Source organism: Pseudomonas sp. NPDC096950 (assembly GCF_044762525.1).
GTDB lineage: Bacteria > Pseudomonadota > Gammaproteobacteria > Pseudomonadales > Pseudomonadaceae > Aquipseudomonas.
Genome location: NZ_JBIWEL010000033.1, coordinates 1 through 56,207 on the forward strand (window position 1 = coordinate 1; position 56,207 = coordinate 56,207).

Sequence of the window (56,207 nt, forward strand, 5' to 3'; positions counted from 1 at the left end):
ATCGTTGGTCGTAGCGCTAGTCGGCTGAATAATGAAGACATCTTTACCGCGGACGTTTTCATTGATCTCGGCTGTAATTTCGCCGTCGGAGAACTTACCGACAGAGATGTCACCGAGAGGGATATGCAGCTGACGTACAACACGCCGAGCCAGATCGGGGTTAGCGTTCCCCGTAAAGACCATCATCTTGGACACGCGCAGTACCTGAAGGCTGAGGGTAACCTGGATGAGTATAGGAAAATGGCAGGGGCGGCTGGATTCGAACCAACGCATGGCAGGATCAAAACCTGCTGCCTTACCGCTTGGCGACGCCCCTGTATCTGTTGCAACGATTACCCAGTAATCGGTTCCTTTAGAGCAGACTTTGCAGCTTGCGATGCAACATCGAAACGTTGCTTCCTTTTGCTACAAACCCTGTAAGGGTCTCTGTAAGAAGGGCCGAGACTTTATCAGCTTCAGCTTTGCTTGGGAAGCCCCCAAACACACAACTTCCAGTACCGGTGAGTTTTGCTTCGGTAAATTTACCTAACAAATTCAAAGCGTTACGTACCTCTGGATAACGCCTTGCTACTACCGGTAAGCAGTCATTACGACTGTTTCCCTTGGGAACGGGGCGCACTTTAATGGGAGAAGAGTTACGTGTCAACAAAGGATCGGAAAAAATTTCTGCTGTACTTACAGATACTTGCGGCACCAGCACGAGATACCACGGTTCTTCGGGGTCTACAGGGGTGAGTTTCTCCCCGACACCCTCGGCAAAAGCGGCGTGGCCACGGACGAAAACCGGGACGTCGGCGCCCAGCGTCAGGCCCAGCACGGCCAGTCGATCCTCGCCCCAACCCAGTTGCCAGAGATGGTTGAGGCCGAGCAAAGTCGTCGCGGCATTTGAGCTGCCGCCGCCGATTCCACCGCCCATGGGCAGGATTTTATCGATCCAGATATCGATGCCGAGGGCGCAACCGGATTGCTCCTGAAGTTTCTTTGCGGCTCGAACAATCAGATTGCTGTCGTGGGGAACGCCTTCGAATTCGGTGTGCAAACGAATCACACCGTCATCGCGAACGGCGAAGGTGATCTCGTCACCGTAATCGAGAAACTGAAAAATCGTCTGCAACTCGTGGTAGCCGTCTTCACGGCGCCCAAGAATGTGCAGCATCAGATTGAGTTTGGCTGGCGAGGGCAGCGTCAAGCGCGGAGCAGTCATGTTCACTGCCCCAGTTTGCGTGGTTGCCATTCCTTGATCACCAGCGTGACATCAAGGTCGGTGCCGTGCAGTTTGATCCGCTCGGGCAGCCAATAGCCGTTTTGCTCGGCGTAGCTCAGGTATTCGACCTGCCAGCCATCCTGTTCGAGGTTGGCGAGGCGGCTGTCGGCGTCCAGGGTCAGGCGACTCTTGCTGTCCGGGGCCGGGAGCCCGCGAACCCACCAGGCCAGGTTGGACACCGGCAATTTCCAGCCCAGCTGTTCTTCGAGCAAGGCTTCCGGGGTCGGTGCTTCGAAGCGACCCTGGTTGGCAACTTCCAGCGACACCTTGCCGGGACGTCCGGTCAGGCGCGCAGCACCGCGACCCAATGGGCCGGAGAGGCGGATGTCGTAGTAATCCTGTCGTTGCAGCCAGAACAACGTGCCGCTGCCCGAATCCTTGGGCGCGCGGATGCCGATCTTGCCGTTGATCTGCCAGCCGTCGAGGCTGGTCATTTGCTCTTTGTACACGCGCCATTGGGCCGGGTTGCCTTGGCCCTGGACTGACTCGCGGGCGCCGAAACCCGCGCAACCGGCGAGCAGGGCGATGAAGCTGAAAACAATAACGTGGCGCAAAAACATAATCTTAAAGAGTCTCTGATCCGGTCAGGCGCTTGATGGTGCCGCGCAGGGTAGGGCTGTCGGGCTGATCCTTGAGGAACTTGCCCCAGATTTGCTTGGCTTCCCGTTGTTTGCCATTGGCCCACAGGACTTCGCCCAGGTGAGCGGCGACTTCCTGATCGGGGAAGCGCTCCAGGGCCTGGCGCAGATAGCGTTCGGCTTCATCGAGATTGCCGAGGCGGAAATTCACCCAGCCGAGGCTGTCGAGGACCGCCGGGTCTTCCGGATTGAGCTGGTGCGCGTGTTCGATCAGGGCCTTGGCTTCTTCGTAACGGGTGGTGCGGTCGGACAGGGTGTAGCCGAGGGCATTCAACGCCATCGCATTGTCCGGGTCGCGCTTGATGATCAGACGCAGGTCTTTTTCCATCTGCGCCAGGTCATTGCGTTTTTCCGCGAGCATGGCCCGGGTGTAGAGCAGGTTCAGATCGTCCGGGTATTGCTGCAAGGCTTTGTGCAACACGCCCCAGGCCTTGTCGCCCTGATTATTGGCGGACAGGGTTTCGGCTTCGATCAGGTACAACTGAATCGCGTAATCCGGTTGCGTGTCGCGCTCGGCCGCCAGTTTGCTTTGGGCCTCGGCGGTCTTGCCGTTGTTCATCAGGATGTCGGCCTGGCGCAATTGCGCCGGCAGGTAATCGTTGCCGGGGCCGACCTGGGCGTACTCGATCAGTGCGCCTTGCGGGTCGTTACGCTCTTCGGCGATTCGTCCGAGGTTCAGGTGCGCCGAATCCACATGGCTTTCCCGGGCGATCAAGTCTTCCAGGTAACCCTTGGCCTCGTCCCAGGCCTTGGCTTCCAGGCACACCAGCGCCAGGGAATAACGCAGTTCGTCATCTTCCGGATACTGCTGGACCAGGCTGGAGAATTCGACTTTGGCATCGTCCATGCGGTCCTGTTCGACCAGCATGCGTGCATAAGTCAGGCGCAGACGTTTGTCGTCCGGGTATTTCTTGATGCTTTTTTGCAGCAGCGGCAGGGCTTCACCGCCACGATTAAGGGTTTGCAGCAGGCGCGCCCGCAGCAGGATCGGGGCGATTTCGCCCTCGTCCGGCGGATTGTCTTCCAGCAGGGTCAGTGCGCCCTTGGCGTCGCCGTCCTGTTGCATCAGCAAGGCCTTGCCGAAAATCAGCTGGCCGTTCTTCGGATGGCGCTGCAACAAACGGTCAAAACTTTTCATCAGACCGTTGCGGGTGTCCTGATCGGTATCAGCCGCCGACAGGGCGAGGAAGTCGAAATGCGTGTCGCCCTTGCCCAGCAGGACTTTCTCCATATAGACCATGGAGTCGTCATAACGCCCAGCGCGCGCCAGTTGCACGGCGGCTGCGCGCTGTGCCTCGAGGTCGTCCGGGGCGTTTTTCGCCCAGATCAGCGCGGTATCCAGGGCGGCCTGATCGGCGCCCAGGTACTCGGCGATGCGGAAGGCCCGCTCGGAGACGCCCGGATCCTGGGTGTTGATCGCCTGGGTCACGTAGTTGTCCAGCGCAATGTCGAAACGATTGCGTTGGCCAGCCAGTTCGGCGCTCAACAGACTGAAGACGGTTTCTTCACTGAATGAGCTGTAGACCTTGGGCTTTTCAGGGGCTGGAGTGCTGTCTTCAACCGGCGACGTACCGTCCGGCGAAACGGGGGCCATGGCCTGGCAGCCGCTGAGGAAGACAAAAGCGAGGAGCAACGCGGAAGATCTATTCATATAGGAGAAGGACGACTAACCTGCGGTCGGATCATCATGACACAAGCCTTCGGCCAAACATAACCGAGTCTCAATTGATGCCTTTATAGAGGCAAGTGATTGGGACAATAGTCAGCGGTAGTTGTTCTGTCTGTGTCGAAGTAGGACAATTGCCGGCTTCACGTCACCATCAGCGACCTTGAATGGCCTTCCTTGCACTCGGTATTAACCACAAGACTGCTTCAGTAGACGTCCGCGAGCGCGTGGCCTTTACCCCTGAGCAGCTGGTGGAGGCGTTGCAGCAGCTCTGCCGACTGACCGACAGCCGCGAAGCTGCGATCCTCTCCACCTGCAATCGCAGTGAGCTTTATATAGAGCAGGATCACCTTTCGGCCGACATCATCCTGCGCTGGCTGGCCGATTATCATCATTTGAGCCTCGATGAGCTGCGTGCGAGCAGTTATGTGCACGAAGATGATGCGGCAGTTCGTCACATGATGCGGGTCGCCTCCGGGCTCGACTCGCTGGTGCTGGGCGAACCGCAGATTCTCGGCCAAATGAAATCCGCCTACGCCGTGGCGCGTGAGGCCGGCACCATCGGTCCGCTGCTCGGCCGGCTGTTCCAGGCGACGTTCAATGCAGCCAAGCAGGTGCGCACCGACACCGCCATCGGCGAAAACCCGGTGTCCGTGGCGTTTGCCGCGGTCAGCCTGGCCAAACAGATTTTCAGTGACTTGCAACGCAGCCAGGCCTTGCTGATCGGCGCCGGCGAGACCATTACCCTGGTTGCCCGTCATCTGCATGAGCTGGGTGTGAAGCGCATCGTCGTGGCCAACCGTACCCTGGAACGCGCGAGCATCCTGGCTGAACAGTTCGGCGCTCACGCGGTGCTGCTGTCGGACATCCCGGCTGAACTGGTGCGAAGCGACATCGTCATCAGTTCCACCGCGAGCCAGTTGCCGATCCTCGGCAAAGGCGCGGTGGAAAGTGCCTTGAAGCTGCGCAAGCACAAGCCGATCTTCATGGTGGACATCGCCGTCCCACGGGATATCGAGCCTGAAGTCGGCGAACTCGACGACGTTTACCTGTACAGCGTCGATGATCTTCACGAAGTGGTCGCCGAAAACCTCAAGAGCCGCCAAGGTGCTGCCCAGGCTGCGGAAGAGATGGTGTCGATCGGCGCCGACGACTTCATGGTGCGCCTGCGCGAACTGGCGGCGGTGGATGTGCTCAAGGCCTACCGCCAGCAAAGCGAGCGCATGCGTGACGAAGAATTGCAAAAGGCCCAGCGCATGCTGGCCAACGGCAGCAGCGCCGAAGACGTGCTGGTGCAACTGGCCCGTGGCTTGACCAACAAACTGTTGCACGCCCCTAGCGTACAGTTGAAAAAGTTGACTGCCGAAGGCCGCCTCGATGCGCTGGCCATGGCCCAGGAACTCTTTGCCCTCCATGAGGGCTCGTCGGATAGCTCGGATAAAAAACCGCAATGAAAGCGTCACTGCTCAATAAGCTGGACATCCTCCAGGACCGTTTCGAGGAATTGACCGCTCTGCTTGGCGATGGCGAGGTCATTTCCGATCAGGCCAAATTCCGCGCCTATTCCAAGGAATACGCGGAAGTCGAGCCGATTGTCGACACCTATAAACAGTTGCTCAAAGTGCAAGGCGACCTCGAAGGCGCCCAGGCGCTGCTCAAGGACAGCGACCCGGACATGCGCGAAATGGCCGTGGAAGAAGTGCGTGAAGCCAAAGACCAACTGATCGAAATCGAAGCCCGGCTGCAACGCATGTTGCTGCCCAAGGATCCGAACGACGGGCGCAACGTGTTCCTCGAAATCCGTGCCGGCACCGGCGGTGACGAGGCGGCGATTTTCTCCGGCGACCTGTTCCGCATGTATTCGCGATACGCCGAGCGACGTGGCTGGCGGGTCGAGATTCTCTCGGAGAACATCGGCGAGCACGGCGGCTATAAAGAAGTCATCGCCCGGGTCGAAGGCGAGAATGTCTACGGCAAGCTGAAATTCGAATCCGGCGCGCACCGTGTACAGCGGGTTCCGGCGACTGAATCCCAGGGCCGCATCCACACCTCGGCGTGTACCGTGGCCGTGTTGCCCGAGCCGGACGAGCAGGAAGCGATCGAGATCAACCCGGCGGATATTCGGGTCGATACCTACAAGTCCTCCGGGGCCGGTGGCCAGCACGTCAACAAGACTGACTCGGCGATTCGTATCACGCATATACCGTCCGGTATCGTCGTTGAATGCCAAGAAGAACGTTCCCAGCACAAGAACCGTGCCCGGGCGATGTCCTGGCTGTCGGCCAAGCTTAACGACCAGCAGACCAGCGCCGCCGCGAATGCCATCGCCAGCGAGCGTAAACTGCTGGTGGGTTCGGGTGATCGCTCCGAGCGGATCCGCACCTACAACTTTGCCCAGGGCCGGGTCACCGACCACCGGGTCAACCTGACGCTGTATTCCCTCGACGAAATCCTCGCCGGGGGCGTCGAAGCCGTGATCGAGCCGTTGTTGGCCGAGTTCCAGGCCGACCAATTGGCGGCGATAGGTGAGTAAATGACGATCATTGCCAGTTTGTTGCGTGCTGCCGATCTACCCGACTCACCGACGGCGCGCCTGGATGCCGAGTTGTTGCTGGCCGCTGCGTTGGGCAAGTCCCGCAGCTTCCTGCACACCTGGCCCGAGCGCATCGTGCCGAGCGAAGCAGCGCTGACGTTTGCCAGTTACTTGCAGCGCCGTCGCGGCGGTGAGCCGGTGGCGTACATCCTCGGCCAGCAAGGTTTCTGGAAGCTCGATCTGGAAGTCGCCCCGCACACGCTGATCCCGCGCCCGGACACTGAATTGCTGGTGGAAACCGCGCTGGAATTGTTACCCGCGACACCGGCCACGGTCCTCGACCTCGGCACCGGCAGCGGCGCGATTGCCCTGGCCCTCGCCAGCGAACGCCCGGCCTGGAAAGTCACCGCCGTGGATCGCGTGATCGAAGCCGTGGCATTGGCCGAACGCAATCGCCAGCGCTTGCACCTGAAAAACGCCACGGTGTTGAGCAGCCATTGGTTCAGCGCCCTGGAAGGTCAACGTTTTCAACTGATCATCAGCAACCCGCCTTACATCGCGTCCGCCGATCCACACCTTGTGGAAGGCGACGTGCGTTTCGAGCCGGCCAGTGCCTTGGTCGCCGGTGTCGACGGGCTCGACGATCTGCGTTTGATCGTCGCCCAGGCCCCGGATTACCTCGAAGCCGGCGGCTGGTTGATGCTGGAACACGGCTATGATCAGGCCGACGCGGTGCGCGATTTGTTGCTGACCCATGGTTTTGAAGAAGTCCACAGCCGCACCGATCTGGGCGGTCACGAACGCATCAGTCTGGGGCGCCTGCCGTGCTGAATGATCAGGAATTGTTGCGCTACAGCCGACAGATTCTGTTGCAACACGTCGACATCGACGGTCAATTGCGGCTGAAAGAAAGCCGTGTGCTGATCATCGGCCTCGGCGGTCTTGGCTCGCCGGTGGCGCTGTATCTGGCGGCGGCCGGGGTCGGTGAGTTGCATCTGGCGGACTTCGATACGGTCGACCTGACCAACCTGCAACGCCAGATCATTCACGACACCGACAGCGTCGGCGTGAGCAAAGTCGATTCTGCGATCCGCCGCTTGAGCGCGATCAACCCCGAAATCCAACTGGTCGCCCATCGCGCGGCGCTGGATGAAGACTCCCTGGCCGCGGCGGTTGCTGCGGTGGATCTGGTGCTGGACTGTTCCGACAATTTCTCCACCCGCGAGGCGGTCAACGCCGCGTGTGTGGCGGCGCGCAAACCCTTGGTCAGCGGTGCGGCGATTCGCCTGGAAGGGCAGTTGTCAGTGTTCGACCCGCGTCTTGCGGAAAGTCCGTGTTACCACTGTTTATACGGGCACGGCAGCGAAGCCGAACTGACCTGCAGCGAAGCCGGGGTGATCGGCCCGTTGGTTGGGCTGGTCGGTAGCCTGCAAGCCCTCGAAGCGCTGAAGTTGCTGGCCGGTTTCGGCGAACCGTTGGTGGGCCGCTTGCTGTTGATCGATGCCTTGGGCACGCGCTTCCGTGAGTTGCGGGTCAAGCGTGATCCGGGTTGCAGCGTCTGTGGTACTGCCCATGCGTGAGGCGCCAATCGGCGTGTTCGACTCCGGCGTCGGTGGGCTGTCGGTGCTGGCCGAGATCCAGCGTTTGTTGCCTGACGAATCCCTGTTGTACGTCGCCGATTGCGGGAATATTCCCTACGGCGAGAAAACCCCTGAATTCATCCAGCAACGTTGCAGCGTCATCGCCGAATTTTTCCGGCAGCAGGGCGCCAAGGCGCTGGTGCTGGCCTGCAACACAGCCACTGTGGCCGGCGTGGCCAATCTGCGTCGCGATTATCCCGAATGGCCCATCGTCGGCATGGAGCCGGCGGTCAAACCGGCTGCTGCCGCCACCCGCAGTGGCGTGGTCGGTGTCCTGGCTACCACCGGCACCTTGCAGAGCGCCAAATTCGCTGCGCTGCTCGACCGCTTCGCCACGGATGTGCGGGTGATTACCCAACCTTGCCCAGGGTTGGTGGAGCTGATTGAAAGCGGCGATCTGCACAGCCAGAATCTACGTCAATTGCTCCACGGCTATGTCGCGCCCCTGCTGGCCGCAGGCTGCGACACGATAATTCTCGGCTGCACGCATTATCCCTTTCTAAAGCCGTTGCTTAAGCAGATGATCCCGGAAGACATCAGTTTGATTGACACGGGTGCCGCCGTGGCGCGGCAACTGCAACGCCTGTTGGCCGAGCGTGAGTTACTCGCCGAGGGGCCGGTTCGTGCCGCGCAGTTCTGGACGAGTGCCGAACCGGAACATTTCAGAAATATCCTGCCGGTACTGTGGAATTCGCCGGGCATTGTGCAAAGCTTCAAGTACTAGAAAAAAAGGCTGGGGCAAACGAGTAATTGGGGTGAACTTCTGATTAACCGTCGACTTCTATAGCTGTGATTGCAAGCTACAAAAAAAAACCACACGAAATCGTTCGGAAAAGGATGTTTCTAATGAAGCGACTATTCTGTTTGGCCGCGATTGCGACCGCATTGATGGGGCAAAGTTTGACCGCACAAGCGGCTGGCGTGGAGTTCGGGGTCGGTCAGACCAGCGATTCAACCATGACCTACCGATTGGGGATGCAATTCGATTGGGACAAGAGCTGGCTTCAAAGTGATGTCGGTCGTGTGACCGGTTACTGGAGCGGCGCCTATACCTATTGGGATGGCGACAAGACTTCCGGCACCAGCAGCCTGTCGTTCTCTCCGGTGTTTGTTTACGAGTTTGCCGGGCAAAACGTCAAACCGTATCTCGAGGCGGGAATTGGTGTTGCGCTGTTCTCCAACACCAAACTGGAAGACAACAACATCGGGCAGGCTTTTCAGTTCGAAGACCGCTTCGGTTTCGGGCTGCGTTTTGCCGGTGGGCATGAAGTCGGGATTCGTGCGACGCACTATTCCAATGCCGGCCTGAACAGCAACAACGACGGTGTGGAAAGTTATTCGCTGCACTACACGATGCCGTTGTAAGCACCAAACCCTGTGGGAGCGGGCTTGCTCGCGAAAGCGGACTGACAGTCAACTTAAGTGTTGAATGTTGAACCGCCTTCGCGAGCAAGCCCGCTCCCACAGGTGTATTGAGGTGTCTTCGGTGTCAGCGATACACCGACACAATTCCCTGCCGCTCTTCGATGCATTCCGGCGAACCCGTCTCGAATTCCCGGCAGATCAGCGGGCGTTTTTCGTAGATGGTGCACATCATCGTGTTGCGATCCAGCGCCGCACACCAGCCGTCATCCAGCCGCAACATCACTTCCCCGCCCCAGTCATCGGTATCGATAAAACGCTCGGGCACGCCGGTTTCGGTGATCAGCATGACTTCGAGTTGGCAGCAGCAGGCTGAGCACGTCGAGCACGTGACCGCCGGCTCGGCGATTTGCGTGTGGGGGATGGTTTTCATGGGGCGCAGTGTAAGGCAGTGGGCCGTTGCTGTGTGAAAGGCCTGACGGACGCTCAGTCGCGGTGATCCGTCGCCAGCCGCTGGGCCATGAAGTGCAACGTAGGAAACAGCATCGCCCAGAGCAGTCCAATGCCCATCAGCGTGGGCACCCGGCCGTAGGGAAATTGCACTCCCGCCAGTTGGCTACCGGCGTAATACGACAACGGCCCACCGATGGCGCCCAACAGGCTGGCCAGCCACCAGGGATCGGCGCTCCACATCAGGCAATGACGCAACGTAGTCGCCAGCAGTGCCCACAACAGCATCAGCCACAGCGGAATCAACGGCGCGACGTCGGCGAAGTCGAACACCCCCAGCCAGCGTAATGAACTGTCGACGGTGGTGCCCAGCAACACGACGCTGAGGATAAGTCGGCCTTCATCGACCCAACGACTTATCCACAGCAGATGAATCACCAGCACCGCCAGCGGCACCAACAGCCAAAGGCTGCTGCCGCCCACCACGCAGGCGAACCAGCCGAGCTGGAACAGTGCGGCGTTGGCGATACGTTCAAGCATCGAAACGGCCGAGCAATGGTGCCGGCATCGCCGCCGGTTTGGCCAACAGTAATTGCGCGGTGCCGATGGTGCGCTCCAGGAAACCCCCTTCGCAGTAGCACAGGTAAAACTCCCACAACCGCAGGAAATACTCGTCGTAGCCCAATTCGCTCAAGCGCCCGTGGGCGCGGCGAAAATTCTCATGCCACAGGCGCAGGGTCCTGGCGTAGTGCAGGCCGAAATCCTCCATGTGCAGCAGGTTCATGTCGGTGTCGCGGCTGACGATCTCCAGCATTTTCTGCACACAGGGCAGGGCGCCGCCGGGGAAGATGTAGCGCTGGATGAAATCGACACTGGTCTTGGCCTGTTCATAGCGCTGCTCGCGGATGGTGATCGCCTGCAACAGCATCAAGCCGTTGCTCTTGAGCAGGTGCGCGCATTGCTTGAAGTAGGTCGGCAGGAAGCGATGGCCGACCGCTTCGATCATCTCGATCGACACCAGTTTGTCGTACTGGCCGGTGAGGTCGCGGTAATCCGACAGTAACAAGGTGATCTGGTCTTGCAAACCCAGGGCCTCGATTCGCTGGGCGGTGAAGGCGAACTGCTCTTTGGACAGCGTGGTGGTGGTGACTTTGCAGCCGTAGTGCTGGGCGGCGTAGATCGCCATGCTGCCCCAACCGGTGCCGATTTCCAGCAGATGATCGCCGGGCTGGAGGTCGAGCTTCTGGCAGATCCGCTCCAGTTTGTTCAGTTGCGCCTGTTCCAGGGTGTCTTCGGGGCTGAGGAACTGCGCCGCCGAATACATCATCGTCGGGTCGAGAAATTGTTCGAACAGGTCGTTGCCCAGATCGTAATGGGCGGCGATGTTTTTCTGCGAGCCCTTGCGCGTGTTGCGATTGAGCCAGTGCAGTCCTTGCACGAACGGCCGGCCGAGTTTGGCCAGACCACCTTCCAGCGCATCCAGCACTTCAAGGTTGCTGACGAATACCCGGACCACTGCCGTCAGGTCCGGCGAAGTCCAATAACCGTGGATAAACGCTTCGCCCGCGCCGATTGAACCGTTACTCGCCACCAGTCCCCAGAGCGCCGCATCCAGGACATGGATCTCCCCCAGCAGATGGCCGCCGGGCGTGCCGAAGACATGCCGTTCGCCGTCTTCGACCACCACCAGTTGCCCGTGCTTGAGGTGCGCCAATTGCCGTAAAACACCCCGCCGCAGTAGCGAGCCGGACAAGCCGTTGGTGCTGAGCAGATTGGCTTTGGCCGAAACGCTAGGGGATTTCATGGCGGCGATCCTGTGGGGCAACGATGGCGGTTTGAAAGCTGCCATCGGCAGCCCGGTGAGCAAAAATCGGCGCGCGTTTGAGCAGCAGGCGCACGGCCTGCCAATAGATCGCCAGGCAGGTTTTCGCGGTCATCCACGGAAAGCGCCGCAAGTAACGGTGCAGGCTGTGGCGATCCAGCGGTTCGCGTTGCAGGTTGAGCGTGGCGTCGAACAGTTTCAGTTCGCCCTGCCAGTCGGCCATGTGCACGCCGAGCTTTTGCGCGGCGGGGCTGAAGCTCATGCGGTATTCGAGATCCGGCGGCAGAAACGGCGACACGTGAAACGCCTTGGCCACGGCGAAATGCTGATGGAAATCACCCAGGTGTTCTGGCGCCTTGGCCGGCAACACGTAGTGATAACGTTCGCGCCACGGGGTGTTAGTGACTTCGCAGAGAATCGCCGCCAGTTGGCCGTCGGCTTCATGGCAATAGAAAAAACTCACCGGGTTGAACGACAGGCCCCAACTGCGGGCCTGGGTCAGCAGGCAGATCGAGCCTTGGGGCTCATGGCCGATGGCTTGGCCGACCTGCTGCCGTACGGCATTGATCAAACGCATGCCGGTGCCGGTAAACGCTTTCAGATAGTCGCGCTCGCGAAACGAGAACGCGGCAAAACGGCTGCGCCCTGACAGCGCTGACAAACCCAGCACCGCATCCTGTTCGTCGAGATCGAGGTACAGCAGGCCGATCCGATAACGGAATTCATGACGCCGGGGCGCAAACCGCCGGTGGGCGATCCAGCCGCTGTAGAGGGCACTGTTCACAGCACTTCACCGAACGAGCGGGCCACGCGCAAGGCACTGACCACGCCGTCCTCATGAAAGCCGCTGGCCCAATAGGCGCCGCAATAATAGGTGTGCTGCGCACCGTTCAATTCTTCCCAGCGTTGCTGCGCCGCCACCGCTTTCAAGCTGTATTGCGGATGGGCGTAGGTGTATTTCGCGAGCACCTTGAACGGGCTGATGCCGGCGCTCTGGTTAAGGCTGACGCAGAACGTGGTGTCGCTCTGGATGCCTTGCAGGATGTTCATGTTGTAGGTGACGGCGGTCCGCGTGTGCCCGGCGCCACCAAGGCGAAAATTCCAGCTCGCCCAGGCGAGTTTTCGCTCAGGCAGCAGGCGGGTATCGGTGTGTAAAACCACCTCGTTGTCGGCGTAGGGCAGGGCACCAAGGATCGACTGCTCGGCAGCGCTCGGCTCGGCCAGCAGTTTCAGCGCCTGATCGCTATGGCAGGCGAACACCACTTTGTCGAAGCGCTCGCTGCCGGCGGGGCTGTGGATAACCACGCCATCCGCATCACGCTCGACGCGGGTAACGGGGCAGTTGAGGCGAATCCGCTCTTTAAACGAGGCAGTCAGTGGCGCGACATAAGCGCTCGACCCACCCTCGATCACACACCATTGCGGACGATTACTGATAGACAGCAAACCGTGATTCCTGAAAAAGCGCAGGAAGAACTGCATCGGGAAACCGAGCATGTCGGCCATGGACATCGACCAGATCGCCGCGCCCATCGGCACGATGTAATGCAGGATGAAACGCTCGCCGTAGCCGCCGGCCTTCAGGTAGTGATCGAGGGTGGTGTCGGCGCCGATCCGTTGTTCCTCAAGATCGCGCAGGGCTTCTTTATTGAAACGCTGGATGTCGCGCAACATGCCCCAGAACCCCGGCGACAGCAGGTTACGACGCTGGGCGAACAGGCTGTTGAGGTTGTTGCCGTTGTACTCAAGGCCCGAGTCCGGGTCGGTGACCGAGAAGCTCATCTCGGTGGGTTTGAAGCCCACGCCGAGTTGCCCCAGCAAGCGCATGAAATTCGGGTAGGTCCAGTCGTTGAACACAATGAAACCGGAGTCCACCGCATAGCGTTGGCCATCGACCGTCACATCCAGCGTGTGGGTGTGGCCGCCGACCCAGTCGCCGGCCTCGAACAGGGTGATCTCGTGGCTGCGACTGAGCAGATAAGCGCTGGTCAGCCCCGAGATACCGCTGCCGATAATGGCGATGTTCACGGTTGATCCTTGATCGGCGGATGGCTGCGCACCATGCGTTTGCCGATCGCCAGTTTCACTCGATTGGGCAATTTCGACAGCGGCCAGAGCGCCGCCATGAACAGCGCCGGGAAAGCGATTTCCAACGGCCGGTTCTTGAGTTTGGCGAAGATGTGTCGCGCGGCTTTATCCACAGGCCAACTGAGCGGCATCGGGAAATCGTTTTTCGCCGTCAGCGGCGTGTCGACAAACCCGGGGCTGACCACGGTGACTTCAATGCCTTCCGGCGCCAGGTCGATGCGCAACGATTCGAACAAGTAACGCAGCCCGGCCTTCGAGGCGCCGTAGGCTTCGGCCCTGGGCAGCGGCAGGTAAGTCACCGAACTGGCGACGCCCACCAGATGCGGCGCGGTGCCTTTGCGCAGCAACGGCAAGGCCGCTTCGATGCAATAACTGCTGGCCAGCAGGTTGGTGCGCACCACGTGCTCGACGATCGATGCATCGAACTGCTTGGCATCGACGTATTCGCAGGTGCCGGCGTTGAGGATCACCGTGTCCAGGTAACCCCAGTCCTCGGTGATCCGCTCGCCGATTTCGCGCACGGTCTGGCTGTTGGTCAGGTCTCCGGCGACCACCATCACTTGCCCCGGATACCGCTGGGACAGGATCTTGAGTGGTACGACCGAGCGTGAACTGACCGCCAGATGCGCACCGGTTTTCAAGATTTCTTCGGCCAGCGCGGCGCCAATGCCGCTGCTCGCGCCCGTCAACCAGTACCGTCTTGGAGGTACAAGGCTCATCCCATTCTCCTTTTCAGCCAGGCGATCGCCCGGCCCAATACAGGTAGATGTTCATAAAGCAGTGCCCCGGCATCGAAGTAATCCCGGTGACGATAAACCTTGTCGCGCCAAAGCAGGTGCGAGCAGCCGTCGACGCTGATCAACCGACCACCGGCCAGACGCGGATGGCGGTAGCTCATGACCCAGCGTAGATAACCTTCGCCTTCGCTGATCTGGTCGAAGCCATGAAAATCGAAATGCAGCTCGCTGACGTTGGCGTAGAGTTCGGTGAAGTAGCTGCGCATCTGCACCAGACCCTTTACCTCGTGGAGCGGGTCGGTGAAGTGCACGTCGTGGGTGTAGAGCTGATTGAGGCGTTGCAGGTTGTCCTTGTTCAGGTCCGCAAACTGCCGGGCAAAGCACCGCAGAAACTCACTCATAGCCGCCTCCGGCCGCTTGTCGCGACGGCAGGTTCTTGAACGCGGCCAGGGCTCGCTCGCGAGACTTGCTTAAATTGACGATCGGCGACGGATAATCTGTAACGCCGAACAAGCCACTGAGGTTGGCGGGGTTGTGCACTTCTTTTTTATTCAGCCCGGCCAGTTCCGGCAGCCAGTGCTTGATGAACACGCCTTCGGCGTCGAATTTTTCCGACTGGCTCAGCGGGTTGAAGATGCGGAAGTAGGGCGCCGAATCGGTGCCGGTGGACGAACTCCACTGCCAGCCGCCGTTGTTCGCCGCCAGATCGCCATCGATCAGGTGACGCATGAAAAAGCGCTCGCCCTCACGCCAGTCGATCAGCAGGTTCTTGGTCAGGAACATCGCCACCACCATGCGCAGGCGATTGTGCATCCAGCCGGTTTCCAGCAGTTGGCGCATTGCCGCGTCAATGATCGGCAGACCGGTGCGGGCTTCTTGCCACGCGGCGAGTTCATCCGGCGCGTCGCGCCAGGCCAGGGCTTCGGTTTCCGGGCGGAAAGCGCGATGCCGCGACACCCGTGGGTAGCCCACCAGAATGTGTTTGTAGAACTCGCGCCACAGCAGTTCATTGATCCAGGTGACGGCGCCGACCTTGCCGCTTTCGAACTCGCCCTGATTGCTTTGCAGCGCGGTGTGCAAACACTGGCGCGGGGAAATCACCCCGGCCGCCAGATAGGCCGAAAGCTGACTGGTGCCGGGTTTAGCCGGGAAGTCGCGTTCGCTCTGGTAGTAATCGATTTGCGCGTCGGCGAAGGTGTCGAGACGACGCCGGGCTTCGGCTTCACCGGCGGGCCAGAGCGTAATCAAACTGTCTTTCGGCGTCTCGAAACCATCGACACGGGAAGGGATTTCATCGCTGTCGATGTTCAACGGCGCCTGGATGCCGGGTGCACTCACCAACTTGGGCAGCGAGCGGCGCAAACGGTCGTAGCAGACTTTGCGGAACTGACTGAACACCTGGAAGTAGGTGCCGGTTTTGGTCAGCACGGTGCCCGGCGAGAACAACAGTTGATCGAGGTAGCTGTGAAAGTCGATGCCCTCGGCCTTCAAGGCCTGGGCGACTGCTTCATCACGGCGGCTTTCATGGATGCCGTATTCCTCGTTGACGTGCACCGCGTCGATCTTCAATTGCCGGCACAGTTCGAGGAGCACCTTAGGCGCTCCGTCCCAGCGCGATGCTGTGCGGATCAGCAGGGGAATGTTGAGCTTGCCCAGCGCCAGGCTCAATTCGCCCAGGTTGCGCAGCCAAAAATCCACTTTGCACGGCGCGTCGTCATGTTCCTGCCATTGTTCCGGGCTCAACAGGTACACCGCCACGCTCGGGCCACGGGCTGCGGCGGCCGAGAGGGCGGTGTTGTCGTGCAGGCGCAAGTCGCTGCGCAGCCAGATCAATTGCATGGTGGTTCCCGTACTCGACATTAAATAAGCCCACGCTGGACGAGGTCCTGATGGGCCGACAAGGGATCTTCGGCCAGGGACAAATTAGCTATTTCAGTGGTTCTTACGGACAACTCAGCGTGGTGGATGCATACCGTTGGTCCGACAATCATTTTTGGGCAACTGACGCCGCTTAAAAGTTTCGGCAGCTGCGCCAGGTTCATGGCCTTGCTGGAATACAGCAGTACGCCACGGGCTTGCAGGTGTTCGACCGCCAGTGCGAGTTCCCCGGCGGGCAGTGGCCAGTCGAACACTTCCACCGGGCAATCGGTGCTGCTGATCAGCCACGCGGTGAGCCACAGGTGAGGTTCCAGGGGCAAATCCGAGTGGTTGATCAACAACAGCGGCGCGGCGCGCAATTGCCGGTTGTTATGGTAGATGCGTGCGCCAAATTTGCTGCGCAGCCAGGAGTAAAAGAACACCCGCTCCATCTGCGCGCCGAACTGGCCTTGCCAACGTTGTTCCAGCTCGTTCAATAACGGCATCAACAGTTGTTCGCACAAGGTCCGGGGCGGGTACAGCGCCATGGCCTGGTTGACGGTGTCATCGAGGGTGCGTTCGTTCAGTTGAGTGATCGCTTCCAGAAGTGTGTTGCGCAGCAGGTGCCAGTCGTTTTCGACGGACTCGGTAAAGGCCTGCGGTGTGTCGAGCAGTTGCTTGACCTGGCTGACGGCAACGCCGCGATTGAGCCAGGTGAGAATCGTCAGAATCCGTTGCACGTGTTCGGCCGAGAACAGCCGATGTCCCTTGGGCGTGCGTTGCGGCACGATCAGGCCGTAGCGCCGTTCCCAGGCACGCAGGGTGATGGCGTTGACCCCGGTCTGGCGCGCCACTTCACGAATCGGCAGCCAGCCTTCGTCCAGGGCCTTTTTGAAGTCGGCGCCGAGGTCTTCTCGGGCGCTGGTGTCGGGTGTGTTGTTCATTTAGATCGCATTTCGCAGGCTGAGGTTTTCCGGGTGCGGTTGCAGGTAAACCTGTTGCGCAATGTACGGATCCGGGTGTTGGCGGAAGTAATGCTTGAGCAGCGTCAACGGCACCACCAACGGCACGATGCCATGGCGGTACTGGCCGATGACGCGTTGCATTTCCTGTTTGTCTTCCGCGCTGATGGCCTGTTTGAGGTAACCGCTGATGTGTTGCAAGACGTTGGTGTGGGTGCGGCGGGTGGCGCATTTTTTCAGCGCCTCCATCAGTTCGCTGAAATAACGCGGGCCGAGTTCTTTTGGGTCGGTCTTGCCCATGTTGCCCAGCAGGTTGCCCAGGGTTTTGTATTGCACCGGATTGTGGGCCATCAGCAGGTATTTGTAGCGCGAGTGAAAATCCATGAGGCCGCGACGGCTCAGGCCTTCCTGTAGCAATTCTTGCCAGGCGCTGTAGGCAAACACGCGGGTCAGGAAGTTTTCCCGCAGCACCGGGTCATTGAGGCGGCCGTCTTCTTCCACCGGCAGGTTCGGGTGTTGTTCGCAAAAGGCCTGGGCGTAGATGCCGCGTCCACCACCGTCCACCGGTGCGCCGTTGGGGTGGTAGACCTTGACCCGCAGCAGCCCGCAGGAAGGAGATTTCTGCATGAAGATGTAGCCGCAGATATCGCCCAGTTCAGCGGCCATTTTCTGACCGTACTCGGCGAGCGGTTGGGTGACGTTGATGTCGCGGTTGACCGTGCCGACGGCTTCGGGATGCTCGGCATCGCCCACCAGGCGAATCGGTTCGCGGGGGATGCCGAGACCGATCGCGACTTCCGGGCACACCGGCACGAAATCGAAATAGTCCGTGAGGGTGCGACTGCACAGTCGCGATTCCTTGTGCCCGCCATTGAAGCGCACCTCGGCACCCATCAGGCAGGCACTGATCGCGATTTTCGGTTTGGCGGGGACGATGGGCATTGCAGCACCTCGAATCTAATACCTGTACAGAATTTTTGATCTGTACAACATAATCCTCATCATAGATTCGAAGCTGTACAAGTCAAATTATTTGTATAGGTTTTTGAAGTGCTCGCGATGTAGGTCGCTGACCCACCGCATTCGCGAGCAAGCCCACTTCCACAGGGGATCTACTTCCAGCCCAATAGCCAGGCGTCGCTGTTTTTCAGGGTTTGCCAATCCAGCCGTTCACTGCGCTGCGTCAACACCGCCTGCAACTCAACCGCCAGCACCGTGCCGTCCTCAGCCCGGAACAGCTCGGTCACCAGAAAATGTTTTTCGCGGTTTTGCGGTTGGGCTGCTGTCCATTTCGACAGCAGCAATTTCCCCGGATTGATGCGATTCACTGCAGGTGCGCGTGCAAGCGGCGGGCGGCTTCCTGGCCGCTGAGCCACGCGCCTTCGACGCGACCGGACAGGCACCAGTCGCCACACACATAAAGACCCAGATCGGCATCCGCCAACACGCCCCATTCATGACTGCTGGCAGGGCGGGCATAGAGCCAGCGGTGGGCGAGGCTGAAGGTCGGTGCGGGCATCGCGCTGTGCAGCAGCTCGGCGAAGGCCCCGTGCAGTTGCTCGATCACGGCTTCCTTGGACAGGTCGATATGTTGCCGGCTCCAGGCGCTGGTGGCGTGCAATACCCATGTGTCCAGCGTGTTGTCGCGCCCGGGTTTGCTGCGGTTGCGGGCCAGCCAGTCGAGCGGACTGTCCTGCACGAAGCAGCCTTCCATGGGCGTATCCAGCGGGGTGTCGAAGGCCAGGGCGATCGCCCAGGTCGGGTCCATTTTGACCCCGGCAGCGGCTCCTGCGAGTTTCGGCGCGGAGGCCAGCAATGCGGTCGCCTGAGGCGCCGGTGTCGCGATGACTACGTGGCTGAAGGGACCGTGGGTGAAGCCTTCGGCGTCTTGTAGATGCCAGTGTTCTTCGCCGCGATAGACCTCGGTGATCCGGCAGGCGAAATGCACTTCAAGATCCCCGAGCAGCGCGCGGGTAATGGCGCTCATGCGGGGCGTGCCGACCCAACGGGTTTGCTCATCCGGCGACAGGTTGAGCTGGCCGCCCTGGAACGTATAGAGCTGCGGCGTCCATTCGGCGACCCATCCATTGGCTTGCCAGCGCTGCACTTCGGTGACGAAGCGCCGGTCACGTGCCGTGAAATACTGCGCACCCATGTCCAGAGCACCGGCGTCACTGCGCTTGCTCGACATGCGTCCGCCGCTGCCACGGCTTTTATCGAAGAGTTGAACGACATGCCCGGCCTCCGTCAGGGCCTGGGCGGCTGAGAGTCCGGCGATGCCGGTGCCGATGATTGCGATAGGTACAGTCATAGGGGCCTCGTTTACCTTTCTGTACAGACTACGCCGTGGATTAAACCTGTACAATATTGTTTTTTGGTATAACTTTTAGCGTTCTTGTTCTGACAGCTTGGCCTATTGTTAAACACAGACCCTGCCCGATACCAAAGATCCCTGCTTATAAAAATAGACTAGTGATCACGGTAAAACGCCACGCGAGGAAGAAGTCATGCACATATTGCTGACCGGCGGTACTGGTTTGATAGGACGTCAACTCTGTCATCACTGGTTGAGTCAGGGACATCGCCTTACGGTCTGGAGTCGCACGCCGGCAAAAGTCGCGAAAATCTGTGGCGCTCAGGTGCGAGGCATTGCCCGTCTCGAAGACCTTGGCCAGGAACCGCTCGATGCGATTATCAACCTGGCCGGCGCGCCGATTGGTGATAGTTGGTGGACCCACAAGCGCAAAACGCTTTTGTGGAGCAGCCGCATCGGCCTCACCGAATCCCTGCTGGCCTGGCTCGAAACCCGTGAGCAAAAACCTGAATTGCTGATCTCCGGTTCTGCGGTCGGCTGGTATGGCGACGGTGGCGAGCGTGAGTTGACCGAAGAGTCGCCGCCCGTAATCGATGATTTCGCCAGCCAGTTGTGCATTGCCTGGGAGGAAACCGCCCAGCGTGCTGAAGCCTTGGGCATTCGGGTGATTCTGGTGCGCACCGGGTTGGTCGTGTCCGCCGAGGGCGGCTTTTTGTCGCGGCTGTTGCTGCCGTTCAAACTCGGGCTGGGCGGGCCGATCGGCAACGGTCGGCAGTGGATGCCGTGGATTCATATCAAGGATCAAATCGCCCTGATTGATTTTCTTCTGCATCGCATTGATGCCAGCGGTCCATATAATGCCTGCGCGCCCAAACCGGTGCGCAATCGCGAATTCGCCAAGACGCTGGGCAGCGTATTGCACCGCCCGGCGTTCATGCCCATGCCGGCCCTGGCGCTGAAGGTTGGCCTAGGCGAAATGTCGCTGCTGTTGCTGGGCGGCCAGAAAGCCGTGCCGGCCCGCTTGCTGGCAGCGGGTTTCACTTTCCAGTTCACCGATTTACGCGCGGCGTTGGACGACGTGTCCAGCCGCCTCTGAAATAGGACGTTGCATGACCGATCACGCGTTGCTTCTGGTCAACCTGGGCTCACCGGCCTCCACTTCGGTGGCGGATGTGCGCAGCTACCTCAATCAATTTCTGATGGACCCGTATGTGATCGACCTGCCATGGCCGGTGCGACGTTTGCTGGTGTCGCTGATCCTGATCAAGCGCCCGGAGCAGTCGGCCCACGCCTACGCTTCGATCTGGTGGGAGGAGGGCTCGCCGCTGGTGGTGCTCAGCCGGCGCCTGCAACAGGCCATGACCGCTCGCTGGACCCACGGCCCCGTGGAGCTGGCGATGCGTTACGGCGAGCCGTCGATTGAATCGAAATTGCTGGAACTGGTCGCCCAGGGCCACAAGCGCATTACCCTCGCGCCGCTTTATCCACAGTTTGCCGACAGCACCGTGACCACGGTGGTCGAAGAAGCCCGGCGCGTGATTCGGGAGAAGAAGCTCAGTGTGCAGCTCTCGATTCTGCAGCCGTTCTACGACCAGCCGGAATACCTCGATGCGCTGGTGGCCAGTGCCAAGCCGTACCTTGAGCAGGATCATGATCACCTGTTGTTGAGTTTCCATGGTTTGCCGGAACGGCACCTGACCAAGCTCGATCCGACCGGCCAGCATTGCTTCAAGAATGAAGACTGCTGCAAGAACGCTTCGCCGGCCGTATTGGCGACCTGCTACCGCGCCCAATGCCTGCGCACGGCGGCGGAGTTTGCCAAGCGCATGGGCTTGCCGGAGGGCAAGTGGTCGGTGTCGTTCCAGTCGCGACTGGGCCGGGCGAAGTGGATCGAACCCTACACCGAAGCACGCCTCGATGAGTTGGGCAAAAGTGGCGCGAAGAAGATCCTGGTGATGTGCCCGGCGTTCGTCGCCGATTGCATCGAGACCCTGGAAGAAATCGGTGATCGCGGGCTGGAGCAGTTCCGCGAAGCGGGAGGGGAGGAGTTGGTGCTGGTGCCGTGCCTCAACGATGATCCGCAATGGGCGAAGGCGTTGAATGCGTTGTGCGAGCGAGCGCCGTTGGCCTTGTAAACATCACACAGAATGTGAGGCAGGCTTGTTGTGGCGAGGGGGCTTGCCCCCGTTCGGCTGCGAAGCAGTCGTAAATGCAGCAAACGCGGTGAGTCTGATGGTTCACCGTTGCAGGATTTAGGGCCGCTTCGCGACCCAACGGGGGCAAGCCCCCTCGCCACAGAAGGTTGTGTCGGCTTTAGAGCAAAGGCTCATCCGCCTTCTTGTGCTTCCAGCTGTCATTGCCCGGCAGCAACAGGTTCAGCGCAATCGCCACCACCGCGCACAGCGCGATGCCTTTGAGGCCGAAGTCGTCCGGACCGGTGCCGGTGCCGACCAGTACACCGCCAATCCCGAACACCAGGGTCACCGACACAATCACCAGATTGCGCGCCTCGCCCAGGTCGATCTTGTGGCGAATCAGCGTGTTCATGCCCACTGCCGCAATCGAACCGAACAACAGGCACAGAATCCCGCCCATCACCGGCACCGGGATGCTTTGCAGCAGCGCACCGAACTTGCCGACGAACGCCAGGCTGATGGCAAAGATCGCCGCCCAGGTCATGATTTTCGGGTTGTAGTTCTTGGTCAGCATCACCGCGCCGGTCACTTCGGCGTAGGTGGTGTTGGGTGGACCGCCAAACAGACCGGCAGCCGTGGTGGCAATGCCATCGCCGAGCAGGGTGCGGTGCAGGCCGGGTTTCTTCAGGTAATCGCGACCGGTCACGCTACCGACCGCAATCACGCCGCCGATGTGCTCGATGGCCGGGGCCAGCGCCACCGGAACGATAAACAGAATCGCCTGCCAGTTGAATTCCGGCGCGGTGAAGTGCGGAATCGCAAACCACGGTGCGGCGGCAATCTTCGCGGTATCGACCACGCCGAAATAGAACGCCATCGCAAAACCGACCAATACGCCGGAGATGATCGGCACCAGGCGGAAAATCCCTTTGCCGAACACAGCGACGATCAGCGTGGTCAGCAGTGCGGGCATCGAGATCAGCATCGCGGTCTGGTAATGAATCAGCTCGGAACCGTCGCCAGCCTTGCCCATTGCCATGTTGGCGGCAATTGGCGCCATGGCCAGGCCGATGGAGATGATCACCGGACCAATCACCACCGGTGGCAGCAAGCGGTCAATGAACCCGGTGCCTTTGATCTTCACGGCCAGGCCGAGGAAGGTGTAGACGAAACCCGCCGCCATCACGCCGCCCATGGTCGCCGCGAGGCCGAACTGGCCCTTGGCGAGAATGATCGGGGTGATAAAGGCAAAGCTCGAAGCCAGGAACACCGGGACCTGACGCCCGGTGACGATCTGGAACAGAATCGTCCCCAGACCTGCGGTGAACAGCGCCACGTTCGGGTCGAGGCCGGTAATCAGCGGCATCAACACCAGGGCGCCGAACGCCACGAACAGCATCTGCGCACCCGACAGCACTGTGCGCCAGAGCGGATCGTTGAACTCATCCTGCATGCTCAAGCGTCCTTCTGCTTGGTGCCGAAGATCTTGTCACCGGCATCGCCCAGGCCCGGGATGATGTAACCGTGCTCGTTGAGTTTTTCGTCGATGGACGCGGTGTAGATCATTACGTCCGGGTGCGCTTTCTCGACGGCGGCGATGCCTTCGGGAGCGGCGACCAATACCATCGCGCGGATGTCCCGGCAGCCGGCCTTTTTCAGCAGGTCGATGGTCGCGACCATGGAACTGCCGGTGGCCAGCATCGGGTCGATGATCATCGCCAGGCGCTCGTTGATTTCCGGCACCAGTTTTTCCAGGTAGGTATGGGCCTGCAGGGTTTGTTCGTTGCGGGCCACGCCCACGGCGCTGACTTTGGCGCCCGGGATCAGGCTCAGCACGCCTTCGAGCATGCCGATACCGGCGCGCAGGATCGGCACCACGGTAATCTTCTTGCCGGCGATTTTCTCTACCGACACGGTGCCGGCCCAACCTTCGATATCGTAGGTTTCCAGCGGCAGGTCTTTGGTGGCTTCATAGGTCAGCAGGGCACCGACTTCCTGAGCGAGCTCACGGAAATTCTTCGTGCTGATGTCTGCGCGGCGCATAAGGCCAAGTTTATGACGGATCAGCGGATGGCGGATCTCTTGGATGGGCATGGGGAAAGGCTCCGGCGGCGGGCAAAAAAACCGGCCTAGATTAATCTATCCGAGGGTGTTGTCCTATAGACATAAGGTACGTTAGTCCACAAACGCTTGATCTGACCGAGCGGGATGCGTACCTTTGCCCGCTTTTCCCGAATCCCGTCCCCCTGGAGAGCGCCATGTCTGCTGATCTCGAGCATATCCGTCAAATCATGCGAGAGGCTGACTGCCTGTACACCGAAGTTGAAGTCGAGGCGGCCATCGCCCGTGTCGGTGCACACATCAACGAGCAACTGGCTGACACCAACCCGGTGGTGTTCTGTGTGATGAACGGCGGGCTGATTTTCGCCGGCAAGCTGCTCACCCATCTGCACTTCCCGCTGGAAGCGTCCTACCTGCACGCTACCCGTTATCGCAACGAAACCAGCGGCGGCGACCTGTTCTGGAAAGCCAAGCCGGAAGTTTCGTTCCTTGATCGCGACGTGCTGATCATCGACGACATCCTCGATGAAGGTCACACCTTGGGCGCGATCATCGACTACTGCAAACACGCCGGCGCCCGTGCCGTGCACACCGCCGTATTGATCGACAAGGACCACGACCGCAAGGCCCGCCCGGACCTGAAAGCCGATTTCGTCGGCCTGCCGTGCATCGACCGCTATATCTTCGGTTATGGCATGGACTACAAAGGCTACTGGCGTAATGCCAATGGGATTTTTGCCGTTAAAGGAATGTAATCAATGGCCACGCCGAGCTTTCTGGATCAAACGCTGTTTACGGAGTTGGCCGGGAAAGCGGCGAGCAACCCACGTGGCCGGCAGCATCACAACTTCCACCAAATGGAAGAGCCCTGCCACCGGATGGCGGTGGGGTTGCAGCCGAGCACGTACATCCCGCCTCATCGGCACCTGAGCGCCGACAAGGCAGAAACCCTGGTGGTGGTACGCGGCCGTCTCGGCCTGCTGATTTTTGATGAGTCGGGTCAGGTGACTGATAAGCGTGTCCTGCAGGCCGGTGGCGATTGCCTGGGAGTGGACTTGCCGGCAGGCATTTATCACGGCCTGGTGGTGCTGGAGGCTGATAGCGTGATGTTTGAATGCAAGGCCGGCCCTTTCCGTCCGATTGGTGAGGGTGAGCTGGCGCACTGGGCGCCGCGTGAAGGCGAGGCGGGTGTGGCCGAGTATCAGGCCTGGATGCGCGCACAGTTCGACTGATCTCCACCCGGTGGGAGCGGACTTGCTCGCGAAAGCGGTATATCAGCCGCATTAATGTTGACTGACACACCGCTTTCGCGAGCAAGCCCGCTCCCACAGGGATCGGTGTTCACAGATTCACTTTCGCAGACCCCATGCTAGAGTGCTCGGCCCCGCCCTCCGGAGCCTGTCATGAGCCTTTTGATCCGCAGCTGCGCCGCCCTGTTGCTGACCCTCAGCCTGCCCCTGGCTGCCGCTCCGGCGCCGATGCACGGGCAATTCCTGCCGCCGGACGACCTGACCCTGCGTGACGCCGAACCGGAGCAACAGCAACTGTTGCAGGTCACTGACTATTCCGTGGTGGTGGGCAGCCAGCGTCAGTCCACCCAACAGCCGATACCGGTGACGTCGCCGCTGCTGATCCGCCTCAAGGGCAAATCCTTGAACAAGGGCGCGACCATCAGCCAGGTGCTGGTCAACTTCGATGGCGAAAGCAAAAGCCTGAAAAAGCCGATCTACGATGAAAAGAGCAAAACGCTGACAATGTTTTACCCGCTGGCGCAGTACCGGGTGGTGATCGATTTGCTGCGCAATGACACGGTGTATTGCCAGTTCCTCAGCTACGCCAACGGTCATGTCTGGGCCGATCTGCACACCGGCAGCGTTCGCGCGCGTTGAGCCCGGCGGCCAGAGGGGGGTAAACTGCCCGCCCCGTGAAATGTCTGCGAGCTGGAGTCGGCAATGCGTAAAGATAAGAAGCAAGTGATTGGTGACGAGATCGGCGATGAGCAGATCAAACTGTTTCTCGATTTTGAACCGGTCGACGCCACTTCGCCGTCCCTGCACAAATTGATCAAGGCCTATCGCGGCTTGCGCATCGACGACTTCGAGCGCTTCCTGACGTTTTTTGTCGAAGCCGGGTACGACCTGGACGGCAAGGATGAGCACGGCAATGACTTCGTCGCGGTGATCAAGGATCAGCGCAATGCGGCCGAGTACATCGAGTTGATTGCCAAGGCGCGCGGTTAATTCCAGAGACATCGATTGTTTGCGCTGGCCCCTTCGCGAGCAAGCCCGCTCCCACATTTGGAATGCATTTCCCTGTGGGAGCGGGCTTGCTCGCGAAAGCGGTATAACTGACACCGAAGATCTTGCGCCATCAGAATCAGCGCCCATAAAAAAACGCCCCGCTCTCAACGAGAGCGGGGCGTTTTTTGTGGGACCGAATCAAGCGTAGCTTTCGGTCTCGTTACTGGCTTCAACCAGTTCCAGCGCGACGTTGTTGTGCGCATTGATCTTGCGATACAGCGCCGCGTCGGTTTCCAGGACCTTTTCCCGAGCCGGGAAGATTTCCGCCAGTTTGGCCGCCCATTCACCGGACGCTTTGTTCGGGAAGCATTTTTCGATCAGTTCCAGCATGATCGAAACGGTCACCGAAGCGCCTGGCGAAGCGCCGAGCAGTGCAGCAAGAGAACCGTCCTTGGCCGCAACCAATTCGGTGCCGAACTGCAGAACGCCACCCTTTTTCGGGTCTTTCTTGATGATCTGCACCCGTTGGCCGGCCACTTCCAGGCGCCAGTCTTCGGCTTTCGCCTCCGGGTAGAAGCGACGCAGGGATTCCAGGCGCTGCTCCATCGACTGCATCACTTCGCTGACCAGGTACTTGGTCAGGTCCATGTTGTTTTTCGCCACGGCCAGCATCGGCCCGATGTTGCCGGCGCGAACCGACAGCGGCAGGTCCATGAAGGAACCGTGCTTGAGGAACTTGGTGGTGAAACCGGCATACGGCCCGAACAGCAGGGACTTGTTGCCATCGACCACTCGGGTGTCCAGGTGCGGCACGGACATCGGTGGCGAACCCACCGCCGCCTGGCTGTAGACCTTGGCCTGGTGGTGCTTGACCACTTCCGGATTGTCGCAACGCAGCCACTGGCCACTGATCGGGAAGCCGCCGAAGCCTTTGCTTTCTTCGATGCCCGACGCCTGCAGCAATGGCAATGCCGCGCCGCCCGCGCCGAGGAACACGAACTTGGCGTCGACTTCACGGGTGTTGCCGCTGTTGACGTCCTTGATGCTGACGGTCCAGCCGCCGTTGTTACGCTTCAGGCCGGTCACTCGCTTGCAGTACTTGACCTGGGCATCGGGTGCGCTGGTCAGGTGCTTGAGCAGTTGATTGGTCAGGGCGCCGAAGTTGACGTCGGTGCCGTTCATCACGCGGGTGGCGGCGAGGACTTCGTCAGGCGAGCGGCCCGGCATCATCAGCGGCATCCACTCGGCCATCTTGGCCTTGTCTTCGGTGTATTCCATATCGGAAAACGCGTGGTGCTTGCTCAGCACGTCGAAGCGCGACTTGAGGAAGGACACGCCGCTGTCACCCTGCACGAAACTCAGGTGCGGCACCGGGCTGATGAACGACTTGCACGAGCCGAAGGTGCCTTTCTTGGTCAGGTACGACCAGAACTGCTTGGACACCTCGAACTGCGTGTTGATGTGCACGGCTTTCTTGATGTCGACATTGCCGTCGGCGGCCTGGGGTGTGTAATTGAGCTCACACAGCCCGGCGTGACCGGTCCCGGCGTTGTTCCACGGGTTGGAACTCTCCGCGGCACCGGAATCCATCAGCTCGACGACTTCCAGCTTGATCGCGGGGTCGAGCTCTTTGAGCAGTACAGCGAGGGTGGCACTCATGATGCCGGCCCCAACGAGTACTACGTCGACTGCTTCGTTATGCGCCATTTAACGCGTCTCCAAAATCTGCAGCACCAAATTGTCGGCATGGCTGCCAGGCGTTCCGGGGCGTGTCAGTGATGCCCCACGTACCCATGGCAGTGTCGCCATGTCCGAATCTTCGCAATTTTTCGCAACTTCGACGGACGCTACCGGCTGGGTTAATGAGCCCTATGAACTCATTTCAACGCGCAACTGGCAATTCGACTTATGGTCGAGACATCCGTTTGTGCAACCAAATCCGTAGCGGACAGGCTTCAGGCTCCGGTGTTCGAGGAGTACTCGGTCCTGTGTCGTTGGGCTGTTTCAGACGCTAATGGTGCATGTTCAGACGCAAAACTATTCATTTGCTCGCCACACTCTTGTGAAGTTGTGAAAACCCGTTTTTTTCACGCTCTTTTGAAGACGTGAACCTCAAAAAAGGGCTGTCCCAGCCTGGCACCGTGCCCGGATAGATTGCCGCCATGGGATACATGACAGGCAAAACGGGCAAACAGCTCAGTGACCGAGCGTAATGACAGCTCTGCAGATTCGCGAAAAGTGGGGGTTTTGCTCAAGGAACAGCAAGCGCGCCAGCTTCACTCGATCTGTGTGGGCGGCTCTCTGTGGGCGGTGCGGGGTGCCAATACCGAGGCATTGACGATGCTGCGAGGCCCGATCAGGAGACGTCCTTATAATCGGGGGGAGATTGTATCTAAGAAACGCAGGGAAATGGTCGTGAATAATGACTTTTATTAGGCGTCTGGTCAGATGGACAACAGCGCCTGTACCCGTGAACGAGGCTGATGCTGCCGCACGCGGGCGCTAGGGGGCAGGGGATGGTGCAACCAGTTGAGGCGGATTTCTTCGATTTCGACCCAGCCATCGCCCATGGGCTGCAGGCTGCATTGCTTGAATGCCTGGCAATGGCCGTTGCGATCGAGCAAGGCAAAACTGCGATGCAGCGGGCGTGGCGCGAACAACGAGATCAGATAACGCATGGCGAAGTACCTTGTGGGGTGACTGCTGTGAAGGTTGCCAGCAGGCCGTGACGTGAAAGTGTATGGGCGATGACAGATGTGTGACAGGAACCGCGGTCTGAGAGGTTTGTCAGAGATTTCAGTAATCGTTGAAGTCCCCTAGTTCGCTGCAGTGGCCCACCGCTATACTGCGGGCCTGTTTGTGCCTGATTCTGGAGAGAAGAGCATGTTGCAACGCCTGTTGTTCGGTTTGATCACTGTGACCGGTTTGACCCTGGCCGGCTGCGCCCACAGCCCGCAACAACTGAGCCCGGAACCGAAGCTGACCACTCAGCTGGCGCCGGTTGGCCATGGCCAGCAAGTGGTGGTGCGTGTGGTGGACGGTCGTCCGTCGCCAACCCTGGGAACCCGTGGCGGTCTGTACCCTGAGACCAGCGCGATCACCGTGCAGGGCGCGCAGATCCTGCCGAAGCTGCAAGCCCAGGCCGAAGCCGCCGTGCGTTTACTGGGCTTCACCCCGGTGTCCAACGGCATGAACGCGCCGCAGTTGACCGTGACCCTGGCCGAACTGAAATATCAGTCGCCCAAAGAAGGCATGTACGTGACTGAAGCCACCATCGGCGCGACCTTCCGCTCTGACGTGCAGAATGCCAACCGTCGCTACAGCGGCCGTTACGGTGCGTCCCTGGACCAGCGTTTCGGTATGGCGCCGAACCAGGAAACCAACACCAAACTGGTCAGCGATGTATTGAGCGATGCCCTGACGCGTCTGTTCAAGGACCCGACAGTGGGTCAGATCCTCGGCGAATAAGTTTTCGCCAGATACAAAAAAGCCCGGCGCCAGTGATGGCCCCGGGCTTTTTCATGCCCACCGGTTTCGCACCATCCCTGTGGGAGCGGGCTTGCTCGCGAAAGCGGTGGATCAGTTGCATTGATGTCGACTGACATTCCCCCTTCGCGAGCAAGCCCGCTCCCACAAGGGGATCTGCGTTGTCACGCGGCGTCGGAATAAAAATCCAGCACACTCACGCCCGTCAGCAAATCCGTCTCCGGCAAGTCCGCATGTTGATGCCCGCCCAATGCGCAATACACCAGCCAGTGGCGGTCCTGGACGTTGAAGGCGAGGCTGCCAACGAGATTCTGCTGTTCGTCGCTTTGGGCGATGAGGTAGAGGCGGTCCTGGTTTTCGGCGTGCAGCATGGTGTGCTCAGTGTCGGTTTCGAGGGGCGACAGACTGGCGCATTCAGATGACGGTGCTGTGACGCCGGACAGGAATCGGCCAAGTGGTTCGTCATTTGTCGCACGCTTTCGGTAGAATCCGCGCCGCAGTCGTCGGTCCGGCGCCTGCTACCTTAGTTTTGCCGAGGTCCGTGATGTCGTTGCATTTGATTTCGTTGTTTACCAACCATCCCGCCAAGTTGATCAACCTGTTGGCCTTGCTGCTGGCGTTCCCGGGCAGTTGGCTGCTGCATGCCACTCGCCGCCGCGAACAACGCGCGCTGGCGATTCTTGAGGCCGCTACCCAGAACCGTCGTATCGATGACGCGACGTTGATGCTCGATGGCGCCACCCAACGCATGAACCGGTTTTTCTATCGATTCGGTTTTGCCTGCCTGGGCGTGGCGCTGATCGTTTCGTGGATCAGCACACAGTTTTGAGCCTTTAAATGCAAAAGATCGCAGCCTCGTTGCACTCGACAGCTCCTACAGGATGAATCCGATCCTGGGTAGGAGCTGTCGAGTGCAACGAGGCTGCGATCTTTTGATCTTGCTTTAAAGCGGCAACCCAGCCTTCACACGGTACTGATTGCGCACCGGCTTCGCATATTGCAACACCAGGAACGGACGATGTTCCTCAGGGCAAGCCTCCAGCCGGCGCTGCCATTCTTCCTGAGCCTTGGCCAGTTCATCCGCAGCAAACACGTCGGCGGCTTTCGGCACTTGAAGCTGTGGATCAGCATCCTTCCACTGCGCATACGCTAGGTAGTGCACTGGGAACAAGCGGTAACCACCGAGAATCTGCTTGTCCATCTCGATCGCCAATTGCTTGGTGTCGTCGAACAGCTCGGTGATCGGCTTGGCAAAGTTCACGTGGACCCGACCCTTGTAGCCGGTGATGCCCTTGGCAATGCTCACGTCGTCTTCACCCGGCACTTTGCTGTAGCTGCCGGTGGTGGCGCGGATAAACAGTTCGCGGGCCTTGGCCTGGTCGCACGGGTCGTATTCGTAGCTGATCGACACCGGGGTCACGTTCAGCGATTGAATGACCTCGCCGAACGGCTCGTCCTTGCGACTCATGTGGAACATCTTGAGGATCGCCGACTCGGTACGGTCGTCGCCATCCTTGGCCCGGCCTTCGGCCTGGGCGATCCAGATCGAGGCGCAATCGTTGCGGATCGAGTGGTTGATGTAGGCCGACAGTAGCTGATAAGCCGCCATCTTCTCGCGGCGACCGGTGATCGAACGGTGCACGATGAAGCTCTTGTTCAACCGCATCAAATCGCTGACAAACGGCTTTTGCAGCAGGTTGTCGCCAATCGCGATGCGCGGGGTCGGCAGGCCGGCGTGGTACACGGCATAGTTGACGAAGGCCGGGTCCATCACGATGTCGCGGTGGTTGGCGATGAACAGGTAGGCACTGCCGGACTTGAACTGCTCGACACCGGTGTAGGTCACGCCGTCGGTGGCGCGCTCGATGGTGTGGTCGACGTAAACCTCGACTTTGTCCTGCAATGTAGCCACCGAGTTGACGCCGGCGAACTCACGGCGCAGCCGATGAGCTATAAGAGGTTTGAGCATCCAGCCGAAGGCACCGGCATAACGCGGGAAGCGGAAGTGGATGAGGATGTCTAGAAATGCCTTGTCGCCGAGCAGCCGGTCCAGCACTGCAGGGACTTCGCTGTCGTCGTAAGGTCGGATGGCATCGAATTCGCCCATCATGCTCTCTTGTTAGAAACGGCTAGGGTAAGTAAAGGTTTTGATCGAAAACCAACGGGGCACGGTCTGAAAAGGTAGCCAGACAAAAATAGCCCTGCAAATAGACCGGCGATTATACGCACAAGTCACCTGGGAGACCGCGATGCTGGAAACCGAGCGCTACGAATGTCCGTATTGTGGTGAAGAGGCCGAGGCCGTGCTGGATTTGTCTGGCGGCGATCAGATCTATATCGAGGATTGTCCGGTGTGTTGTCGTCCCATCACGTTTGTCCTGCAAACCGATGGGCAGGAATGGTTGCTCGAAGTTCACAGCGAAAATGAATGAAAGGGGCATCCGATGCAGCGAATCTACGAACCGGAAAACCTGATGGAAGGCGAGTTGCTGCAAGGAATGCTGGCCAGCGAGGGCATCAAGGCACATCTTGAGGGGCGGGATTTGCTCGGGGGCACCGGCGAACTGCCGATCTTCGGCCTGCTGGGTTTGTCGGTGGATAACGACCAGGCCGAATACGCCCGGGAGCTGATCACCGCTTACAATGCCGCGCTGCCGATGCCCGGTGATGAACCGGAAAGTTTTCCCGGCACCCTGGTCTGTTAGGCTGACGTTCGTTTTATCAAGAGTCGTGTTGCCCCATGTGTGGACGTTATGCCCTGTTTCGCTGGAACCCCGCCTTCGCGGCCCTGCCTGGCTTTCCTGCCGATCAGTTGGCCCAGTGGAATATTTCTCCCAACGATTCGGTGTTGATGCTGCGTGCCGGCCCGGACGGTCAGCGCGAACTGGCCCGTGCCCGCTGGGGCCTGACGCCGCCGTGGCTGACCGACTTGTCCCGCACCCCGGCCCATGCCCGGGCCGAAACCGTGGCCGAACAGCCGATGTTTCGCCAGGCCCTGCGCGAGCGTCGCTGCCTATTGCCGGCCAATGGTTTCTACGAATGGCGCGGCACCACCCGCAAGCGTCCGTATTGGCTGACTCCGGGGGAGGGCTCGGCGCTGTTTTTCGCGGCGATCTGGGAGGCATATCCGGTGCAGGAGCAGGTGTGGTTGAGCACCGCAGTGATCACGCAACCGGCGGCGAGCCAGCGTCGGCCGTTGATTCTGGATGAGGCGGGGCAAGCCGCGTGGCTCGATCCCGAGACGCCGTTGCATGTGTTGCAAGGGTTGCTGGCCAGTGAACCTGCGGCGTTGCGCGAGCGGGTGTTGGCGAATCTGGTGAATGATCCGAAGCTGAATGGGCCGGAGTGTTTGACCCCTGGCTGATTCAGCGTTTGTGCTGGCCTCTTCGCGAGCAAGCCCGCTCCCACATTGGATCTCCAGTGTTCACACATTTTGTGTTCACAGAAAATCCCCTGTGGGAGCGGGCTTGCTCGCGAAGGGGCCTTCAGATCAAACCTTGAACTGATTGATCAACCGCCGCTGCTGTTCCGCCAACTTGGTCAGATCCGCACTGGCCGCACTCGATTCATCCGCGCCACCGGCCACTTCATTGGCCACTTGCCCGATGTTGATCACGTTGCGGTTGATGTCATCCGCCACCGCGCTCTGCTCTTCGGCCGCACTGGCAATCTGCGTATTCATGTCGTTGATCACCGACACTGCCTGAGTAATCGTCTCCAGCGCTTCGGCCGCTTTCGCCGCGTGCTGTACGCTTTCGTCGGTGCGGTTCTGGCTGTCTTCCATGACCCGCACCACATCGCGGGTGCCTTGTTGCAGCTGCTGGATCATGGTCTGGATTTCTTCGGTGGCCTTCTGGGTCTTTTGCGCCAGGTTGCGCACTTCATCGGCCACTACCGCAAATCCACGACCCTGCTCACCGGCGCGCGCCGCTTCAATCGCCGCGTTCAACGCCAACAGGTTGGTTTGCTCGGCGATCCCGCGAATCGCGGTGAGGATGGCGTTGATGTTCTCGCTGTCCTTGGCCAGGGTTTGCACCACGCTGACAGCCTTGCCGATTTCCACGGCCAGCACGCCAATCGAATTCGACGTATCGCGCACGATCTGCATGCCTTGGGCCGCTGCCTTATCCGCATGGCTGGCAGCCTGCGCGGCCGACGTCGCGTTGCGCGCCACGTCCTGGGCGGTCGCGGTCATTTCGTGCACCGCTGTGGCCACTTGATCGATCTCGGCCATCTGTTTATGCACGCCGATGTTGGTGCGGATGGCGATGTCGGCGGTGTGTTCCGACGAGTCGCTGACGCTCTGCACCGACGTCACCACCTGAGTGATCATCACCTGCAATTTGGCGAGGAAGGTGTTGAAGCCCTTGGCGATCGAGCCCAATTCGTCGGCGCGGTCGCTGGTCAGACGGCGCGTCAGGTCGCCTTCGCCCTGGGCGATGTCGTCGAGCATGGCCACCATTTGCTTGAGCGGACGAGCGATGCCGTGGCCCACCAGCCAGATCACCAGCAAGCCGACACCGGCGATCAGCAGACCCACCATGGCCATGCCGAAGGTGTCGGATTTGCGCTGTTTATCCAGGTCGCCCTGGAGTGTTTGCAGGTCCGCCATCACCGCGTTCAGCGGCAGTTGCAGCATCAGGGTCCAGCGGGCGTCGGTCTGTCCGATGCCGAAGGGCAGGTACAACTCGATCCGGCCCTGGGCCTTGTCGACGGTGTAGGTCACTTCGCCGCGCTTGAGATTGGCCATATTGGCAATCTGTTGGCTGTCGAGGATATCGCTGACCTTCTCGCCGAATTTGCTCGGGTCCTTGGTGTAGGCAACGATCCGGCCATTGCCGCCGATCAGTGCCATTACGCCGGAGCCGCCATACAGTTTCTGGTTGGCGCCCAGGAGCATTTCCTGGATGAAGTTCACCGACAGGTCGGCGCCGACGATGCCCTGGAAGGCGCCGTTGAGCATGATCGGTTCAATAAAGGAGGCGAGCATGACGATTTTGTCGCCGACCTTATAGGGCGCCGGATCGATCACGCAGGATTTATTGGTCTCTTTCGAGCACAGGTAGTACTCACTGGCGCGAATGCCGGTGGACAGGGTTTTCTGGTCGTCGACGTCCACCAGTTTGTCCAGGCCCAGGCTGCCGTCCTCGTTGCGGAACCACCACGGCAGGAAGCGCCCGTTGCTGGCGTCGATGCCGACCACTTTGGTGTCGACGTAGGCCGCATCATTGTGGTCCAGTGCGTTTTTTTCCCAGCCGATGTAGGTGCCGAGAATTTTCGGGTTCTTGGTGACGTTTTCCTTGATCAGGCTGATCAACTGTTCACGGTTGAGGCTCAGTTGCGGCTGGCCATCCGCCCCAGGTGTGCCGATCAGCTCGTTGACCCGCACCAGCCCACCGGCAATCAGCAGCGGCGCTTCGAGTTCGCGCTGAATCTGGCTGACCTGGGTTTGCGCCAGGGAAGTCAGGCGCTGCTCGATGACTTGCTCGAACTGGGCCTGGGTCCGTTCCTGGACCATGTCTTGCGTCCGCGCACCGGAAAACAGCGCGTACAGCACCAGGGCCGCCACGACACTGAGGACAATGGCGCCGGCAAGGGCCGCTACGGAAAACTGGATCGACTTGAATTTCATGGGTGCTCCGCACGCAAGAGGACGTCTGCGCTGTTGTATCGGCCGGGAAATTGGAGTCCATGAGCGGGTAATGGCGAAATGACTGTTTTGGAGCGCTGGATGTCGTAAATGAAGCGTCGTGGGCGCGGGGGGCGGGGATATGTGAATTTTTTCCTACGAAGATCGACGTCTTTTCTGAAAGTGCGTGCTACACGTCTGTTGTATCTGGCGCCGATACAATTCCGCGCCTAGGATACGCGGCATGTTTTCAGGGAGCTATTTGATGAACAAGACATTGGTTGTAAGTGCACTGAGCGCAGCCTTGCTGCTGGCCGGTTGTCAGTCGGTCAATACCACCAGCGGCGGAGCCGTCGGCGTTGAGCGCAAACAGTACATGTTCAGCATGTTGTCCTCGGATGAGGTCAACCAGATGTATGCGCAGTCCTATCAGAAGACAGTAGGCGAGGCGACGACCAAAGGTGTGCTGGACAAGACCAGTACCGATGCCAAGCGCATCCAGGCGATTGCCGATCGGCTGATTGCCCAGGCGCCGAACTTCCGTCCGGATTCGGCCCAGTGGAAGTGGGAAGTCAACCTGATCAAGAGCGATGAACTCAACGCCAACTGCGGTCCTGGCGGCAAGATCATTTTCTACACCGGGCTGATCGACAGCCTGAAACTCACCGACGATGAAATCGCCGCGGTCATGGGTCATGAAATTGCCCACGCCCTGCGCGAGCATGGTCGTGAGGCGATGTCCAAGGCCTATGGCATCGAGATGGCCAAGCAGGGCGCTGGTGCCTTGTTCGGTCTGGGCCAGGACAGCCTGGCTCTCGCCGATACCGTGGCCAACTACGGCATGACCTTGCCGAACAGCCGCGCCAATGAAAACGAGGCCGACCTGATCGGCCTGGAACTGGCGGCCCGCGCCGGCTACAACCCGAATGCCGCGATCACCTTGTGGAACAAGATGAGCAAGGCCTCGGAAGGTTCACCACCGGAATTCATGAGCACGCACCCGGCGTCGGCCAGTCGTATTTCCTCGTTGCAGGCGGCGATTCCTAAAGTGATGCCGTTGTACGAGAAAGCTTCGAAATCCTGATAGAGATGTAGCGAGGCTGCTGACGCCTTCGCGAGCAAGCCCGCTCCCACAGGGGATTTTTTGTGACCACACTATTTGTGAACACCGGAGATCCAATGTGGGAGCGGGCTTGCTCGCGAAGAACGATTACGCGGTACTACTGACTAACGCGTCAAACCCACCCACTGCTCTGCATCGCCTTGTACACCGCGACAATCGCCAATACGAAGAACGCCGACGCCGCCAGTCGACGGATCAACGTCAGTGGCAGTTTGTCCGCTGCAAAGTTGCCCGCCAGTACCACCGGTACGTTGGCAATCAACATCCCGGCGGTGGTGCCGATGATCACCAGCCACAGGTCCGGGTATTGCGCGGCGAGCATCACCGTGGCGACTTGGGTTTTGTCGCCCATTTCCGCTAGGAAGAACGCGATCAGCGTGGTCAGGAACGGCCCGAATTTGCGCGCGGTGCTGGCTTCGTCGTCGTCCATCTTGTCCGGCACCAGGGTCCACAGCGCCGTCGCGGTGAAGCTCGCGGCGAGGATCCAGTGCAGCGTCGCATTCGAGAAGAAACTGCCGAACCAGGCACCGACCGCACCGGCTGCCGCATGGTTGGCCAGGGTCGCGGCAACGATGCCTGCGATGATCGGCCAGGGTTTGCGAAAGCGAGCCGCAAGAATGAGCGCGAGCAGTTGCGTCTTGTCGCCGATTTCGGCCAAGGCAACGATTGCGGTGGGAACGAGAAGTGAATCCAGCATCAGGGTTTTCCTAAGGGGCGGGTCGACACGGCTATGACACGTACAGCCTTCCCGCCCCGGGTAAGGTGTTCGTGTCATAGGTCTTGTCAAACCCTGGCGATCCGTCTGTGCGGACGCTTGGGTCGCATACGCCATGGTCTGTTGACCAAGTATGTTGACGTATGCCGGACGAGCATGGCGCTCGTGGGAGACTACTCCCCTAGGACGGAGCGGATTCTGCCTAGGCAAATCCGATTGGGCAAGAACAAATTTCTAGCCGCGTTTGGCCCGGTAGATTCTGAAACCCTGTCCTTCTGCCTTGATCGCGCACACCCCAAGGTGCTCTTCGATCAGCGGCTGATACTTCAGGAAGCTGTTGGCGACCAAGCGCAGTTCGCCACCGTTTTTCAGATGTTTGGCTGCTTTTCGCAGCAAGTTCTCGGTTGCGAAATAATCGGTATGCACGCCGACATGGAACGGCGGGTTGCTCAAAATCGCACTCAAACCCATCGGCGCCGCATCGATACCGTCACCGGTAATCACCTCGGCTTCCAGACCGTTGGCAGCCAATGTCAGGCGACTGCTGGCGGCGGCAAACGCATCGACGTCGAGCAGCGTCACCTGATTGTGCGGATAACGACGCTTGACCGCCGCCCCCAATACACCGGCGCCGCAACCGAAATCCAACAAGTGGCCGCTCGGCAACTTGTCCAGATGTTCCAGCAACAGGGCGCTGCCCCGGTCCAGGCGACCGTGGCTGAACACCCCCGGCAGGCTGATGACTTTCAACGGCCCTTCGGCGAGTGGCAGTTCGTATTCCTGGGCCAGGCTTTCCAGGGACTTGGCTTCTGGCGCATTGGCCACGGTGACCTGCCACAACTGGCAATGCCGTGCGCTGTCGAGTTTGCGTGGTTTACCGAACGGGTTCAGCTGCTTGGCCGCGCCTTCGATGCCGCTGCGTTTTTCACCCACCAGGTACAACTCGCGACCGGCCAGCCGTGAGGCGAGGGCGTTGAGGATGTAGTCGGTCAGGTCCTTGGACTTGGGCAGGAACACCACGGCGGTTTCGAACTCGCGCTCGGGCGCATTCACGCCGAACTGGCTGCGCTCGGCAAAGCGTGCGTCGAGCGCCGCTTGATCGCCGGCATGCCAGCACCAGCCATGGGCCTCGGGCAGGCGACCGAGCAAATCGTCGGCGGGTAAACCGGCCAGCAACACCGAACCCTGGAATAACTCGGCCTGACGAAGCAGTACTTCACTGCGCGGATCCATACTCTGCTCCTTGAAAAAAAGTGCGGCAGTTTATCAACTGACGACCCGCAGCGCTGTACCACTGAAAAACGCCTGGGCGTTTTCAGTCAATTGGCCAACGATCCGCTGCCGCGCCTCGCGACTGCCCCAGGCGTTGTGCGGAGTGACAATCAAGCGAGGGATGTCATCGGCCAGCAGTGGATTGCCGGCGGTTGGTGGCTCTACGCTCAGCACGTCCGTGGCCGCGCCGCCCAGATGACCGTTACGCAAGGCATCGGCCAGCGCTTGCTCATCGATCAAGCCACCGCGAGCGGTGTTGACCACAAAGGCGCCGGGTTTCATCGAGGCCAGTTCACGGGCGCCGATGAAGTGACGGGTGTGTTCGTTGAGCGGGCAATGCAGGGTCAGCGCATCGATTTGCGGCAGCAGTTCATTCAGCGGCAAACGATCCGGGCGGGCAGGGCGGCCGGGAATCTGTCCCAGCAACACGCGCATGCCGAAGGCTTCAGCCAACCGCGCCACGGCGCCACCCAGTTCACCGTGACCGAGCAGGCCAAGGGTTTTGCCTTCGAGTTCGACGATCGGGTAGTCCAGCAGGCAGAACTGTTTGGCCTGCTGCCAGCGACCTTCGCCGACGGCTTTCTGGTAATCCGCCAGGCGCGTCGCCAGGTTCAGCAACAACATGATCGTGTGCTGGGCCACCGACGGCGTGCCGTAACCCTGGCAGTTGCACACGGTAATCCCGTGGGCGTGGGCGGCGGCCAGATCGACGTTATTGGTGCCGGTGGCGGTGATCAGGATCAACTTGAGTTCAGGGCTGGCGGCAATGGCGGCGGCATCGATCAGGATCTTGTTGCTGATCGCGACGGTAGCGCCCTTGAGGCGTTCGATCACTTGGTCCGGCGTGGTCTGGGCGAACAATTGCAAGTCGCTAAAACAGTCGCGCAAAGGCGTCAGGTCGAGGTCGCCCAGATCCAGGGACGGATGGTCGAGGAAAACGGCGCGGCGAGAGTTCGTCATCAACTGTACCTTTTGTGCAATGAACTGAAGGCGTAATCTGCCGAGCCTACCAGATGAAACAAATGGTTACTCATGGCCTGGGCCATACGCCGAACCTTGTGGGAGCGAGCCTGCTCGCGAAGAGGGCATGTCAGTCGAAATTGATGTTGCCTGGCACACCGCTTTCGCGAGCAGGCTCGCTCCCACAGGGGTGAGATACCCCAAGATTTTCACTTTGACCGATCTGCCCCAGAGGAGCCCCCCATGTACTGGACAGAATTCTTGACCGTTGCCCTGATTCACCTGCTGGCCGTGGCCAGTCCCGGCCCGGACTTTGCCGTGGTGGTGCGTGAAAGCGTGACCCACGGGCGGCGTGCCGGGACCTGGACTGCGCTGGGTGTGGGCACGGCGATTTTCCTGCACGTCGGTTATTCGCTGCTCGGCATCGGCCTGATCGTGTCCCAGTCGATCGTGCTGTTCAACGCCTTGAAATGGGCCGCCGCCGCGTACCTGCTGTACATCGGCTTCAAGGCCTTGCGCGCGCAACCGGCCAAACCGGTGGCGGACGATCTGCACAAGGAAGTCGGTGAGCGCACCGCCCGTGGCGCCTTCACCTCGGGTTTCGTGACCAATGGCCTGAACCCGAAAGCCACGCTGTTCTTCCTGTCGCTGTTCACCGTGGTGATCAACCCGCACACGCCGCTGGCGGTGCAGGCCGGCTACGGGATTTACCTCGCCTTCGCGACGGCGCTGTGGTTCTGCCTGGTGGCGCGGCTGTTCAGCCAACAACGGGTACGCGCCGGTTTTGCCCGTATGGGCCACTGGTTCGACCGGACCATGGGCGCGGTGCTGATTGCCATCGGCGTGAAACTCGCGTTCACCGAGATGCATTGATCCGGTAGGCGAACGGCCTGCCGGTGATGGCGTCCCCAAAATCGCCTTCGCCGGCAAGCCGTGCTCCTACAGAAGCGGATTGAGTTCGCTCAATTTGTTCAGCGCGTTCAGATATTCCCGGGGATTCTCCCCCAGCAAACGGCGAAACATCGCGCTGAACGCCCGGGCGCTGCCGTAACCCAGATCCCGCGCCACGCTCTGCACGCTTTCTCCGGCGAGCAGGCGGGGCAGGGCTTCCATCAGGCGCAGTTGCTGGCGCCAGGCATTGAAATTCATCTTCAGTTGTTGCTGGAACAGCCGCGCCAGGGTGCGTGAACTGGCACCGACCTGCTGTGCCCAGTCTTCCAGAGTGTTGGGATGATCGGGTGTGCGCAGCAGCGCCAGGCAAATGCCTTGCAGGCGCCGGTCCTCGGGCATCGGGATATGCAGGGGAAGGTTTTCCAGGCCGGCGATTTCTTCGAGCATCAGGCTCTGGATTAACGGGTTTTCCGCGTGTTGCGGACCTTGCACCGCACGCAGGATCAGTTCGCGCAGCAACGGCGTGACCGCCAGCACACAGCACTGTTGCAGGCTCGGCGGCGACAGTTCGGCGGCGATGAACAGCGAACGCATGCGCACCTCGCCGGACATGAAAATCTCGTGCTCCACCAACGGCGGAATCCACACCGCCCGGGTCGGTGGAATCACCCACGCACCGTGCGCCGTGACCACCCGCATGGTGCCGCAGACGGCGTAGAGCAATTGCGCTTCGCGGTGTTGATGCAATTCCTGATGAGCGCCATCCACATAATCCCGTGGATAAGCGCTGACCGGGCCGTGCAGGAAGTGGCTGATTAACATGTCAGATCCGATGACTTTGTTGTCAGGATTACGCTTTTTCGCCAACTTAGCATAAGCCGCTCACTACAACGTAAAGCGTGCCGCGATGAACCAGCCCAGAAATATCATCCGCTACATCAACGCAGCCCATGTGATCGACCACATGTTCATGCTGATTTTCCCCGCCGCCATCCTTGGCATGACCCAGGCCTTTGCCCTGGACTACGCCGCCCTGATCGGCCTTTCACTCGGTGGCTTCATTGCGTTCGGCGCGTGTTCGCTACCGGCCGGTTGGCTGGGGGATCACTGGAGTCGGCGGCAAATGATGCTGGTGTTTTTCTTCGGCATCGGTGCTTCGGCGATCTTTACCGGGTTGAGCAGCAGCGCACCGATGCTGGTCCTCGGCCTGACGCTGATCGGGATTTTCGCCGCGATCTACCACCCGGTCGGCACCGCGATGCTGGTGGCCTATGCGCAGAACCGTGGCCGGGAAATCGGTATCAACGGCATGTGGGGCAATCTCGGCGTGGCATTTTCGGCGCTGATAACCGGGTTGCTGGTGGCGCAACTCGGCTGGCGTTCGGCGTTCATTCTGCCGGGGGTGGTGGCGATTGCCCTGGGCATCGGGTTTGCCTTGCAGGTGCGGGAAGAGCCGATCCCCAAGCGTCCTCACTCACCGCTTAAAGGCGCGGCCGGCCAGCGGATTTCGATGGTCATGGTGTTCGGCGTACTTGCCCTGGCCACGGCCACCGGCGGTGTGGTGTTCAACGCCACGACCATGACCTACCCGAAACTGTTTCAAGAGCGCCTGCACGATCTGTTCGCTTCGCCGCAAACCCTGGGCGTCGTAGTCAGCCTGGCGTATGCCTTCGGTGCCGTGGCGCAATTGAGCATTGGCCGGGTGTTGCATCGGTTCAGCCTGAAATGGCCGTTCATTGTGTTGACCCTGTGCCAGGCGCCGCTGCTGTTCGGGTTGGCCTACGTCGACGGCTGGGCCGTGATTGCGCTGGGCGCGGCGTTCATGTTCGTGGTGTTTGGCCAGGTCACGGTGAACGACGCGATGGTCGCCAACTTCGTCGCGCCGCAATGGCAATCCCGGGTCTTCGCCCTGCGTTACTGTCTGTCCTTCGGCGCCAGTGCGACGGCGATTCCGCTGATTTCGTTCGTCGAACCGCGCCAGGGATTTGTAGGGCTTTACCTGATATTGGCGGGTTTCGCGGCATTGACCTTCGTGTCGGCACTGGTTTTCCCACGCACACCGTCTGAGGCTGCCGTAGGACAAACGGCGTAAGCGGTGACGATATCCTGCAAATGCTGGCGCAAAGCTAGCATTTGTACGGTTCTGCAAATCATACCTTTGGCTGATTTGGTTGGCGTATAACGGCTCTAGAGTGCTTCTCTCCAAAGCCAAGACCGTGCAGTCAGAAAAGGGATTCTTATGTTGCAGACTCGCGTTATCCCGCCCGCCGAAGGCGCCTACCAGTATCCGTTGCTGATTAAACGACTGCTGATGTCCGGCGCTCGTTACGAGAAAACCCGCGAGATCGTGTACCGCGACCAGTTGCGCTACAGCTATCCGACCCTGATCGAACGGGTCGCACGCCTGGCGAATGTGTTGACAGCGGCCGGGGTCAAGGCCGGCGATACCGTGGCGGTGATGGACTGGGACAGCCATCGCTACCTGGAATGCATGTTCGCCATCCCGATGATCGGCGCGGTGATCCACACCATCAACGTGCGCCTGTCACCGGAACAGATTCTCTACACCATGAACCACGCCGAGGACCGCTTCGTGCTGGTCAACAGTGAGTTCGTGGGCCTGTACCAAGCCATTGCCGGGCACCTGACCACGGTCGAGAAAACCCTGCTGCTGACCGACCTGCCGGAAAAAACCGCCGACTTGCCGAACCTCGTCGGCGAATACGAGCAACTGCTGGCCGCCGCCAGCACTCAGTACGACTTCCAGGATTTCGACGAAAATTCCGTCGCGACCACCTTCTACACCACCGGCACCACCGGCAACCCGAAAGGCGTGTACTTCACCCATCGGCAACTGGTGCTGCACACCCTGGGCGTGTCGACCATCATGGGCGCCATCGACAGCGTGCGGTTGTTGGGTACCAACGACGTCTATATGCCGATCACGCCAATGTTCCATGTGCACGCCTGGGGCTTGCCGTACGTGGCGACGATGCTCGGGCTCAAGCAGGTTTACCCCGGTCGCTACGACCCGGAATACCTGGTGGAGTTGTGGCGCAAGGAGAAGGTCACCTTTTCTCACTGCGTGCCGACCATCCTGCAAATGGTCCTCAATGCCAAAGGCGCCCAGGGCACCGATTTCGGCGGCTGGAAAATCGTCATCGGTGGCAGTGCGCTGAACCGTACGTTGTACGAAGCGGCCAAGGCCAAAGGCATTCAGTTGACGGCCGCTTACGGCATGTCGGAAACCGGGCCGTTGGTTTCGTGCGCTCACCTCAATGACGAGTTGATGGCGGGCACCGAAGACGAACGCACCACGTACCGGATCAAGGCCGGGGTGCCGGGGCCCTTGGTGGAAGCGGCGATTGTCGACACCGACGGCAACTTCCTGCCCGCCGATGGCGAGACCCAGGGCGAACTGGTGCTGCGGGCGCCGTGGCTCACCGAAGGGTATTTCAACGAGCCGCAGAAGGGCGCCGAGCTCTGGGCCGGCGGCTGGTTGCACACTGGCGACGTGGCGACCCTGGACAGCATGGGCGTGATTGATATTCGCGACCGGATCAAGGACGTGATCAAGACCGGCGGCGAGTGGATTTCCTCCCTGGACCTCGAAGACCTGATCAGTCGCCACGTAGCGGTACGCGAAGTAGCAGTGGTGGGCATCGCCGATCCGCAGTGGGGCGAGCGGCCATTTGCCTTGCTGGTGATCCGCGAAGGGCATGAGATCGGGGCTCGTGAACTCAAGGAACACCTCAAGCCGTTCGTTGAGCTGGGGCACCTGAGCAAGTGGGCGATCCCGAGCCAGATCGCCCTTGTTACTGAAATTCCCAAGACCAGCGTCGGCAAGCTCGACAAGAAGCGTATCCGCCTCGACATCACCGAATGGCAGGCCAACAACAGCACCTTCCTCTCGACGCTTTAAGCGTTTTCCAAGCCCTACTGGCGTGCCCGAAAAGGCACGCCAGCCCCACCAAGCAAGCGCTTGGCTTGTGAAATCCGAATTTTCAGCCATCCTTGCCGTGCCGACATGTGTCGGACTGGCGAAAGGACTGTTCCAGAGTGGCCGGCAGCTGCAAATCACACTTTAGAGGGATCAAGCAGTACTACCTGCTGGCTATAGTCCGCTCAAGGATTTTTAAGAACGGAGCAAACGCACAAACGGGGCGATGCACACTGGGATCGAATTCGGGACGCCTTGGCTTCCGGTCATCCACAACGTTTTTAAAAGTACTCACTGCCATAACAATAATGCACATGGAGTAGCGTCGATGACATCAGTAAACCAGTTCTGGCGCCGGGCGAAACTGCCCCTGGCGGTCAGTCTCGCCTCTTCGCTCGCCGGGCCTGCATTCGGCGTCAGTTTCAACGTCGGTGAGATCGAAGGTCAGTTCGACTCATCCCTGTCGATCGGTGCCAGTTGGTCTACTCAGAGTCCCAACAAGAACCTCATCGGCGTCAACAACGGCGGCCATGGCCTGTCCCAGACGTCAGATGACGGTCACGCTAACTTCAAGAGTGGGGAAACCTTCTCGAAAATCTTCAAGGGCATCCACGACCTTGAATTGAAATACGGCGACACTGGTGTGTTCGTCCGTGGCAAGTACTGGTACGACTTTGAACTCCAGGATGAAAGCCGCGAGTTCAAGGACATCAGCAACAACAATCGCAAGGAAGGCGCCAAGTCTTCCGGCGGCCAGATCCTCGACGCCTTCGTCTATCACAATTACTCCATTGCCGATCAGCCGGGTTCCGTGCGTCTGGGCAAGCAGGTCGTGAGCTGGGGTGAAAGTACCTTCATCGGCGGCGGCATCAACTCGATCAACCCGATCGACGTGTCCGCGTTCCGTCGTCCAGGTGCCGAGATCAAGGAAGGCCTGATTCCGGTCAACATGTTCTACGTGTCCCAGAGCCTGACCGAGAGCCTGTCGGCCGAAGCCTTCTACCAACTCGAGTGGGACCAGACCGTTACCGATAACTGCGGCACGTTCTTCTCCCAGCCGGACATCATTTCCGACGGTTGCGACAACAACCTGCGTGTACTGAACAAACGCTCGCAGATCCCGGCCGTGGCCTTGGGTCCATTGGCTGGCGCGGGTGTCGACGTCAACGAAGAAGGCGTGCTGGTGCGCCGTGGCGGCGATCGTGACGCCCGTGACAGCGGTCAGTGGGGCGCGTCCCTGAAGTACATGTTCGATCCGCTGGACACCGAGTTCGGCGCCTACTTCATGAACTACCACAGCCGTGCGCCGATCTTCAGCGCCACCGGTGCCCCGCAGTCGGTCTATAACACCGCGCGTGCCTTGCCAGGGCCGTTCGCGGCACTTGCGCCACTGTTGGTGGCGGGCAACTCGCAGTACTTCGTCGAATACCCGGAAGACATCCGTCTGTACGGCTTGAGCTTCTCCACCACCCTGCCTACCGGTACGGCGTGGAGCGGTGAGATCAGCTACCGTCCGAACGCGCCGGTGCAACTGAACTCCACCGACATCCTGTTCGCCGGTGTACGCCCACTGGGCGGTGCCTTGTCCAACGCGTCCTTGCTGACCGGCGTGCCGGGCCAGGACCTGCACGGTTATCGCCGCAAGGAAATCACCCAGTTCCAGACCACCCTGACGCACTTCTTTGACCAGGTCATGGGCGCCAGCCGCCTGACCCTGGTAGGTGAAGTGGGCGTGACCCACGTCGGCGGCCTGGAAAGCACGTCCGATGTCCGTTACGGCCGTGATCCGGTCTACGGTCCGGGTGAATTGCCGGCCACCGGCGGCACCGATACCTGCGCCAACATCCTCAACGCCAGCACCATCAACGGCGCCGGCCCTGGTTCGCCACAGAACAACCGCAGCCGCAACTGCACCAACGAAGGCTTCACCACAGCCACCTCGTGGGGTTATCGCGGTCGGGCTATCTGGGAATACAACGACGTGTTCGCCGGTGTGAACCTCAAGCCTAACGTGGCCTGGTCCCATGACGTCAGCGGTTACTCGCCTGGCCCTGGCGGCAACTTCGAGGAAGGTCGCAAAGCCGTGAGCCTGGGTGTCGATGCCGAATACCAGAACACCTACACCGCGAGCCTGGCCTACACCAACTTCTTTGATGGCAAGTACACCACCGTCGATGACCGCGACTTCGTTGCGCTCAGCTTCGGCGTGAACTTCTAAGCACTGCTTTTTCAGGACGAACACACATATGAAAATAACAAAGAGTCTGTTCCACGCCGGTGTTCTGGGGCTGTCGCTGCTGGCGACAAGCGTCATGGCAGCGGTGCCTGCCGCTGAAGCGGACAAGCTGGGCAAGAGCCTGACCCCGATGGGCGCCGAGATGGCGGGCAATGCCGACGGTTCGATCCCGGCCTGGAAACCCCTGGCGAAGAATGCCGGCACCGTCGACAGCAAGGGCTTCCTGTCCGACCCGTACGCCAGTGAAAAGCCGCTGTTCACTATCACCGCGCAGAACGTTGACCAGTACAAAGAGAAGCTTGCCCCGGGCCAGTACGCGATGTTCAAGCGCTACCCGGAAACCTTCAAGATGCCGGTCTACCCGTCCCATCGCGGTGCCACCGTGCCGGATGACGTGTTCGCCGCCATCAAGAAAAACGCCACCAACACCAACCTGGTGTCCGGCGGCAACGGCCTGGAAAACTTCGAAACCGCCGTACCGTTCCCGATTCCGAAAAGCGGCGTGGAAGTCATCTGGAACCACATCACCCGCTATCGCGGCGGCAGCGTGACGCGTCTGGTGACCCAGGCCACGCCACAGCCGAACGGCTCGTTCAGCCTGGTGTACTTCCAGGACCAGTTCGTGTTCCGCGACAAGATGAAGGATTACGACCCGAAAAACCCGGGCAACATCCTGTTCTACTTCAAGCAGAAAGTGACCGCGCCGGCACGTCTGGCCGGTGGCGTGCTGCTGGTGCACGAAACCCTCGACCAAGTGAAGGAACCGCGTTCGGCGTGGGTTTACAACGCCGGTCAGCGCCGTGTGCGTCGCGCCCCGCAAGTGTCCTATGACGGGCCGGGTACTGCGGCCGATGGCCTGCGTACCTCCGACAACCTGGACATGTACAACGGTGCGCCGGATCGCTACGACTGGAAACTCGAAGGCAAGAAAGAGATGTACATCGCCTCCGACAGCTACAAACTCGACGATCCGAAGCTGAAATACGCCGACATCATCAAGGCCGGTCACATCAACCAGGACCTGGCTCGTTACGAGCTGCGCCGGGTCTGGCATGTGGTTGCAACCCTGAAGGAAGGTCAGCGCCACATCTATGCCAAGCGTGACTTCTACATCGACGAAGACACCTGGCAGGCTGCGGTGATCGACCACTACGACGGTCGTAATCAGCTGTGGCGCGTTGCAGAAGCCCATGCCGAGAACTACTACGACAAGCAAGTGCCGTGGTACGCCCTGGAAACCCTGTATGACCTGCAATCGGGTCGCTACCTGGCGCTGGGCATGAAGAACGAAGAGAAATCGGCGTATGACTTCGGCTTCACCGCCACCACCAGCGACTTCACCCCGGCCGCACTGCGTCAGGATGGTGTTCGCTAACACGCTGTAGACAGAGGCCGCATCCTCGAAAAACGCCCCGACTGGTTCGGGGCGTTTTTTTTGGGCGCTGCGAAAGGTGTGGTGATGCTGATGGCCTCTTCGCGAGCAAGCCCGCTCCCACAGGGAACGCGTTCCTCCATGAGAATACGGTCAACTGTGGGAGCGGGCTTGCTCGCGAAGTAGGCGACTCGGTCTGTCAGGAAAACAACATCGCGGCCCTGACACCTTTGGATGTAGTCTTTTTGTAGCCATTTGTAGCAACAACCTTCAATACCTCTTCGTTTACCGCTAGTCTGCGGACATCTGCAACGCCGCCAACAGCATTTCAAACAAGAGCCGGCCATGACTGATCTGTCCCCACTCCCGGGTCCTGCAAGCGTTGCCGTCGCGGCACTGGACGGGCGTTTCTTCCGACCCCCGTTGCCTGACGGCCATGTGCTGCGACCTCGCTTGTGCGAACGCCTGAGTGCGGGGCTGGGTGGTCGGTTGCTGCTGGTCAGCGCCCCGGCGGGGTTCGGCAAGAGTTCGCTGGCGGTGGAATTCTGCCAGGGCCTGCCGGCGCACTGGCAAAGCCTGTGGCTGGGGTTGAGCCCGCGGGACAATGATCCGGGGCGTTTCCTGGAGCGTTTGCTCGAAGGTCTTCAGGACTATTTCCCGCAACTGGGCAGCAAGGCGCTCGGGCTGTTGAAAATGCGCCAGCGCCATCAACCGTTTGCCTTCGAAGAGTGGCTGGACGGTTTGCTGGATGAACTGGCCGTGCACCTCTCGCCGAGCACACCGTTGTTGCTGGTGCTGGATGACTACCATTTGGCCCAAGGGCCGGTGCTCGATCGCTGCCTGCAATTCTTCCTCAATCATTTGCCCGATGGCCTGCTGGTCATGGTCACCAGTCGGCAACGTCCCGACTGGCACTTGGCGCGGCTGCGTCTGTCGCGGCAATTGCTCGAACTGCATGAGCAAGACCTGCGCCTGACCCACGACGAAGCCCTGACCCTGCTCGATCGCCACAGCAGTTCATTGCGCGGCGAGGCGCTGGAAAACCTGATCCAGCGCAGCGAAGGCTGGGTGGCCGGCCTGCGATTCTGGCTGTTGGCGGCTTCCGAAGTCGGTAGCGAGGGTGCGTTGCCGCAGTCGCTGCACGGCGGGGAAGGGCTTATCCGCGATTACCTGCTGGAAGAAGTCATCGATTGTTTGCCCGCCGAAGTGCAGTCATTCCTGTATGACACTGCGCCTCAGGAGCGTTTTTGCAGCGAGCTGTGCGACGCCGTGCGCGAGGCCCACGACAGCGCGGAAATCCTGCGCTTCCTGCTGGCCCATCAGGTTTTCCTGGTGCCGCTGGATGAGCACGGCCACTGGTATCGTTATCACCATCTGTTTTCCGACTTGCTGCGCACGCGACCCAAGACCCAGGCCCTGGTGCCGGCGGCCAGCCTGCATTTGCGTGCCTGTCGCTGGTTCAATGCCCAAGGGTTGCTTGATGAGGCGGTGGAGCAGGCCTTGCGCGCCGGCCACCTGGATGTCGCGGCGAACCTGGTGCAAAACCTGTCGGAAGAACAACTGCTGGCGGAGCAAAACGTCGGCATGTTGCTGCGCTGGAAAATGGACTTGCCCGACAGCCTGCTGATCAGCACGCCACGGCTGATCGTGCTCTACAGCTGGGCGCTGGGGCTGGCCTGTCAGTTGGATGCCGCCGAAGAGCTGGCCAATCATTTGAGCCGCTTCCTGCCGGCGCCATCGGCCACGGCGCAGAAGTCCATGCTCGCCCAATGGCTGGCCCTCAGCGGCATCATCGCCCGGGGGCGCGGCAATCGTGAACTGACGCTGCTCTATTGCACCGAGGCGCTGGAGAGCCTGCCGGCCAAACGCTACGGCCAGCGCCTGATGTGCCTCTCGACCTTGTCCAACCTGGCCATTGCCGATGGCGACTTGTGGCGTGCCCGGGGTTTGAACCGTGAGTCCCTGGAACTGGCGCAGCGCGTCGGCAATCCTTTGTTCGAAGCGTTGGCCCATTACGACCGCGCCCGGGTGTTGCAGGCGCGAGGGGAAATCCTGCGCTCGCTGGATGAAGTCCGCCAGGGCCTGCAACGCCTGCATGGCTTGTCACCGCAACGGCTCTACGCGGTGCGGGCCAGATTGATTTTGTACGAAGGTTTCCTGCTGGCCCTGCGCCTGCAACCACTGGCGGCCCGTTTGCGTTTGCAGGCGGGTTTGAGCGAAGCCCGGGCCTGTCGCGATATCAGCGTCTTGATCGGCCATTGTGTGATTGCCAGGCTCGAGGGCAGCAGCGGCGAATTCGCCAAAGCCTTCGCCGAACTGGCCGAGGCCGAACGGCTGATGCACATCTGGGATGTCCCGCCGATCTACTACCTGGCGATGATCACCCTGGTCAAATGCGAACTCTGGCTGGCCCAGGGCCGCACCGACCTGGCCGAAGCCTGGCTCGTGCGATTGGGCCAGACCTACAACGGCGAGCGCGCCGCCGCACCACCGGAATTCCATCCACAGCTGCCGCTGCACATCGAATTGCAGCAAGCGCTGCTTGATGCGATTCAGGGCCAACCGATGCTGGCGGAAGGGCGATTGAATGCGCTGCTGGAGCATGGACAGCAGACGGGGCGGCAGATGCTCAGCGTGATGGCGCTGACGCAGAAAATCACATTATTGCTGGCGGGCGGACGTGAGCCCGAAGCCCGCAAGGCGTTGGCGCAAGCGCTGGAAGCGGCGGCCGGTGGTGTGCTGCAACCGTTTGACGGATTGCTGGCCGAGCACCCGGACTGGCTGCGTGGGCAACTGCAACTCTGTGCGCCGACAGCGGTTTCGCAAAACCTTGTAGAAAAACTGCCCGCCGCAATTTCTCGTCCGGCGCTGGAGTTATCCCCAGGCGCGGAAAACCTCAGCACCCGTGAGCTGGCGGTCCTGCGACTGATCGCCCAAGGATGTTCTAATCAGGAAATCAGCGATCAGCTGTTTATCTCGCTGCACACCGTGAAAACCCATGCCAGCCATATCAACAGCAAACTGGGCGTCGAGCGACGCACGCAGGCAGTGGCGCGGGCGAAGGAGTTGGGACTGCTGGTTTAGCGCCGCAAGTGCCATGCCGACAAAACAAAAACGCCCCGAACCAGTCGGGGCGTTTTTGTTTGTTCAGGCTGCTGAAACCGTCACGCCACCAAATCGCTGGCGCTGAAGGTGTTCACACCGACCAGCTGGATTTCGAAGTCGGCACCTGCGTTGCCGCTCACATTCCCCGAAAGGATATGGTCGACGAAACGTAGCTGCCCGGCGCCACTGAAGTCACCGGCGCCAATGAAGGTGAAGCCGTTGACGCCATTGAGCAGCAGATTGGAATCGAACTGTGTCAGGTCAATCTTGTCGCCTTGCAGGGTGTTGAAGTCAGTGATGACGTCACGGTTGGTGCCGTTACCCATGTCAGCGACACTACTGAACACGAACTTGTCCGCACCGGCTCCCCCTGTCAGCGTATCCGCACCTGCGCCGCCGTTCAGACTGTTGCTGTCCGCATTACCGGTCAAGGTGTTGTTCAGGCTGTTGCCGGTAACGCTAAACGCCCCGGTGCCGAGCAATCGAACGTCCTCGACATTCAGCAGATTACTCAGGTTGAGATTGATGGCATTGTCCTGCGCCGTGGCGTTGTAGACCACGTACACGGTGTCCTTGCCTTCGTTGGCGTTTTCCTGGATGAGGGCCATTTCACCGAGCTGGTCGACGTCATAGATGTCGTTGCCCTTGCCGCCAATCATGGTGTCCAGGCCGGCGCGACCGTTGAGCTCGTTGTCGCCGTCGTTGCCGATCATCACGTTGTTCTGGGTGTTACCGATGGCATAGAGGTTGTCGGTGCCCGTCAGCGTGATGTTTTCCAGGTTGGCGCCAAGCGCGTAGTTGACCGAGGAGCGCACGGTGTCGATTTCGCTGGCCAGGGTGCTGGTTTCGCTGATGACATCGCCAACGTTGTCGATGATGTAGGTATCGTTGCCTGTACCGCCCGCCAGGTAGTCGCCGCCAATACCACCATCAAGGATGTTGTTGCCGGTATTGCCGATGATCACGTTGTTCGAGGCGTTGCCGGTGCCGTTGAGGTTGGCGGAACCCAGCAGGGTCAGGTATTCGAGGTTGGCGCCCAGGGTGAAGTCGACCGTGCTGGCGACGGCATCGATTTCCGAGGCTGAGGTGCCCCGTTCGATGACCACGTCACCGAGGTTGTCGACGTAGTAGCTGTCGTTGCCGGCACCACCATCCAGAGTGTCGGCACCCATGCCGCCGTCGAGAATGTTGCTGTCGGCATTGCCGATCAAGGTGTTGTTCAGGCTGTTGCCGGTGACGGTAAACGCGCCGCTGCCCAGCAGTCGAACGTCCTCGACGTTCTGCAGATTGCTCAGGCCCAGATTGATGGCATTGTCCTGCGCCGTGGCGTTGTAGACCACGTAAACGGTGTCTTTGCCCTCGTTGGCGTTTTCGTGGATCAGGGCCATTTCACCGAGCTGGTCGACGTCATAGATGTCGTTGCCCTTGCCGCCGATCATGGTGTCCAGGCCCGCGCGACCATTGAGTTCGTTGTCGCCGTCGTTGCCGGTCAGCACGTTGTCCTGGGTGTTGCCGATGGCATAAATGTTGTCGGTGCCCGTCAGCGTGATGTTTTCCAGGTTGGCCCCGAGTGCGTAGTTGACCGAGGCGCGCACGGTGTCGATTTCACTGGCCAGGGTGCTGGTTTCGCTGATCACGTCGCCGACGTTGTCGACGATGTAGGTGTCGTTGCCGGTACCGCCCGCCAGGGTATCAGCACCCAAGCCACCATCAAGGATGTTGTTGTCGGTATTACCTGTCAGTGAGTTGTTCAGGCTATTGCCGGTGACGTTAAACGTTCCGTAGCCCAGCACCACAACGTCCTCGATATTCTGAAGATTGCCCAGGTTCAGGTCGATGGCATGATCTTGAACCGTTGCGTTGTAGGTAACGTAAACGGTGTCCTTGCCTTCGTTGGCGTTTTCCTGGATCAGGGCCATTTCACCGAGCTGGTCGACGTTATAGCGGTCGTTGCCCTTGCCGCCAATCATGGTGTCCAGACCCCAACCGGCGATGAACGTGTTGTCGCCATCGTTACCGATCAGCACGTTATCCTGGTCGTTGCCGTAGGCGAACAGGTTGTCGTTGCCGGTGAGGGTGAGGTTTTCCAGGTTGGCACCGAGGGCGTAGCTGACCGAGGCGCGCACGGTGTCGATTTCGCTGGCCAGGGTGCTGGTTTCGCTGACGACGTCGCCGTCGTTATCGACGATGTAGGTGTCGTTGCCCGTGCCACCCGCCATGTAGTCGCCGCCCACTCCGCCATCGAGGATGTTGTTGCCGGCATTGCCGATGATGATGTTGCTCGAGGTATTGCCAGTGCCGTTGAGGTTGGCGGAGCCGAGCAGGGTCAGGTATTCGAGGTTTGTGCCCAGGGTGTAGTCGACGCTGCTGGCGACGGCGTCGATTTCCGAGGTCGAGGTGCCATTTTCGATGATCACGTCACCGGCGTTGTCGACGTAGTAGTTGTCGTTGCCGGCGCCGCCGTCCATGGTGTCGGCGCCGAGACCACCGTCGAGGGTGTTGCTGTCCGCGTTGCCGGTCAAGGTGTTGTTCAGGCTGTTGCCGGTAACGCTAAACGCCCCGGTGCCGAGCAATCGAACGTCCTCTACATTCTGCAGATTACTCAGGTTGAGATTGATGGCATTGTCCTGCGCCGTGGCGTTGTAGACCACGTACACGGTGTCCTTGCCTTCGTTGGCGTTTTCCTGGATGAGGGCCATTTCACCGAGCTGGTCGACGTCATAGATGTCGTTGCCCTTGCCGCCAATCATGGTGTCCAGGCCGGCGCGACCGTTGAGCTCGTTGTCGCCGTCGTTGCCGATCATCACGTTGTTCTGGGCGTTGCCGATGGCATAAATGTTGTCGGTGCCCGTCAGCGTGATGTTTTCCAGGTTGGCGCCAAGCGCGTAGTTGACCGAAGCGCGCACGGTGTCGATTTCGCTGGCCAGGGTGCTGGTTTCGCTGATGACATCGCCAACGTTGTCGATGATGTAGGTATCGTTGCCTGTACCGCCCGCCAGGTAGTCGCCACCTGTGCCGCCATCGAGGACGTTGTTGCCGGCATTGCCGATGATCACGTTGTTCGAGGCGTTGCCGGTGCCGTTGAGGTTGGCGGAACCCAGCAGGGTCAGGTATTCGAGGTTGGCGCCCAGGGTATAGTCAACCGTCGTGGCGACGGCGTCGATTTCCGAGGCCGAAGTGCCATTTTCGATGACCACGTCATCGGCGTTGTCGACGTAGTAACTGTCGTTGCCAGCGCCGCCGTCCATAGTGTCGGCGCCGATGAAGCCGTCGAGAATGTTGTTGCCATCGTTGCCGATCAGCACGTTGTTCAGGGCGTTGCCGGTGGCGTAGAGGTTGTCGGTGCCGGTGAGGGTGAGGTTTTCCAGGTTGGCCCCGAGGGTGAAGCTGACCGAGGCGCGCACGGTGTCGATTTCGTTGACCAGGGTGCTGGTTTCGTTAACGAAATCACCGACGTTATCGACGATATAGGTATCGTTGCCCGCTTCGCCCGCCAGGTAATCGCCGCCAAGACCGCCATCGAGGATGTTGTTGCCGGCATTACCAATAATCTGGTTGTTTGAAGCGTTGCCGGTGCCGTTGAGGTTGGCGGAGCCCAGCAGGGTCAGGTATTCAATATTGGCGCTCAGGGTGTAGTCGACCGTCGTGGAGACAGCGTCGATTTCCGATGCCGAGGTGCCACGTTCGATGATCACGTCACCGACGTTGTCGACGTAGTAGTTGTCGTTGCCGGCACCGCCGTCCATGGTGTCGGCGCCGAGGCCGCCATCAAGGGTGTTGCTGTCGGCATTGCCGATCAAGGTGTTGTTCAGGCTATTGCCGGTAACGGAAAATTCCCCGGTGCCCAGTAATCGAACGTCCTCGACATTCTGCAGATTGCTCAGCCCCAGGTTGATGGCATGGTCCTGCGCCGTGGCGTAGTAGACAACGTAGATAGTGTCCTTGCCTTCGTTGGCGTTTTCCTGGATCAGGGCTATTTCACCGGGTTGGTCGACGTCATAGATGTCGTTGCCCTTGCCGCCAATCATGGTGTCCAGGCCGGCGCGACCGTTGAGCTCGTTGTCGCCGTCGTTGCCGATCATCACGTTGTTCTGGGCGTTGCCGATGGCATAAATGTTGTCGGTGCCCGTCAGCGTGATGTTTTCCAGGTTGGCGCCAAGCGCGTAGTTGACCGAGGAGCGCACGGTATCGATTTCGCTGGCCAGGGTGCTGGTTTCGCTGATCACGTCGCCAACGTTGTCGATGATGTAGGTATCGTTGCCTGTACCGCCCGCCAGGTAGTCGCCGCCAATACCACCATCAAGGATGTTGTTGCCGGTATTGCCGATGATCACGTTGTTTGAGGCGTTGCCGGTGCCGTTGAGGTTGGCCGAACCCAGCAAGGTCAGGTATTCGAGGTTGGCGCCCAGGGTGAAGTCGACCGTACTGGCGACGGCATCGATTTCCGAGGCTGAGGTGCCCCGTTCGATGACCACGTCACCGACGTTGTCGACGTAGTAGTTGTCGTTGCCGGCACCTCCGTCGAGGGTGTCCGCGCCGAGGCCGCCATCGAGGGTATTGCTGTCGGCATTGCCGATCAAGGTGTTGTTCAGGCTGTTGCCGTTGACGGTAAATGCGCCGCTGCCCAGCAATTGAACGTTCTCGACATTCTGCAGGTTGCTCAAGCCCAGATTGATGGCATTGTCCTGCGCCGTGGCGTCGTAGACCACGTACACGGTGTCCGTGCCTTCGTTGGCGTTCTCTCTGATCAGGGCCAATTCACCTTTCTGGTCGACGTCATAGATATCGTTGCCCTTGCCGCCAATCATGGTGTCCAGGCCGGCGCGACCGTTGAGCTCGTTGTCGCCGTCGTTGCCGGTCAGCACGTTGTCCTGGGTATTGCCGATGGCGTAGAGGTTGTCGTTGCCGGTGAGGGTGATGTTTTCCAGGTTGGCACCCAAGGCGTAGGAGATCGAGGCGAGTACGCTGTCGACATCGCGCCCCCCTTGAATGGTTTCGCTGATGACATCGCCGACGTTATCGACGACGTAGGTGTCATTGCCCCATCCGCCTTCCAAGTAGTCGGCACCAGCGCCGCCGTCCAGAATATTGTCGAAGGAGTTGCCGATGATGCGGTTGTCCTGGGCGTTGCCTGTTCCGTTGAGGTCGCCGAAGTTCCCGAGGTTCAGGTTCTCGATATTGGCGCTCAGGGTGTAGCTGACCGTGCTGTTGACAGTATCGATTTCCGAGGCCGAAATGCCTCGTTCGATGATGACGTCACCGACGTTGTCGACCACATAGGTGTCGTTCCCGCCACCGCCGTCCATGGTGTCGGCACCCACGCCGCCGTCAATTACGTTGTTATCGGCATTACCCGTCAGGACGTTGTTCAGGCTATTGCCTGTCAGGTCGAACGAACCACTGCCCAGCAGCCGAATATTTTCGACGTTCTGCAGATTGCCGCGCAGGTCAATGGAGTCGACTCGAAAGTACTTGTCGTAGACGATATTGAGCGTGTCGATCCCCTCATTGGCGTTTTCCTGGACAAGCGTCAGTTCTCCTGCCTGGTCGATGTTGTAGATATCGTTGCCTTTGCCGCCAATCATGGTGTCCAGGCCGGAGCGACCGTTGAGCTCGTTGTCGCCGTCGTTGCCGATCATCACGTTGTTCTGGGCGTTACCGATGGCATAGATGTTGTCGGTGCCCGTCAGCGTGATGTTTTCCAGGTTG

The 56,207-nt window shown here is 60.0% G+C and carries 52 protein-coding genes, 1 tRNA gene and 1 riboswitch (1 of these 54 running past the window's edge); of the genes, 24 read left to right on the forward strand and 29 right to left on the reverse strand.

The genetic code is table 11. From position 1 onward, the window contains the following. From ACIQY3_RS31245 to ACIQY3_RS31265, 5 genes are all read right to left on the reverse strand, one after another. Positions 1-195 (reverse strand): ribose-phosphate pyrophosphokinase-like domain-containing protein (locus ACIQY3_RS31245; RefSeq protein ID WP_403027890.1); only part of this gene is annotated, 195 nt, incomplete at its 3' end. Positions 196-241: 46 nt separating this feature from the next. Then, positions 242-316, reverse strand: a tRNA-Gln gene (locus ACIQY3_RS31250). A 36-nt stretch (positions 317-352) separates the two neighbouring features. Beyond that, positions 353-1,204 (reverse strand): 4-(cytidine 5'-diphospho)-2-C-methyl-D-erythritol kinase, encoded by an 852-nt coding sequence (gene ispE, locus ACIQY3_RS31255; protein WP_403027893.1) that lies wholly within the window; start codon positions 1,202-1,204, stop codon positions 353-355. 2 nt (positions 1,205-1,206) lie between these two features. Then, entirely contained in the window at positions 1,207-1,824 is a 618-nt protein-coding gene (gene lolB / locus ACIQY3_RS31260; protein ID WP_403027738.1) for a lipoprotein insertase outer membrane protein LolB, read from the reverse strand. Positions 1,825-1,828: 4 nt separating this feature from the next. After that, positions 1,829-3,553: a tetratricopeptide repeat protein gene (locus ACIQY3_RS31265; RefSeq protein ID WP_403027742.1), complete on the reverse strand. Its 1,725-nt coding sequence runs from the start codon at positions 3,551-3,553 to the stop codon at positions 1,829-1,831. A gap of 182 nt (positions 3,554-3,735) precedes the next feature. On the opposite strand from ACIQY3_RS31265, the gene hemA reads away from it, so the two are divergent. From hemA to ACIQY3_RS31295, 6 genes are all read left to right on the forward strand, one after another. Continuing rightward, the gene (gene hemA / locus ACIQY3_RS31270) at positions 3,736-5,022 is read left to right on the forward strand and encodes a glutamyl-tRNA reductase (RefSeq protein WP_054045691.1); all 1,287 of its coding nucleotides are present in this window, start codon (positions 3,736-3,738) and stop codon (positions 5,020-5,022) included. Further along, positions 5,019-6,101 carry a peptide chain release factor 1 gene (gene prfA, locus ACIQY3_RS31275; RefSeq protein WP_403027745.1) on the forward strand — a complete coding sequence of 361 codons (1,083 nt, stop codon included), beginning with the start codon at positions 5,019-5,021 and terminating at the stop codon, positions 6,099-6,101. Before hemA ends, prfA begins: the two co-directional genes overlap by 4 nt. After that, positions 6,102-6,932 carry a peptide chain release factor N(5)-glutamine methyltransferase gene (gene prmC / locus ACIQY3_RS31280; RefSeq protein ID WP_403027748.1) on the forward strand — a complete coding sequence of 277 codons (831 nt, stop codon included), beginning with the start codon at positions 6,102-6,104 and terminating at the stop codon, positions 6,930-6,932. It begins immediately after the preceding gene. After that, the gene (locus ACIQY3_RS31285) at positions 6,926-7,681 is read left to right on the forward strand and encodes a molybdopterin-synthase adenylyltransferase MoeB (RefSeq protein WP_403027751.1); all 756 of its coding nucleotides are present in this window, start codon (positions 6,926-6,928) and stop codon (positions 7,679-7,681) included. Before prmC ends, ACIQY3_RS31285 begins: the two co-directional genes overlap by 7 nt. After that, on the forward strand, positions 7,674-8,465 hold the full coding sequence (gene murI, locus ACIQY3_RS31290) for a glutamate racemase (protein WP_403027753.1): 792 nt from the start codon (positions 7,674-7,676) through the stop codon (positions 8,463-8,465). The genes ACIQY3_RS31285 and murI overlap by 8 nt, the downstream gene beginning before the upstream one ends. A 122-nt stretch (positions 8,466-8,587) precedes the next feature. Further along, the gene (locus ACIQY3_RS31295; protein ID WP_403027755.1) at positions 8,588-9,106 is read left to right on the forward strand and encodes an acyloxyacyl hydrolase; all 519 of its coding nucleotides are present in this window, start codon (positions 8,588-8,590) and stop codon (positions 9,104-9,106) included. Positions 9,107-9,230: 124 nt separating this feature from the next. Here the strand turns inward: ACIQY3_RS31295 and ACIQY3_RS31300 are convergent, their stop codons facing one another. From ACIQY3_RS31300 to ACIQY3_RS31355, 12 genes are all read right to left on the reverse strand, one after another. Beyond that, on the reverse strand, positions 9,231-9,536 hold the full coding sequence (locus ACIQY3_RS31300; RefSeq protein WP_133840256.1) for a YkgJ family cysteine cluster protein: 306 nt from the start codon (positions 9,534-9,536) through the stop codon (positions 9,231-9,233). A 53-nt stretch (positions 9,537-9,589) separates the two neighbouring features. Beyond that, positions 9,590-10,093: a DUF2878 domain-containing protein gene (locus tag ACIQY3_RS31305; RefSeq protein ID WP_403027759.1), complete on the reverse strand. Its 504-nt coding sequence runs from the start codon at positions 10,091-10,093 to the stop codon at positions 9,590-9,592. Continuing rightward, complete coding sequence (locus ACIQY3_RS31310; RefSeq protein WP_403027762.1) at positions 10,086-11,357, reverse strand: class I SAM-dependent methyltransferase; 1,272 nt, start codon at positions 11,355-11,357, stop codon at positions 10,086-10,088. Before ACIQY3_RS31310 ends, ACIQY3_RS31305 begins: the two co-directional genes overlap by 8 nt. Beyond that, complete coding sequence (locus ACIQY3_RS31315; protein ID WP_403027765.1) at positions 11,344-12,159, reverse strand: DUF1365 domain-containing protein; 816 nt, start codon at positions 12,157-12,159, stop codon at positions 11,344-11,346. Before ACIQY3_RS31315 ends, ACIQY3_RS31310 begins: the two co-directional genes overlap by 14 nt. Continuing rightward, positions 12,156-13,403: an NAD(P)/FAD-dependent oxidoreductase gene (locus tag ACIQY3_RS31320; protein ID WP_403027768.1), complete on the reverse strand. Its 1,248-nt coding sequence runs from the start codon at positions 13,401-13,403 to the stop codon at positions 12,156-12,158. Before ACIQY3_RS31320 ends, ACIQY3_RS31315 begins: the two co-directional genes overlap by 4 nt. Next, positions 13,400-14,182 (reverse strand): SDR family NAD(P)-dependent oxidoreductase, encoded by a 783-nt coding sequence (locus ACIQY3_RS31325; protein ID WP_403027771.1) that lies wholly within the window; start codon positions 14,180-14,182, stop codon positions 13,400-13,402. The genes ACIQY3_RS31320 and ACIQY3_RS31325 overlap by 4 nt, the downstream gene beginning before the upstream one ends. Further along, positions 14,179-14,601, reverse strand: a complete 423-nt coding sequence (locus ACIQY3_RS31330; protein WP_403027774.1) for a nuclear transport factor 2 family protein — start codon at positions 14,599-14,601, stop codon at positions 14,179-14,181. The genes ACIQY3_RS31325 and ACIQY3_RS31330 overlap by 4 nt, the downstream gene beginning before the upstream one ends. Further along, on the reverse strand, positions 14,594-16,039 hold the full coding sequence (gene phrB, locus ACIQY3_RS31335) for a deoxyribodipyrimidine photo-lyase (protein ID WP_403027777.1): 1,446 nt from the start codon (positions 16,037-16,039) through the stop codon (positions 14,594-14,596). The genes ACIQY3_RS31330 and phrB overlap by 8 nt, the downstream gene beginning before the upstream one ends. A 20-nt stretch (positions 16,040-16,059) precedes the next feature. Further along, a complete protein-coding gene (locus tag ACIQY3_RS31340; protein ID WP_403027779.1) occupies positions 16,060-17,001 on the reverse strand; it encodes a MerR family transcriptional regulator in 942 nt (313 codons plus the stop codon). Further along, a complete protein-coding gene (locus ACIQY3_RS31345) occupies positions 17,002-17,961 on the reverse strand; it encodes a YbgA family protein (RefSeq protein WP_403027783.1) in 960 nt (319 codons plus the stop codon). Between the two features lie 170 nt (positions 17,962-18,131). Then, positions 18,132-18,347, reverse strand: a complete 216-nt coding sequence (locus tag ACIQY3_RS31350; RefSeq protein ID WP_403027785.1) for a TIGR02450 family Trp-rich protein — start codon at positions 18,345-18,347, stop codon at positions 18,132-18,134. Continuing rightward, positions 18,344-19,330 (reverse strand): NAD(P)/FAD-dependent oxidoreductase, encoded by a 987-nt coding sequence (locus ACIQY3_RS31355; RefSeq protein WP_403027787.1) that lies wholly within the window; start codon positions 19,328-19,330, stop codon positions 18,344-18,346. The genes ACIQY3_RS31350 and ACIQY3_RS31355 overlap by 4 nt, the downstream gene beginning before the upstream one ends. 196 nt (positions 19,331-19,526) lie before the next feature. Between ACIQY3_RS31355 and ACIQY3_RS31360 the strand changes: the two genes are divergently transcribed. Further along, positions 19,527-20,429 carry a TIGR01777 family oxidoreductase gene (locus tag ACIQY3_RS31360; protein WP_403027790.1) on the forward strand — a complete coding sequence of 301 codons (903 nt, stop codon included), beginning with the start codon at positions 19,527-19,529 and terminating at the stop codon, positions 20,427-20,429. A gap of 13 nt (positions 20,430-20,442) precedes the next feature. Continuing rightward, a complete protein-coding gene (gene hemH, locus ACIQY3_RS31365; RefSeq protein WP_403027793.1) occupies positions 20,443-21,468 on the forward strand; it encodes a ferrochelatase in 1,026 nt (341 codons plus the stop codon). Between the two features lie 178 nt (positions 21,469-21,646). Here the strand turns inward: hemH and ACIQY3_RS31370 are convergent, their stop codons facing one another. Next, positions 21,647-22,921: a uracil-xanthine permease family protein gene (locus tag ACIQY3_RS31370; RefSeq protein WP_054613540.1), complete on the reverse strand. Its 1,275-nt coding sequence runs from the start codon at positions 22,919-22,921 to the stop codon at positions 21,647-21,649. 2 nt (positions 22,922-22,923) lie between these two features. Beyond that, on the reverse strand, positions 22,924-23,562 hold the full coding sequence (gene upp, locus ACIQY3_RS31375) for a uracil phosphoribosyltransferase (RefSeq protein ID WP_054045646.1): 639 nt from the start codon (positions 23,560-23,562) through the stop codon (positions 22,924-22,926). A gap of 164 nt (positions 23,563-23,726) precedes the next feature. Between upp and ACIQY3_RS31380 the strand changes: the two genes are divergently transcribed. The 4 genes from ACIQY3_RS31380 to ACIQY3_RS31395 all read left to right on the forward strand — a co-directional run bounded on the left by ACIQY3_RS31380 (position 23,727) and on the right by ACIQY3_RS31395 (position 25,769). Continuing rightward, a complete protein-coding gene (locus tag ACIQY3_RS31380) occupies positions 23,727-24,284 on the forward strand; it encodes a hypoxanthine-guanine phosphoribosyltransferase (RefSeq protein ID WP_213942007.1) in 558 nt (185 codons plus the stop codon). Between the two features lie 3 nt (positions 24,285-24,287). After that, positions 24,288-24,761, forward strand: a complete 474-nt coding sequence (locus ACIQY3_RS31385; RefSeq protein WP_403027797.1) for a WbuC family cupin fold metalloprotein — start codon at positions 24,288-24,290, stop codon at positions 24,759-24,761. Positions 24,762-24,932: 171 nt separating this feature from the next. Next, entirely contained in the window at positions 24,933-25,418 is a 486-nt protein-coding gene (locus ACIQY3_RS31390; RefSeq protein ID WP_403027800.1) for a hypothetical protein, read from the forward strand. 63 nt (positions 25,419-25,481) lie between these two features. Further along, positions 25,482-25,769, forward strand: a complete 288-nt coding sequence (locus tag ACIQY3_RS31395) for a PA4642 family protein (RefSeq protein WP_403027805.1) — start codon at positions 25,482-25,484, stop codon at positions 25,767-25,769. 198 nt (positions 25,770-25,967) lie between these two features. Here the strand turns inward: ACIQY3_RS31395 and mqo are convergent, their stop codons facing one another. Together mqo and ACIQY3_RS31405 are read right to left on the reverse strand one after the other, a co-directional pair. Continuing rightward, positions 25,968-27,476 (reverse strand): malate dehydrogenase (quinone), encoded by a 1,509-nt coding sequence (mqo, locus tag ACIQY3_RS31400; protein ID WP_403027808.1) that lies wholly within the window; start codon positions 27,474-27,476, stop codon positions 25,968-25,970. A gap of 737 nt (positions 27,477-28,213) precedes the next feature. Next, positions 28,214-28,447, reverse strand: coding sequence for a hypothetical protein (locus tag ACIQY3_RS31405; protein WP_054045638.1), 234 nt, complete (start codon positions 28,445-28,447; stop codon positions 28,214-28,216). Positions 28,448-28,652: 205 nt separating this feature from the next. Between ACIQY3_RS31405 and ACIQY3_RS31410 the strand changes: the two genes are divergently transcribed. Beyond that, positions 28,653-29,237, forward strand: coding sequence for a YajG family lipoprotein (locus tag ACIQY3_RS31410; protein ID WP_123509216.1), 585 nt, complete (start codon positions 28,653-28,655; stop codon positions 29,235-29,237). Positions 29,238-29,419: 182 nt separating this feature from the next. On the opposite strand, the gene ACIQY3_RS31415 is transcribed toward ACIQY3_RS31410, so the two are convergent. Then, positions 29,420-29,626 carry a hypothetical protein gene (locus tag ACIQY3_RS31415; protein ID WP_403027812.1) on the reverse strand — a complete coding sequence of 69 codons (207 nt, stop codon included), beginning with the start codon at positions 29,624-29,626 and terminating at the stop codon, positions 29,420-29,422. 173 nt (positions 29,627-29,799) lie between these two features. Between ACIQY3_RS31415 and ACIQY3_RS31420 the strand changes: the two genes are divergently transcribed. Next, positions 29,800-30,084, forward strand: a complete 285-nt coding sequence (locus tag ACIQY3_RS31420; RefSeq protein ID WP_123509217.1) for a hypothetical protein — start codon at positions 29,800-29,802, stop codon at positions 30,082-30,084. 114 nt (positions 30,085-30,198) lie between these two features. Here ACIQY3_RS31420 and ACIQY3_RS31425 read toward each other — a convergent pair whose 3' ends face one another. Beyond that, the gene (locus ACIQY3_RS31425; RefSeq protein ID WP_403027815.1) at positions 30,199-31,362 is read right to left on the reverse strand and encodes a 1-acyl-sn-glycerol-3-phosphate acyltransferase; all 1,164 of its coding nucleotides are present in this window, start codon (positions 31,360-31,362) and stop codon (positions 30,199-30,201) included. 142 nt (positions 31,363-31,504) lie between these two features. Between ACIQY3_RS31425 and ACIQY3_RS31430 the strand changes: the two genes are divergently transcribed. The 3 genes from ACIQY3_RS31430 to ACIQY3_RS31440 are packed head-to-tail and all read left to right on the forward strand — an operon-like array spanning position 31,505 to position 32,619. Beyond that, positions 31,505-31,687: a CPXCG motif-containing cysteine-rich protein gene (locus ACIQY3_RS31430; RefSeq protein ID WP_403027818.1), complete on the forward strand. Its 183-nt coding sequence runs from the start codon at positions 31,505-31,507 to the stop codon at positions 31,685-31,687. 12 nt (positions 31,688-31,699) lie between these two features. Further along, a complete protein-coding gene (locus ACIQY3_RS31435; protein ID WP_403027821.1) occupies positions 31,700-31,960 on the forward strand; it encodes a putative signal transducing protein in 261 nt (86 codons plus the stop codon). 35 nt (positions 31,961-31,995) lie between these two features. Then, positions 31,996-32,619 carry an SOS response-associated peptidase gene (locus tag ACIQY3_RS31440; RefSeq protein WP_403027823.1) on the forward strand — a complete coding sequence of 208 codons (624 nt, stop codon included), beginning with the start codon at positions 31,996-31,998 and terminating at the stop codon, positions 32,617-32,619. A 126-nt stretch (positions 32,620-32,745) separates the two neighbouring features. Here the strand turns inward: ACIQY3_RS31440 and ACIQY3_RS31445 are convergent, their stop codons facing one another. Then, positions 32,746-34,887, reverse strand: coding sequence for a methyl-accepting chemotaxis protein (locus tag ACIQY3_RS31445; protein WP_403027826.1), 2,142 nt, complete (start codon positions 34,885-34,887; stop codon positions 32,746-32,748). A gap of 262 nt (positions 34,888-35,149) precedes the next feature. Here ACIQY3_RS31445 and ACIQY3_RS31450 point away from each other — a divergent pair, with 262 nt between their 5' ends. Then, the gene (locus ACIQY3_RS31450) at positions 35,150-35,968 is read left to right on the forward strand and encodes a M48 family metallopeptidase (protein WP_403027828.1); all 819 of its coding nucleotides are present in this window, start codon (positions 35,150-35,152) and stop codon (positions 35,966-35,968) included. 151 nt (positions 35,969-36,119) lie between these two features. On the opposite strand, the gene ACIQY3_RS31455 is transcribed toward ACIQY3_RS31450, so the two are convergent. The 3 genes from ACIQY3_RS31455 to ACIQY3_RS31465 all read right to left on the reverse strand — a co-directional run bounded on the left by ACIQY3_RS31455 (position 36,120) and on the right by ACIQY3_RS31465 (position 38,954). Continuing rightward, complete coding sequence (locus ACIQY3_RS31455; RefSeq protein ID WP_054045620.1) at positions 36,120-36,704, reverse strand: TMEM165/GDT1 family protein; 585 nt, start codon at positions 36,702-36,704, stop codon at positions 36,120-36,122. A gap of 89 nt (positions 36,705-36,793) precedes the next feature. Continuing rightward, a riboswitch (yybP-ykoY riboswitch) is annotated at positions 36,794-36,916 on the reverse strand. A 40-nt stretch (positions 36,917-36,956) separates the two neighbouring features. After that, the gene (locus ACIQY3_RS31460; RefSeq protein ID WP_403027830.1) at positions 36,957-37,955 is read right to left on the reverse strand and encodes a methyltransferase; all 999 of its coding nucleotides are present in this window, start codon (positions 37,953-37,955) and stop codon (positions 36,957-36,959) included. 33 nt (positions 37,956-37,988) lie between these two features. Continuing rightward, the gene (locus ACIQY3_RS31465) at positions 37,989-38,954 is read right to left on the reverse strand and encodes a 2-hydroxyacid dehydrogenase (RefSeq protein ID WP_403027833.1); all 966 of its coding nucleotides are present in this window, start codon (positions 38,952-38,954) and stop codon (positions 37,989-37,991) included. A 243-nt stretch (positions 38,955-39,197) separates the two neighbouring features. On the opposite strand from ACIQY3_RS31465, the gene ACIQY3_RS31470 reads away from it, so the two are divergent. After that, positions 39,198-39,827: a LysE family translocator gene (locus tag ACIQY3_RS31470; protein WP_403027835.1), complete on the forward strand. Its 630-nt coding sequence runs from the start codon at positions 39,198-39,200 to the stop codon at positions 39,825-39,827. 66 nt (positions 39,828-39,893) lie between these two features. Here the strand turns inward: ACIQY3_RS31470 and ACIQY3_RS31475 are convergent, their stop codons facing one another. After that, positions 39,894-40,667: an AraC family transcriptional regulator gene (locus ACIQY3_RS31475; RefSeq protein ID WP_403027838.1), complete on the reverse strand. Its 774-nt coding sequence runs from the start codon at positions 40,665-40,667 to the stop codon at positions 39,894-39,896. Positions 40,668-40,752: 85 nt separating this feature from the next. Here ACIQY3_RS31475 and ACIQY3_RS31480 point away from each other — a divergent pair, with 85 nt between their 5' ends. The 5 genes from ACIQY3_RS31480 (at position 40,753) to ACIQY3_RS31500 (ending at position 50,477) form a co-directional block, all read left to right on the forward strand. After that, entirely contained in the window at positions 40,753-41,937 is a 1,185-nt protein-coding gene (locus ACIQY3_RS31480) for an MFS transporter (RefSeq protein WP_403027841.1), read from the forward strand. 147 nt (positions 41,938-42,084) lie between these two features. After that, positions 42,085-43,767: a fatty acid--CoA ligase gene (locus ACIQY3_RS31485; RefSeq protein WP_403027844.1), complete on the forward strand. Its 1,683-nt coding sequence runs from the start codon at positions 42,085-42,087 to the stop codon at positions 43,765-43,767. A gap of 346 nt (positions 43,768-44,113) precedes the next feature. After that, complete coding sequence (locus ACIQY3_RS31490; RefSeq protein WP_403027846.1) at positions 44,114-46,003, forward strand: DUF1302 domain-containing protein; 1,890 nt, start codon at positions 44,114-44,116, stop codon at positions 46,001-46,003. A 28-nt stretch (positions 46,004-46,031) separates the two neighbouring features. Beyond that, positions 46,032-47,396, forward strand: a complete 1,365-nt coding sequence (locus tag ACIQY3_RS31495; RefSeq protein WP_054045606.1) for a DUF1329 domain-containing protein — start codon at positions 46,032-46,034, stop codon at positions 47,394-47,396. Between the two features lie 342 nt (positions 47,397-47,738). Beyond that, positions 47,739-50,477, forward strand: coding sequence for a LuxR C-terminal-related transcriptional regulator (locus ACIQY3_RS31500; protein WP_403027850.1), 2,739 nt, complete (start codon positions 47,739-47,741; stop codon positions 50,475-50,477). Between the two features lie 80 nt (positions 50,478-50,557). Here ACIQY3_RS31500 and ACIQY3_RS31505 read toward each other — a convergent pair whose 3' ends face one another. Further along, positions 50,558-56,207 carry the 3' portion of a matrixin family metalloprotease gene (locus tag ACIQY3_RS31505; protein WP_403027853.1) on the reverse strand. Its footprint extends 2,900 nt past the window's final position, so 5,650 of the gene's 8,550 nt are visible here — the last part of the coding sequence; the start codon falls outside the window, past its right edge; its stop codon occupies positions 50,558-50,560.

What these genes read in the sequence shown, in the direction of transcription:
- ispE (WP_403027893.1), bottom strand. Translation starts at nt 1,204, where the DNA reads ATGACTGCTCCGCGCTTGACGCTGCCCTCGCCAGCCAAACTCAATCTG.
- lolB (WP_403027738.1), bottom strand. Translation starts at nt 1,824, where the DNA reads ATGTTTTTGCGCCACGTTATTGTTTTCAGCTTCATCGCCCTGCTCGCC.
- ACIQY3_RS31265 (WP_403027742.1), bottom strand. Translation starts at nt 3,553, where the DNA reads ATGAATAGATCTTCCGCGTTGCTCCTCGCTTTTGTCTTCCTCAGCGGC.
- hemA (WP_054045691.1), top strand. Translation starts at nt 3,736, where the DNA reads ATGGCCTTCCTTGCACTCGGTATTAACCACAAGACTGCTTCAGTAGAC.
- prfA (WP_403027745.1), top strand. Translation starts at nt 5,019, where the DNA reads ATGAAAGCGTCACTGCTCAATAAGCTGGACATCCTCCAGGACCGTTTC.
- prmC (WP_403027748.1), top strand. Translation starts at nt 6,102, where the DNA reads ATGACGATCATTGCCAGTTTGTTGCGTGCTGCCGATCTACCCGACTCA.
- murI (WP_403027753.1), top strand. Translation starts at nt 7,674, where the DNA reads ATGCGTGAGGCGCCAATCGGCGTGTTCGACTCCGGCGTCGGTGGGCTG.
- ACIQY3_RS31295 (WP_403027755.1), top strand. Translation starts at nt 8,588, where the DNA reads ATGAAGCGACTATTCTGTTTGGCCGCGATTGCGACCGCATTGATGGGG.
- ACIQY3_RS31300 (WP_133840256.1), bottom strand. Translation starts at nt 9,536, where the DNA reads ATGAAAACCATCCCCCACACGCAAATCGCCGAGCCGGCGGTCACGTGC.
- ACIQY3_RS31305 (WP_403027759.1), bottom strand. Translation starts at nt 10,093, where the DNA reads ATGCTTGAACGTATCGCCAACGCCGCACTGTTCCAGCTCGGCTGGTTC.
- ACIQY3_RS31310 (WP_403027762.1), bottom strand. Translation starts at nt 11,357, where the DNA reads ATGAAATCCCCTAGCGTTTCGGCCAAAGCCAATCTGCTCAGCACCAAC.
- ACIQY3_RS31325 (WP_403027771.1), bottom strand. Translation starts at nt 14,182, where the DNA reads ATGAGCCTTGTACCTCCAAGACGGTACTGGTTGACGGGCGCGAGCAGC.
- ACIQY3_RS31330 (WP_403027774.1), bottom strand. Translation starts at nt 14,601, where the DNA reads ATGAGTGAGTTTCTGCGGTGCTTTGCCCGGCAGTTTGCGGACCTGAAC.
- phrB (WP_403027777.1), bottom strand. Translation starts at nt 16,039, where the DNA reads ATGCAATTGATCTGGCTGCGCAGCGACTTGCGCCTGCACGACAACACC.
- ACIQY3_RS31340 (WP_403027779.1), bottom strand. Translation starts at nt 17,001, where the DNA reads ATGAACAACACACCCGACACCAGCGCCCGAGAAGACCTCGGCGCCGAC.
- ACIQY3_RS31345 (WP_403027783.1), bottom strand. Translation starts at nt 17,961, where the DNA reads ATGCCCATCGTCCCCGCCAAACCGAAAATCGCGATCAGTGCCTGCCTG.
- ACIQY3_RS31355 (WP_403027787.1), bottom strand. Translation starts at nt 19,330, where the DNA reads ATGACTGTACCTATCGCAATCATCGGCACCGGCATCGCCGGACTCTCA.
- ACIQY3_RS31360 (WP_403027790.1), top strand. Translation starts at nt 19,527, where the DNA reads ATGCACATATTGCTGACCGGCGGTACTGGTTTGATAGGACGTCAACTC.
- hemH (WP_403027793.1), top strand. Translation starts at nt 20,443, where the DNA reads ATGACCGATCACGCGTTGCTTCTGGTCAACCTGGGCTCACCGGCCTCC.
- ACIQY3_RS31370 (WP_054613540.1), bottom strand. Translation starts at nt 22,921, where the DNA reads ATGCAGGATGAGTTCAACGATCCGCTCTGGCGCACAGTGCTGTCGGGT.
- upp (WP_054045646.1), bottom strand. Translation starts at nt 23,562, where the DNA reads ATGCCCATCCAAGAGATCCGCCATCCGCTGATCCGTCATAAACTTGGC.
- ACIQY3_RS31380 (WP_213942007.1), top strand. Translation starts at nt 23,727, where the DNA reads ATGTCTGCTGATCTCGAGCATATCCGTCAAATCATGCGAGAGGCTGAC.
- ACIQY3_RS31385 (WP_403027797.1), top strand. Translation starts at nt 24,288, where the DNA reads ATGGCCACGCCGAGCTTTCTGGATCAAACGCTGTTTACGGAGTTGGCC.
- ACIQY3_RS31390 (WP_403027800.1), top strand. Translation starts at nt 24,933, where the DNA reads ATGAGCCTTTTGATCCGCAGCTGCGCCGCCCTGTTGCTGACCCTCAGC.
- ACIQY3_RS31395 (WP_403027805.1), top strand. Translation starts at nt 25,482, where the DNA reads ATGCGTAAAGATAAGAAGCAAGTGATTGGTGACGAGATCGGCGATGAG.
- mqo (WP_403027808.1), bottom strand. Translation starts at nt 27,476, where the DNA reads ATGGCGCATAACGAAGCAGTCGACGTAGTACTCGTTGGGGCCGGCATC.
- ACIQY3_RS31405 (WP_054045638.1), bottom strand. Translation starts at nt 28,447, where the DNA reads ATGCGTTATCTGATCTCGTTGTTCGCGCCACGCCCGCTGCATCGCAGT.
- ACIQY3_RS31410 (WP_123509216.1), top strand. Translation starts at nt 28,653, where the DNA reads ATGTTGCAACGCCTGTTGTTCGGTTTGATCACTGTGACCGGTTTGACC.
- ACIQY3_RS31415 (WP_403027812.1), bottom strand. Translation starts at nt 29,626, where the DNA reads ATGCTGCACGCCGAAAACCAGGACCGCCTCTACCTCATCGCCCAAAGC.
- ACIQY3_RS31420 (WP_123509217.1), top strand. Translation starts at nt 29,800, where the DNA reads ATGTCGTTGCATTTGATTTCGTTGTTTACCAACCATCCCGCCAAGTTG.
- ACIQY3_RS31425 (WP_403027815.1), bottom strand. Translation starts at nt 31,362, where the DNA reads ATGGGCGAATTCGATGCCATCCGACCTTACGACGACAGCGAAGTCCCT.
- ACIQY3_RS31430 (WP_403027818.1), top strand. Translation starts at nt 31,505, where the DNA reads ATGCTGGAAACCGAGCGCTACGAATGTCCGTATTGTGGTGAAGAGGCC.
- ACIQY3_RS31435 (WP_403027821.1), top strand. Translation starts at nt 31,700, where the DNA reads ATGCAGCGAATCTACGAACCGGAAAACCTGATGGAAGGCGAGTTGCTG.
- ACIQY3_RS31440 (WP_403027823.1), top strand. Translation starts at nt 31,996, where the DNA reads ATGTGTGGACGTTATGCCCTGTTTCGCTGGAACCCCGCCTTCGCGGCC.
- ACIQY3_RS31445 (WP_403027826.1), bottom strand. Translation starts at nt 34,887, where the DNA reads ATGAAATTCAAGTCGATCCAGTTTTCCGTAGCGGCCCTTGCCGGCGCC.
- ACIQY3_RS31450 (WP_403027828.1), top strand. Translation starts at nt 35,150, where the DNA reads ATGAACAAGACATTGGTTGTAAGTGCACTGAGCGCAGCCTTGCTGCTG.
- ACIQY3_RS31455 (WP_054045620.1), bottom strand. Translation starts at nt 36,704, where the DNA reads ATGCTGGATTCACTTCTCGTTCCCACCGCAATCGTTGCCTTGGCCGAA.
- ACIQY3_RS31460 (WP_403027830.1), bottom strand. Translation starts at nt 37,955, where the DNA reads ATGGATCCGCGCAGTGAAGTACTGCTTCGTCAGGCCGAGTTATTCCAG.
- ACIQY3_RS31465 (WP_403027833.1), bottom strand. Translation starts at nt 38,954, where the DNA reads ATGACGAACTCTCGCCGCGCCGTTTTCCTCGACCATCCGTCCCTGGAT.
- ACIQY3_RS31470 (WP_403027835.1), top strand. Translation starts at nt 39,198, where the DNA reads ATGTACTGGACAGAATTCTTGACCGTTGCCCTGATTCACCTGCTGGCC.
- ACIQY3_RS31475 (WP_403027838.1), bottom strand. Translation starts at nt 40,667, where the DNA reads ATGTTAATCAGCCACTTCCTGCACGGCCCGGTCAGCGCTTATCCACGG.
- ACIQY3_RS31480 (WP_403027841.1), top strand. Translation starts at nt 40,753, where the DNA reads ATGAACCAGCCCAGAAATATCATCCGCTACATCAACGCAGCCCATGTG.
- ACIQY3_RS31485 (WP_403027844.1), top strand. Translation starts at nt 42,085, where the DNA reads ATGTTGCAGACTCGCGTTATCCCGCCCGCCGAAGGCGCCTACCAGTAT.
- ACIQY3_RS31490 (WP_403027846.1), top strand. Translation starts at nt 44,114, where the DNA reads ATGACATCAGTAAACCAGTTCTGGCGCCGGGCGAAACTGCCCCTGGCG.
- ACIQY3_RS31495 (WP_054045606.1), top strand. Translation starts at nt 46,032, where the DNA reads ATGAAAATAACAAAGAGTCTGTTCCACGCCGGTGTTCTGGGGCTGTCG.
- ACIQY3_RS31500 (WP_403027850.1), top strand. Translation starts at nt 47,739, where the DNA reads ATGACTGATCTGTCCCCACTCCCGGGTCCTGCAAGCGTTGCCGTCGCG.